The sequence below is a fragment of the Crateriforma conspicua genome (assembly GCF_007752935.1).
GTDB lineage: Bacteria > Planctomycetota > Planctomycetia > Pirellulales > Pirellulaceae > Crateriforma > Crateriforma conspicua.
The window spans coordinates 57,672-115,342 of sequence record NZ_CP036319.1 but is presented as its reverse complement, the minus strand read 5'-3'; the positions used below and the strand labels follow the sequence as shown (position 1 = coordinate 115,342).

Annotated in this window: 37 protein-coding genes and 1 tRNA gene (2 of these 38 cut by a window edge); 28 read left to right on the top strand and 10 right to left on the bottom strand. The window is 57.1% G+C overall.

What is annotated here, in order from left to right:
* The 12 genes from Mal65_RS00375 to Mal65_RS00320 all read left to right on the top strand — a co-directional run.
* Positions 1–834 carry the end of a circularly permuted type 2 ATP-grasp protein gene (locus Mal65_RS00375; protein ID WP_145292618.1) on the top strand. The gene continues 1,869 nt to the left of window position 1, outside the view, so only the last 834 of its 2,703 coding nucleotides appear in the window; the start codon falls outside the window, past its left edge; its stop codon occupies positions 832–834.
* Positions 831–1,913, top strand: coding sequence for a transglutaminase-like domain-containing protein (locus Mal65_RS00370; RefSeq protein ID WP_196784464.1), 1,083 nt, complete (start codon positions 831–833; stop codon positions 1,911–1,913). Before Mal65_RS00375 ends, Mal65_RS00370 begins: the two co-directional genes overlap by 4 nt.
* A 19-nt stretch (positions 1,914–1,932) precedes the next feature.
* The gene (locus tag Mal65_RS00365) at positions 1,933–2,829 is read left to right on the top strand and encodes a fructosamine kinase family protein (protein ID WP_145292616.1); all 897 of its coding nucleotides are present in this window, start codon (positions 1,933–1,935) and stop codon (positions 2,827–2,829) included.
* A gap of 202 nt (positions 2,830–3,031) precedes the next feature.
* Positions 3,032–3,799, top strand: a complete 768-nt coding sequence (gene hisF / locus Mal65_RS00360; protein ID WP_145292614.1) for an imidazole glycerol phosphate synthase subunit HisF — start codon at positions 3,032–3,034, stop codon at positions 3,797–3,799.
* Positions 3,800–3,897: 98 nt separating this feature from the next.
* Positions 3,898–4,710: a thioesterase II family protein gene (locus Mal65_RS00355; RefSeq protein WP_145292613.1), complete on the top strand. Its 813-nt coding sequence runs from the start codon at positions 3,898–3,900 to the stop codon at positions 4,708–4,710.
* 110 nt (positions 4,711–4,820) lie between these two features.
* The gene (purH, locus tag Mal65_RS00350; protein WP_145292611.1) at positions 4,821–6,401 is read left to right on the top strand and encodes a bifunctional phosphoribosylaminoimidazolecarboxamide formyltransferase/IMP cyclohydrolase; all 1,581 of its coding nucleotides are present in this window, start codon (positions 4,821–4,823) and stop codon (positions 6,399–6,401) included.
* Between the two features lie 71 nt (positions 6,402–6,472).
* Entirely contained in the window at positions 6,473–7,252 is a 780-nt protein-coding gene (gene trpC, locus Mal65_RS00345; RefSeq protein WP_145292609.1) for an indole-3-glycerol phosphate synthase TrpC, read from the top strand.
* A 305-nt stretch (positions 7,253–7,557) separates the two neighbouring features.
* Complete coding sequence (locus tag Mal65_RS00340) at positions 7,558–8,967, top strand: glycosyltransferase family 87 protein (protein ID WP_145292607.1); 1,410 nt, start codon at positions 7,558–7,560, stop codon at positions 8,965–8,967.
* Positions 8,968–9,209: 242 nt separating this feature from the next.
* On the top strand, positions 9,210–10,016 hold the full coding sequence (locus Mal65_RS00335) for a glycosyltransferase (RefSeq protein ID WP_145304507.1): 807 nt from the start codon (positions 9,210–9,212) through the stop codon (positions 10,014–10,016).
* A gap of 50 nt (positions 10,017–10,066) precedes the next feature.
* Positions 10,067–11,497, top strand: a complete 1,431-nt coding sequence (locus Mal65_RS00330) for an NAD(P)/FAD-dependent oxidoreductase (RefSeq protein ID WP_145292605.1) — start codon at positions 10,067–10,069, stop codon at positions 11,495–11,497.
* A 331-nt stretch (positions 11,498–11,828) separates the two neighbouring features.
* Positions 11,829–13,835: an ABC transporter ATP-binding protein gene (locus Mal65_RS00325; protein ID WP_145292603.1), complete on the top strand. Its 2,007-nt coding sequence runs from the start codon at positions 11,829–11,831 to the stop codon at positions 13,833–13,835.
* Positions 13,832–14,383 carry an NUDIX domain-containing protein gene (locus Mal65_RS00320; RefSeq protein ID WP_145292601.1) on the top strand — a complete coding sequence of 184 codons (552 nt, stop codon included), beginning with the start codon at positions 13,832–13,834 and terminating at the stop codon, positions 14,381–14,383. Before Mal65_RS00325 ends, Mal65_RS00320 begins: the two co-directional genes overlap by 4 nt.
* Before the next feature lie 24 nt (positions 14,384–14,407).
* Here Mal65_RS00320 and Mal65_RS00315 read toward each other — a convergent pair whose 3' ends face one another.
* The gene (locus tag Mal65_RS00315; protein WP_196784462.1) at positions 14,408–17,617 is read right to left on the bottom strand and encodes a DUF6797 domain-containing protein; all 3,210 of its coding nucleotides are present in this window, start codon (positions 17,615–17,617) and stop codon (positions 14,408–14,410) included.
* 185 nt (positions 17,618–17,802) lie between these two features.
* On the opposite strand from Mal65_RS00315, the gene Mal65_RS26270 reads away from it, so the two are divergent.
* The 7 genes from Mal65_RS26270 to Mal65_RS00285 all read left to right on the top strand — a co-directional run bounded on the left by Mal65_RS26270 (position 17,803) and on the right by Mal65_RS00285 (position 28,785).
* Entirely contained in the window at positions 17,803–17,940 is a 138-nt protein-coding gene (locus Mal65_RS26270; protein ID WP_165700976.1) for a hypothetical protein, read from the top strand.
* A 218-nt stretch (positions 17,941–18,158) separates the two neighbouring features.
* A complete protein-coding gene (locus Mal65_RS00310; RefSeq protein ID WP_145292596.1) occupies positions 18,159–19,445 on the top strand; it encodes an L-rhamnose isomerase in 1,287 nt (428 codons plus the stop codon).
* Between the two features lie 44 nt (positions 19,446–19,489).
* Positions 19,490–20,914, top strand: coding sequence for a purine-cytosine permease family protein (locus tag Mal65_RS00305; protein ID WP_145292593.1), 1,425 nt, complete (start codon positions 19,490–19,492; stop codon positions 20,912–20,914).
* An 18-nt stretch (positions 20,915–20,932) separates the two neighbouring features.
* Entirely contained in the window at positions 20,933–21,130 is a 198-nt protein-coding gene (locus Mal65_RS00300; RefSeq protein WP_145292591.1) for a hypothetical protein, read from the top strand.
* A gap of 86 nt (positions 21,131–21,216) precedes the next feature.
* The gene (locus tag Mal65_RS00295) at positions 21,217–24,627 is read left to right on the top strand and encodes a family 78 glycoside hydrolase catalytic domain (protein ID WP_145292589.1); all 3,411 of its coding nucleotides are present in this window, start codon (positions 21,217–21,219) and stop codon (positions 24,625–24,627) included.
* Between the two features lie 121 nt (positions 24,628–24,748).
* A complete protein-coding gene (locus Mal65_RS00290; RefSeq protein ID WP_145292587.1) occupies positions 24,749–27,226 on the top strand; it encodes a family 78 glycoside hydrolase catalytic domain in 2,478 nt (825 codons plus the stop codon).
* A 164-nt stretch (positions 27,227–27,390) separates the two neighbouring features.
* Positions 27,391–28,785: a sulfatase family protein gene (locus Mal65_RS00285; RefSeq protein WP_145292585.1), complete on the top strand. Its 1,395-nt coding sequence runs from the start codon at positions 27,391–27,393 to the stop codon at positions 28,783–28,785.
* A 184-nt stretch (positions 28,786–28,969) separates the two neighbouring features.
* Here the strand turns inward: Mal65_RS00285 and Mal65_RS27275 are convergent, their stop codons facing one another.
* The 3 genes from Mal65_RS27275 to Mal65_RS00275 all read right to left on the bottom strand — a co-directional run bounded on the left by Mal65_RS27275 (position 28,970) and on the right by Mal65_RS00275 (position 33,329).
* Positions 28,970–29,092, bottom strand: coding sequence for a hypothetical protein (locus tag Mal65_RS27275; protein WP_261342914.1), 123 nt, complete (start codon positions 29,090–29,092; stop codon positions 28,970–28,972).
* 192 nt (positions 29,093–29,284) lie between these two features.
* The gene (locus Mal65_RS00280) at positions 29,285–30,610 is read right to left on the bottom strand and encodes a DUF1552 domain-containing protein (protein WP_145292583.1); all 1,326 of its coding nucleotides are present in this window, start codon (positions 30,608–30,610) and stop codon (positions 29,285–29,287) included.
* Between the two features lie 16 nt (positions 30,611–30,626).
* Positions 30,627–33,329: a DUF1592 domain-containing protein gene (locus tag Mal65_RS00275; protein ID WP_145292581.1), complete on the bottom strand. Its 2,703-nt coding sequence runs from the start codon at positions 33,327–33,329 to the stop codon at positions 30,627–30,629.
* Between the two features lie 878 nt (positions 33,330–34,207).
* Here Mal65_RS00275 and Mal65_RS00270 point away from each other — a divergent pair.
* The gene (locus Mal65_RS00270) at positions 34,208–34,453 is read left to right on the top strand and encodes a hypothetical protein (RefSeq protein ID WP_165700975.1); all 246 of its coding nucleotides are present in this window, start codon (positions 34,208–34,210) and stop codon (positions 34,451–34,453) included.
* Positions 34,454–34,614: 161 nt separating this feature from the next.
* On the opposite strand, the gene Mal65_RS00265 is transcribed toward Mal65_RS00270, so the two are convergent.
* Entirely contained in the window at positions 34,615–35,028 is a 414-nt protein-coding gene (locus Mal65_RS00265; RefSeq protein ID WP_145292577.1) for a hypothetical protein, read from the bottom strand.
* Between the two features lie 769 nt (positions 35,029–35,797).
* On the opposite strand from Mal65_RS00265, the gene Mal65_RS00260 reads away from it, so the two are divergent.
* From Mal65_RS00260 to Mal65_RS27390, 7 genes are all read left to right on the top strand, one after another.
* Positions 35,798–37,222 carry a hypothetical protein gene (locus Mal65_RS00260; RefSeq protein ID WP_145292575.1) on the top strand — a complete coding sequence of 475 codons (1,425 nt, stop codon included), beginning with the start codon at positions 35,798–35,800 and terminating at the stop codon, positions 37,220–37,222.
* 180 nt (positions 37,223–37,402) lie between these two features.
* The gene (locus Mal65_RS27395; protein WP_145292573.1) at positions 37,403–37,654 is read left to right on the top strand and encodes a helix-turn-helix transcriptional regulator; all 252 of its coding nucleotides are present in this window, start codon (positions 37,403–37,405) and stop codon (positions 37,652–37,654) included.
* A complete protein-coding gene (locus Mal65_RS26265) occupies positions 37,612–37,935 on the top strand; it encodes a hypothetical protein (protein ID WP_165700965.1) in 324 nt (107 codons plus the stop codon). The genes Mal65_RS27395 and Mal65_RS26265 overlap by 43 nt, the downstream gene beginning before the upstream one ends.
* 58 nt (positions 37,936–37,993) lie before the next feature.
* Positions 37,994–40,744 (top strand): primase-helicase zinc-binding domain-containing protein, encoded by a 2,751-nt coding sequence (locus Mal65_RS00250; protein ID WP_165700974.1) that lies wholly within the window; start codon positions 37,994–37,996, stop codon positions 40,742–40,744.
* Between the two features lie 295 nt (positions 40,745–41,039).
* Entirely contained in the window at positions 41,040–41,492 is a 453-nt protein-coding gene (locus Mal65_RS00245) for a helix-turn-helix domain-containing protein (protein WP_145292569.1), read from the top strand.
* Positions 41,492–42,103: an ImmA/IrrE family metallo-endopeptidase gene (locus Mal65_RS00240; protein ID WP_145292567.1), complete on the top strand. Its 612-nt coding sequence runs from the start codon at positions 41,492–41,494 to the stop codon at positions 42,101–42,103. The genes Mal65_RS00245 and Mal65_RS00240 overlap by 1 nt, the downstream gene beginning before the upstream one ends.
* Before the next feature lie 11 nt (positions 42,104–42,114).
* Positions 42,115–43,671 carry a tyrosine-type recombinase/integrase gene (locus Mal65_RS27390; RefSeq protein ID WP_145304505.1) on the top strand — a complete coding sequence of 519 codons (1,557 nt, stop codon included), beginning with the start codon at positions 42,115–42,117 and terminating at the stop codon, positions 43,669–43,671.
* Here the strand turns inward: Mal65_RS27390 and Mal65_RS00230 are convergent.
* Together Mal65_RS00230 and Mal65_RS00225 are read right to left on the bottom strand one after the other, a co-directional pair.
* A tRNA-Ala gene (locus Mal65_RS00230) sits at positions 43,625–43,697 on the bottom strand. The genes Mal65_RS27390 and Mal65_RS00230 overlap by 47 nt on opposite strands.
* Positions 43,698–44,004: 307 nt before the next feature.
* Positions 44,005–45,828 carry a hypothetical protein gene (locus tag Mal65_RS00225; RefSeq protein WP_145292565.1) on the bottom strand — a complete coding sequence of 608 codons (1,824 nt, stop codon included), beginning with the start codon at positions 45,826–45,828 and terminating at the stop codon, positions 44,005–44,007.
* 109 nt (positions 45,829–45,937) lie between these two features.
* On the opposite strand from Mal65_RS00225, the gene Mal65_RS00220 reads away from it, so the two are divergent.
* Positions 45,938–47,443, top strand: coding sequence for a sulfatase family protein (locus Mal65_RS00220; RefSeq protein ID WP_145304504.1), 1,506 nt, complete (start codon positions 45,938–45,940; stop codon positions 47,441–47,443).
* An 86-nt stretch (positions 47,444–47,529) separates the two neighbouring features.
* Here the strand turns inward: Mal65_RS00220 and Mal65_RS00215 are convergent, their stop codons facing one another.
* The 3 genes from Mal65_RS00215 to Mal65_RS00205 all read right to left on the bottom strand — a co-directional run.
* Positions 47,530–49,476 (bottom strand): DUF4914 family protein, encoded by a 1,947-nt coding sequence (locus tag Mal65_RS00215; protein WP_145292563.1) that lies wholly within the window; start codon positions 49,474–49,476, stop codon positions 47,530–47,532.
* Between the two features lie 244 nt (positions 49,477–49,720).
* A complete protein-coding gene (locus tag Mal65_RS00210; protein ID WP_145292561.1) occupies positions 49,721–56,308 on the bottom strand; it encodes a type I polyketide synthase in 6,588 nt (2,195 codons plus the stop codon).
* Positions 56,280–57,671, bottom strand: partial view of an AMP-binding protein gene (locus Mal65_RS00205; RefSeq protein WP_145292559.1) — the 3' portion only. The gene runs 936 nt beyond the window's last position; only the last 1,392 of its 2,328 coding nucleotides appear in the window; its start codon lies off the right edge, out of view; it ends in the stop codon at positions 56,280–56,282. Before Mal65_RS00205 ends, Mal65_RS00210 begins: the two co-directional genes overlap by 29 nt.

Here is a 57,671-nt window from a genome sequence, read left to right as displayed (position 1 = left end):
GATCGTTTGTCGACCGATGCCTATCGAGTTCTCAAGCGTGTCGCCGAAGAACTCAGCCGTCGTCCGTCTCGGGCCACCAGCGACATCGGCTTTGTGATCGAAAAGCTGAATCGATTGTTGGTCGACCTGCTGGCGTTCGCCGGTCTGTCTAGCGACAGCATGACCCGGACCCACGCGTGGCGGTTCTTGCAATTGGGCCGTCGTATTGAACGAACCAACCAGACCATCGAGTTGATCTCCGCCGGACTCGTTTCGACGATCAAGAATGAACGCAATGTGTTCGAAGCCGTGTTGGAAGCCAGCGACAGCCTGATGACCTATCACGCCAGATACATGAACCTGGTTCGTCCGATCCCCGTGATCGATTTGTTGGTCACCGACGACAGCAACCCACGTTCACTGGCATTCCAACTGAAGGACATCGACCGTTTCGTCAGCGAACTTCCGCGCGACCCGAATTCGACCAGCCTGCGTGACGACCAGTTGCAAGCCAAATCGTTGTTGCACGAAGTCGAAATGGCCAATCCCAATGCTTTGGGAGTCAGCAATGGCCAACGTCGCGAACAATTGGAAGTTCTGCTTCAGCGGATCAGCGAAGGACTGCCGCGATTGTCTGACGCGATTGCCGCACAGTATTTCTTCCACACCGCCACGACCCAAGAACTGACGGGTATTCGCTATCGCGATCGCTCCGATACGCCAGAGGAAAACACCGAAAGTGGATCCGCCGACGCGTCGGCAACCGATTCGCAACCGGACGCGACACCCGACCAGGCGTCACAGTCCCAATCTCAATCCCAGTCATCAACGACACGTGGGACGTCGCAACCATGATGCAGTCATCCGATCCGCCACCAGAAAACCCTGACCCATCGGCCAAGGCCCCCATTCCGGAACCTCCCAAACCGGTTCTGCCCGAGAACGTTCCGGCATCGGGAAACGGCCAGGCGACATCCGCGGCAACACCGCCTTTAGCCACACCAACCGTCACGGCCGATCCATCGCCCGCCGATCAGCCCGACGCCGGCGATACCTCGGTGCGGTATCGCATACGGCACCAGACGCGGTACAGCTATGCCGGGCCGGTCGCGGTGTGCCAAAACCAACTGCGGATGCGACCGCGCCCGTTGCCGACGGTCCAAGTGTTGCGCAGCGGAACCACGATTTCGCCGAACCCCGATTCCCAGGAAACGCATATCGATTACTTCGGCAACGAAGTCGAAACCTTTTCGATCGAAGCGTTGCATGACGTCTTGGTGGTCGACGTGGACAGCGAAGTCCAAGTGACCAGTCTGGTTTGGAACGATCAAGCTCGCGGCGTTCCGTGGAAACAAGTCTGTGACGACTTGGCCACACCAATCGACTTGGCCCTGTTTGATGTCGCCGAGTTTCGTTTCGCATCACCCGTGATTCCGATCGGTGCACGGTACCGCCAATACGCCCAACCGTCGTTTGATGCGCACGAATCGTTGTACGACGCGGTGGAAGATCTGACGCGTCGCATTCACGCCGATTTCCGCTACGACACCACGGCAACCAACGTGGACACGCCGGTCCATCAGTCATTTGATTTGAAGGCGGGTGTCTGCCAAGACTTCGCCCAAGTCCAAATCGCATGCCTGCGATCAATGGGGCTGGCGGCACGATACGTCAGCGGTTACCTGCGGACGCTGCCACCACCGGGGAAAGAAAAACTGGTCGGTGCCGATGAATCGCACGCTTGGCTCAGTGTCTTTGTGGGCCTGGATCATGGTTGGTTGGATTTGGATCCGACCAACGGATGCATCGCGGGTCGTGACCATATACCGATTTGTTTGGGGCGCGACTACCGCGACGTCAGCCCCATGCGTGGCGTCGCGATCGGCGGCGGAACCGCCGACTTGTATGTCAGCGTGGATGTCGCAGTGGTCTAAAACGTAGCCGACACCATCGATGATGTTGAAAGATTGGTTGCCCCGACACGTTCCGCAAATTCGCCGGATCGACTCGGTCGACTCGGTGGGTGGCGGTTGCATCAGCGATGCCGTCTGTGTCCGAGGCATTAGCGATCAAGACCAACCGGACACCTGGTTCGTCAAAACCAACACGGTCGACTTCGCGGAGAACTTTGCCTGCGAATGGGACGGCTTGGACGCACTTCGATCGACGGGTGTAATCCACATCCCGGAACCAATCGCGACCGGTGTCGATGCATCCCACAGCTTTCTGGTCACCCGCTGGATCCAATCAGAATCTCCGACGGCTGATTTCTTTGCCGGGTTCGGCCGTCGACTGGCCGAACATCACGTCGCATCGGAGACGACCGATGACCGGCACGGTTGGCACCGGGACAATTTCCTGGGTGCCACCATCCAGCGGAATCAGCCATGCGAAAGCTGGGTGGCCTTTGTTGCCCAACAGCGCATCGGTTACCAGTTGAAGTTGGCGGTCGACAACGGATGGTCAGACTCGCGACTGAAATCAGACGTGCAACAAGTCATCGATCGCATGGATGATTTGTTGTCCGGGCGTCATTCGACCGTCAGTCTGTTGCACGGCGATTTATGGAGCGGCAATTACCTGTGCACCAACGACGGGCGGGTCGCATTGATCGACCCCGCGGTGTATCGCGGGTGCGGCGAAGCGGAATTTGGGATGATCCAACTGTTCGGATCATGTCCACGCGAATTTTATGATGCCTATCAAGACGTTCGCCCCCTGGCCGATGGATGGCGGCGACGCGTTCAGTTGTACGTGCTTTATCATCTGCTGAACCATTTGAATTTGTTCGGCGGCGGATACCTTTCCCAGTGCCAACGGACGGCGGCGATGGTGCTGCGCGAACGATAGCCCCGCGATTTCCCGTTCGGGGGCCACGTATCGGCACCGAGTCGCGGGATCTGGGATCCGACCGATTTTCGCGGTACGTTGTCCGAACCTGCGTGCCGATTTTTGATTCAGATCCACTGGGATCAATTCAGATCCACCGGCCCGTTGATGTTTCCGAATTTCGTTTTTTAATTCCAGCGCCGCTGCCGATTACGACCCTGCCATGCTTGCCGCCCGAGTGATCCCTTGCTTAGACGTCCACGGAGGCCGCGTCGTCAAAGGCACCAACTTTGTCAATTTGCGTGACGCCGGTGATCCGGTCGAAGTCGCCCAGCGATACGAGGCTGAGGGCGCCGATGAACTGGTCTATCTGGACATCACGGCCAGCCACGAAGAACGGGACATCATCCTGGACGTGGTTCGAAGGACTGCCGAACAGGTCTTCATGCCGCTGACCGTCGGCGGTGGCGTCCGAACCATCGACGACGTTCGCAGTCTGTTGTCAGCCGGGTGCGACAAGGTCTCGATCAATTCCGCGGCCTGCAAAGATCCGGACTTCGTTCGCAAAGCGGCGGACCGATTCGGCAGCCAGTGCATCGTCGTCAACATCGATCCCAAACGTGTCGACCGCGACGGACAAGAGTTTTGGGAAGTGCACATCAACGGCGGCCGAACACCGACCGGACTCGAAGCGGTGGCTTGGGCGAAAGAAGTCGAATCGTTGGGTGCCGGCGAAATCGTGTTGACCAGCATGGATGCCGACGGCACTTGTGACGGGTACGACTTGCCCATCACATCGGCCGTCAGCGAAGCCGTTCACATCCCAGTGGTGGCCAGCGGTGGGGCGGGGCATCCGAGTCATCTGGCCGATGCGATCTTGAAAGGAAAAGCCGACGCGGCACTGGCCGCCAGCATCTTTCACTTTGGCCAATTCACCATCGAAGAAACCAAACGCGTCATGCGTGACGCCGGGGTTCCCGTTCGCCTCTGATACTTTGCCCGAACGGAATCCCGCGGTCATCGGTCATTCCCACTTGTCCGCCTGTCTCCAGCCGTCATCGAACCGATCGGTCCATCCCACGATCCCTCATGTCTGACAACCCGGATTCGACTTTGAAAGCGTACCAACCAAGGTTCCGGCAGATCGACACCGGCGGTTCGGATCCCAAGGTCGACTGTGTTTGGTTTCATCACGCCGGCGGTGGATCCAACACGCTGGCCCATCGGGTTCGCCAGTCGGTCGATCGGATCGCGGCGGCGGATTTGCCCGATATCCGACTGTTGACCCCGGTGACACCGCTGCGTGAAGACGCGATCGACGAACGCTTTGATGGTGAACTTCACACCCTGGCCGATCAGTACGCAGCGATCCTACAGCAGGACTTTGGAATCGGTCGGCTTCCCTTCGTCGTTCTGGGCCACAGCTTTGGATCGGTGCTGGCCTACGAAGTCACACGACGCTTGATCGACGCGGGCCATTCGCCGGCGCGGCTGGTCGTGATGTCGTTTCCCGCCCCCGATCGATTGACGCATCAAACCGAGTTGCACACGTTGGATAACCGATCGTTGATGCAACAGGTGGACGAGCTGTTCGGTGGCGTGCCGCCAGAGATTTTGGACAACGACGAAACGTGGTCGCATTTCGTTCCAGGGTTGCGAAGCGATCTGGGATTGCTGGAACGTTATCGACCCGACTTGGATGCGGCTGCATTGCCGGTCCCGGTCACGGCGATGGTCGGTACCGACGACCGAGCGGTCAGTCTGGCGGACGTCCAACGTTGGGACCTTTTCACCGAGCCCCCGGTGCGGCTGCAGACCTTGCCGGGTGACCACTTTTTCCCGCTGCAGCGGATCGCAGAAGTCTTCACCGCGGCCGCCTGGGATTTGCCCGAACCGCGTTGAATTTCGCCGCCTCGATCCGCCGGACAGCTTGCCGATTCCCCCGCCTTCGGTCACAGTGGGCGGCGCGCCGTAAACGTTTTCGCCGTTTTTGTTTACCCCAACACCGCAGTATGAATCCAGTGTCGGACGTCGTCCCCATTCAAAGTGCCTTGATCAGTGTCAGCGACAAAATGGGGTTGGCTGATCTGGCGACCGGGCTGCAACGGGCCGGTGTAACGATTTACAGCACCGGCGGCACACGGCGTCACTTGGAAGAGTGCGGTGTGGAGGTCTTGGACGTCGCCGAATACACCGGTTTTCCGGAGATGTTGGACGGCCGCGTCAAAACGCTGCACCCCAAGATTTTCGGCGGCATCTTGGCGATTCGCGATAACGACGAACACGTCGATGCGATCCAGGAACACGACATCGAGCCGATCGATTTGGTCGTCGTCAACCTGTATCCCTTCGAAGCAACGGCATCGCGCGTCGGTGCGACCCGCGAAGAATGCATCGAACAAATCGACATCGGCGGTCCCAGTTTGGTGCGGGCGGCGGCCAAGAATCATCGCGACGTTGCGGTGGCCACCAGCAGTGAACAGTACGGCGACATCCTGGACCAACTGCAAGAACATGGCGGCACGACCGTCGATTTGCGAAAGCAGCTTGCCGCCGAGGCTTTTGATCACACCGCGACCTATGATCGCGCGATCGCCGATTACATGCTGGGCGAATCGATCAGCGGTGATTTCCCGGCATCGATGCACCTGACCCTGCGACGCAAATCACAATTGCGATACGGCGAGAACCCGCACCAACGTGCGGCGCTTTACTTGGACCCTTCGGTCCGTTCAGCCAACCTGGTCGCCGCTCGTCAAATCAGCGGCAAAGAGCTTTCCTACAACAACCTGTTGGATCTGGATTCGGCTTTGGAAATCGTTCGCGGTTTCGCACAACCAGCCGTTTCGGTGATCAAGCACAACAATCCGTGTGGTGCGGCAACGGACACGAAACTGGCCAACGCCTGTCAAAAGGCATTGGACGGTGATCCGCTTTCGGCCTTCGGCAGTGTGCTGGGTTTCAACCGCACCGTCGACGTGGAAACCGCCGAACTGCTTTGCCAACCGGGGCTGTTCATCGAAGCGATCGTCGCGCCCGATTTCCAGGCCGGCGCGGTCGGCTTGCTGACGTCCAAGCCACGTTGGAAAGACAACGTCCGCTTGATGCAGGTGGGCCGTTTGGATGATCAACCCAGCGGGCTGGCGAAACGATTCATCAGCGGTGGCATGCTGGTTCAAGATGCCGACCGCATGACCAGCGCACCGCTGCAATGGAAAACAGCCACCGAGGCACAAGTGCCCAGTGAAATGTGGGACGATATTTCCTTCGCTTGGGAAATGGTCCGACACGTCAAAAGCAACGCCATCGTGCTGGCCCGCGACACATCGCTGGTCGGCGTCGGGGCGGGGCAGATGAGCCGTGTCGACAGCGTCGAAATCAGCATCAAAAAAGCGGGCGATCGCGTCGCCGGTTCGGTGTTGGGCAGCGATGCGTTCTTTCCGTTTCCCGATTCGATCGAAGCCGCCGCCGATGCCGGTGTGGTTGCCATCGTCCAGCCCGGGGGTTCACGTCGCGACGACGAAGTGATCGAAGCGTGTGATGAACATGATTTGCCAATGGTGCTGACCGGTCGGCGTCACTTTAAACACTGATTCAGCGCATGTGCCGGCGGGGCACCACGGCAAGCCAATCGCATCGGTCCGCATCCCCAGCCAACGTCACGATGAACATTCTTGAAACGATCGTCGCCCGGACGCGTGAAACCATTGAGCGCGATCGTTCCAAAGTCTCCGAGTCGCAACTCCGCGATGCCATCGACCAGCAGGGTCCCTGTCTGGATTTCTACGCAGCATTGGCAGCCGGACCCGACGTGAACTTGATCGCCGAAGTCAAGCGGGCCAGTCCATCGGCGGGCCTGATCCGTGAAGACTTTGATCCGGTTGAAATCGCGCGTGCCTATCAAAGCGGCGGTGCCAGTTGCCTGAGCGTTTTGACCGACGAACCGTTCTTTCAAGGATCGTTGGACTACCTGCACCAGGTCGCCGATGTCGTGCAGTTGCCCGTGCTGCGTAAGGATTTCATCGTTGATACCTACCAGCTTCTTCAGGCTCGCGCCGCCGGTGCGTCCTGCGTGTTGCTGATCGCCGAGTGTTTGGATCCAAGCCAACTGAAAGATCTGCACGATCATGCGGCTGAATTGGGCATGCACACCCTGATCGAGTTGTTCGATCCCGACAACGTGGATTCCGTGCTGGACACCGGTACCAAACTGGTGGGTGTGAACAACCGCGACTTGAAGACTTTCAAAACGGATCTGCATCACACACTGCGAATGCGACAGGTCATCCCCGAGGACCGGTTGCTGGTGGCCGAAAGCGGTATTCGCACCCATGATGACGTCCAGATGCTGGGCCAGGGCGGTGTCAAAGCGGTCTTGGTCGGCGAATCGTTGATGCGACAAGCCGACATCCGGGCCGCGACCGAAGCCTTGCTGGGTCGCTGAATCGGATCTCCGCCCGTCACGGAGGCGCGTCACGCCGGATGGCGCTTCAAACAAGCGCGGCAACGCCGTAGCCATCGCGGGACGTTCCGGTCGTGGCGGTTTTACCGATTGCAGCGCGCGAATCACTGAAAGCGCGCTAGGTTTCAGGGTGGAGTCCGCCGGCGGCGGTAACGACACTGGATGCCGACGACAGCATTCCGGTCGCAATGCATTGATGCCGCCCCACCGAACGGATGCCACTCCTTGCTTTTTAGTCGTCAGCCCCCTGTCTTGGCACATCCCCCTCGCATTCAAAGTCTTTCATTTTGGCTTGGTCGTCGACCGTCAGCGAATCCGCGTCGCCACCGGACCGGATCCAACGCAACGCAGAAACCGCGAAATGGCGCGTCGGCCGACCGGCCGTCGCACTTTCCGCAGGGTTGCTGCTGTCGTTGACGTTCGCGCTGACCATCGCACGAATCGTCGTTCAGTATCAAACGCCCGGACCGTTTGACGCCAGTAAGCAAGGCCTGTGTGACTTCCACAACGGTGTCTATTTTCCGGCAATGTCGCTGGTGTCGGGCATCAGCCCCTACGGGCAAGACTATGTCGCACAGTTCCCGGTGGAACGTCCGATCCCGTTCTTTTCGCCGGGCATTCTGGTGTTGCATGCACCGCTGACTTGGCTGCCGTTACACGCGGCCGAAGCGGTCTTCACCGGGATCAATTTATTGTTGTTGTTGTGGATCGCCGGGGTGATCGCATCCCAAGCCGGTTGGCCGCATCGTTTGGATGCGTTGTTGGTGATCGCTTTTGCGATGAGCGTGACACGCAGCGGACACGTCACGATCTTCAACGGCTACTTCACCCTGGAACTGATTTTGGCGACGTTTCTCGCGATTCACTGGGGCAACCGTTCGCCCTGGAAAGCGGCGGTGGCGTTGGCCGTCGTCAGCGCGAAGCCGACCTATATCCTTCCCATCGGTTTCTTGCTTTTGGCCCGCGGCAACCGAAAGTCACTGATCTATGGTGCCGCGATCAGCGTCGTCATGGCCGTGTTGCCACTACTGTGGTTGGCATCGCATCAGGGCGACGGCGACATCGCCTCAGGATTTCAAATCTTGTTGGACCAGATCGCTGAAACACAGGCGACCCATCGGGGCCAAGTCGACGAATCTCCGTTCTTCTCCTGGACGCGTCTGGACCTGCTTGCGGTCATCGCCAAGTGGGGAAACTTGAATCCCGGTGATGCGACTCATTTGGGTGTCATGGGGCTTCTGTTGGCCGGGCCAATGTGGGTGCTACACCGACGCCGAAAAAGCGGGATCGATGACGGCCTTGGTGGGCTGACCGGTGCTCTGATCCTGGTGACATCGTTGGTTTCGGTGTACCACCAATCTTATGACGCACTGTTGCTGGTCCTGCCGGCGACCGCCGTCATCGCAGCGCTGCGCCGCCCCTGGTCGTTGATGTCGCCGACGACCCGCGGTTTTCTGCTGGCGTTGATGTTCATCCCGCTTTTCAACGTTCTTTCCACACGTTGGTTTTTGATGAAGTTTGATGGATTCAGTGGGCCCGCCTTCGGAGTGGTCACTGGCGTCAGCGGCGTCGGTTTAACAGTGCTAATGGTTGCTCTTTCGGTCTTAGGTTGGCCTCGACGCCCGATCGCCACGCCATCAATGTTGAACGAAACAGCCGGATGCTCAGAATCAGCACAGTCGGGCGATTCTCTATAACTTGTGATGCGGAAAGCCGCAGTTAGACTGAGCACCCACAGCGGCACCACCTCTGTCCAGAAAGCGGTCGGAAATCAATCAAATCGGGGCATTTGTGCGGACCGAGCTGACACCGACTACGGACGTTGTGGCGGAATTACGCGACTGTAGATTGCCCGCAGCTTTGTTGTGACACACCTTGTTTAGCCAATTGCCAGATGCCCAAGCCGCTACCTCCAGATCCATCCGATTCGGTCGTCGGAATGCCGACCACGTCGCCCCGCACCGCGACGGATTCTCACCAGTCGATCCGTTTCCGACCTTCCAAAGTTTTTCTAGCTCTGCCGGCGTATAACGAAGAAGAAGCGTTGCCGGAACTGTTGGAGCGTGTGGGCGAAGCGTTCGCCGATAGCGGTCTGCCGTATGAAGTCGTCATTGTCGATGACGGCAGCGCCGATGACACCGCCCGCATCGCGGCGCAGATGTCTTATCAGATGCCGGTCCACGTGGTCCAACACAAAGTCAATCAAGGCTTGGGCATCACGTTGCGTGATGGATTACGCGAAGCGGTCGATCGCGCCGGCGAACGCGACATCATCATCACGATGGACGCGGACAACACGCATCCACCGGGTCTGATCGATCGAATGGTCCGCATGATCCACGAAGGATGTGATGTCGTCATCGCATCGCGATTCCAGCCCGGTGCTCGAGTCGTGGGTGTCCCGATCGAACGGCATTTCTTAAGCGTCGGCGCACGCGTGCTGTTTACGATGCTGTTTCCCACACGCGGCGTCCGCGATTACACATCCGGTTTCCGTGCCTATCGGGCCGGTGTGATTCGTGATGCTTTCGCCAGGTATGGCGATGACTTTGTCGGCGAAACAGGATTCTCTTGTATGGCCGATGTGCTGTTGAAGCTTCGCAAGCAAGGTTGTTTGTTCGGCGAAGCACCGCTGCGTTTGCGTTATGACCAGAAAGGTGGTGACAGCAAAATGCGAGTGTTCCGGACCATTTGGTTGACGCTGAAAATGCTGGGACGTCACCGCTTTGGCGGCGCGTCAAAGTAAGCGTTGCGTCGGAAGCCAGACGTTCATTCACACGCGCACTGCATCAGCCGATGAATCGCATCAACGACGTTGAACCCTCTACGTCCCGTCCAGCACAACAGCACTGGCTGGTGGTCGGCGGTGGTGTGATGGGATTGAAATTGGCGATGGACTTGGTCAACCGTGGCCAGAAGGTAACGGTCGCCGAGGCGGCACCACAGTTCGGTGGTCTGACCAGCGCCTGGCAATTGGGCGACGTGGTCTGGGATCGCTTCTATCACGTCACGCTGCTTAGCGACACCAAGCTGCGTGATCTGCTTTCAGATATCGGTTTGGAAAGTGAAATGCAGTGGGTAGAAACCAAGACTGGTTTCTACACCGACGGCGAACTGCTTTCGATGAGCAACACCGGGGAATTCCTGCGGTTCCCCCCGCTGAACTTGATTCAAAAGCTGCGGCTGGGCGGAACGATTTTCTATGCATCGAAAATCAAAAACTGGCGACGACTGGAAAAGCTAACCGTTGAACGATGGTTGCGTCGTTGGTCGGGGAACCGAGTCTTTGAAAAGATCTGGTTGCCGTTGCTGAAGGCCAAGTTGGGCGAAGCCTATCCGCAAACTTCCGCCGCGTTCATTTGGGCTCACACCGCACGAATGTACAAAGCTCGTCGCAGCGGCATGAAAACCGAGATGTTCGGATATGTCCCCGGCGGATATGCACGGGTCTTGGATCGCTTGGCGGAAACGTTGACCGAGCGTGGCGTGCGACTGCTTTCCGGTCATCCGGTAAGTGAAATCCGTTCGGCCGAAGGGGGTGGTTTGGACGTGACGTTTGCCAACGGCACCCAAGAAAATTTTGACAACGTGGTGTCGACCATCGCGTCGCCGCTGATCGCGAAAACGTGTCCCTGTCTGACCGAGGAAGAAAAATCGCGGCACGCGAACATCCGATACCTGGGTGTCGTGTGTGCATCGATGCTGCTTAGAAAACCGATCAGCCAGTACTACGTCACGAACATCACCGACACGTGGGTCCCGCTGACCGCGGTGATTGAAATGTCCACCATCGTGGATCCACAGCAGGAACTGGGTGGCCACCATTTGGTTTACCTGCCCAAGTACTTGCCCGACGATCATCCGGGGCTCAATGAATCGGACGAAGATTACCAGGAGAAGTGTTTGTCGACACTGGAGAAAATGTACGACCACTTCAGCCGCGACGACGTCGTTGACTTCAAAGTCAGCCGTGCGAAATATGTTGCCGCACTGTCGACCGTCGACTACAGCACTCGATTACCGCCGGTGGTCACGTCGGTTCCAGGTTTCTATGCACTCAATTCGGCTCACATCGTCAAAGGTAATCTGAACGTCAACGAGACGATCACGCTTGGCGAAGAATTGCTGAACGAACTGGTGTGGCCAGATTTTCAGCGGCGTTGTGGTTCCGGCAGCAATCCTCAGCCCGTGGTCGACGAAAGACCGCTCGCCGAATCGCCGGTGTAGCCACCACCCCCGGCCGCGGTGAAGTCGTGCCGTGGCGTGAAACAGACCGATCCTCGATCGGTCGGACCGAAGCGTGAAACCAATCGCGGTGAAACACGCCACAGCAAGCGTGCCGAGTCCAGGCAATCTCTTCCCACCCGGTGTTTCGACACCCCCGCGCGGCGGGCGACGCCGGAGCTTCTTGGCATGATCTGCCCCGACCGAAATCCGACTGGTCCTGGGCGGTCCACTTCGCTACAAGCCATGGGTCATTGAACCAACGGACCCGTCGGGTGCGCATCGACCGCCGCCCATTCCAATGCAACCTGCGTCAAGGACGACACGAACCGCGATGAAAGACTTCGGCCGCGTCTTGCTGATTGCCGCCCGCCATCACTTGGCGATGATCATGATTGTGATCACCGCCGGGATCATCGCATCGCTGTGGGGCGCGAACATTGCCACCCTGGGCCCCCTGATCAAAGTGGTTTTCGAAGGCCACACGCTGTCGCAGTACGCCGAGATTGAAATGGCGGCGACCACCGAGAAAATCGATGACTTGGACGCCAAAATCGCCGACACGCGGCAGCAATTGGCGGCCACGGAAACCGAAGACGATGTCAAGCAGTTGACCCGATCATTGCAAAATGACATCGGTGTCCGTGATGCGTACGCCAAGACGATCGATTGGCTCAATAAGATTCGACCCTACGTCGATCGCTACGCGCCGAACGATCCCTATTCCACGCTGATCTGGCTGATCGGTTTGTTGATGATCGGGACGTGCATCAAGCTGGCTGCTTTGATGTCCAATCTGTTGCTTGTGCAGTACGTGACCGAACAGACATCGATGAAACTGCGGGCAATCTTTTTCCGGAAATCGCTTCATCTGGATTTGGATCAGTTCGGCGAACATGGTTCGGCTAGTTTGACCTCTCGATTGACCAACGATATCTCCGTGGCCGCTGGCGGTATCGGTGTGATTCTAGGCCGGTTGCTGCGTGAACCGTTGAAACTGATCGTTTGTTTGGCCGGTGCCGCTTGGGTTTGCTGGCGTCTGTTGTTGGTCGTCATGATCATCACGCCCCTGGTGGCTCTGGTCATCCACTACATGAGCCGGGCCATCCGTCGGGCCAGCCGCCGAACGATGGAAGAAATGAGTCAACTTTATGGCGTGCTTAACGATTCCTTTGCCGGCATCCGGATCATTCGCGCGTTCAATACGCAGGCGAAAGAACGGGCAAAGTTCCAGCATCGCATCAGGTCCTACTTCCGCAAGTCGTTGAAAGTCGGCTTCTATAATTCGCTGGCCCGTAGCGTCACCGAGTTGATCGGTATGGCAGTGATCACCGTTGCCGTGCTTGCCGGTGGCTATCTGGCGATCAATCAACAGACACACCTGTTCGGGATCCGGATGAGCATGTTGCCGCTGGATCGGACCGAAATCATCTTGTTCTTTGGATTCTTGATTGGTGCCACCGACCCGGCGAAAAAGCTGGCCGACGTCTGGAGTTCACTGCAATCGGGAATTGCCGCATCGACGCGGGTGTTCGACATCATCGATCAGCCGACTCGCGTTCACGATGTGGCCGATCCAAAATCCGCGCCACGCCCCCATCACACGCTGACCTTCGAAAAAATTCGCTATCAGTATCCGTCCGGCCCCATGGTACTGCGTGGGCTGGACTTGACGGTACGTCACGGAGAAACGGTCGCGATTGTGGGTCCCAACGGGTGCGGAAAAAGTACGTTGATTAGCCTGCTGTGCCGATTTGATGACCCGCAATCCGGTCGCGTCATGCTGAATGATGTTCCGATCACCGAAATGCGGTGTCGCGACGTGCGTCGTCGCTTGGCCTTGGTCACCCAGCGAACCATCCTGTTCGACGACACGATTGAAAACAACATCCGCTACGGCACACCCTCGGCCACTAAAGACGATGTGATTCGTGCCGCCAAGCTGGCATTTGCCGACGAATTCATTCGTGAAAAAACACCGTTCAGTTATCAGACGCGATTGGGTGTCGGCAGCAATGCCAGCCGATTGTCCGGCGGCCAGATGCAACGCATCGCGTTGGCCCGAGCTTTCCTGCGCGACCCCGATATTCTGATCCTGGACGAAGCCACCAGCCAGATCGACACCGAAAGCGAACAGCTGATCCACAAGGCGTTGGAACAGTTCTTGAACGGACGTACCGGCGTCATGATCACGCACCGTCCGTCGACGTTGGCGTTGGCCGACCGGGTGATCGTCATGGAATCTGGGAAGATCTCCGGCGATGGCGAACACCAGGAATTGATCCGATCCAACCGCTTCTATCAAAGCCTTTGCGGCGGCGAGATTGAACGAGCCGCATGAGCCAATCGACCCCACGACGGCACGGACCTTGGACGATCAACCAATCCGCCACGGTCTATCAAGACCCATGGATTCGGGTTTGTCGTGATGAAGTCACGCGCCCCGATGGGAAGCCGGGCACCCACAGTGTGGTACATCTAAAGCACGGCGTGTCGGTTCTAGCAATCGATCACAATCGTGACGTCTATCTGACCGAAGAGTTTCACTACGGCGTCGGACGCGTGACTTTGGAATCAGTCAGTGGTGGCATCGAACCCGGCGAAGACGCCGAGTCGACCGCACGTCGTGAGTTGAAGGAAGAGATCGGTATCGTTGCCAATCGCTGGACCGATCTGGGCGTCTGTGATCCGTTCACGGCCAGTGTCGTTTCACCGACTAAGCTTTATCTGGCCGAAGAAATCCGGCATGAACAAGCGACCCCCGAGGGCACCGAACTGATCCGCTGCGTTCGCATGCCACTGGCCGATGCGGTGGAAAAGGTTCTTCGCAGCGAAATCACCCATGCCCCCAGTTGCCTGCTGATCTTGATGGCGGATCGTATCCGCTGACAAGCATCGCCATCGTGATGATGGTCAAGGGGCGGCCGGGTTCTGTTCGGACAACGCGTGAATCGTGTTTTGCACTGTGCCCAGAAAGCGGACACCCTGGGCATCGGCCAGCTTGTAGGAAATCTGCATGCACCAGGTCGGTTGAATATCAGGCAACTTCAGCGTCACCCGGCGGCCATCGTCGGAAATCTGAATTTCATCAATCTCCAACGATTGTTCGTCGTACAGTCGCGATCCATAGTTGGACGTTCGTTTCAGTGTCCACGTATCGACCATGTATTGCCGTGGATCTTTGGCTACCCCGGGATCGACCGACTCAGTGAAGGTCAATGTGATGCCCTCACAATGTGCCGCCAAACCGATCGGCAAATGGGCCGGGCGATCGGTCACCCGCACGCGATACAACCCGCCCTTTTGTTCGCTTTGGTCGCTTGCCCAAGCGTGCAGACCGCAAACGTACAGCTGACCATCAGCGGCATGGAAACGGCCTCGCATGATCCCGGTCGGAAAACGATCGATGGGCAATTCGCACATGCCGCCCTGCCACACGGTACCGACCTGTTCGTGGGGCACCACAAAGATCTTCCCAAAGCCGTACGACAAGCTCAGCAGACTGCCGTTCAGTTTGCCCCATTTCGGACTGTCGACCCACAGCAATTCAGCGGGTGATCGGTCGAACAACTTGTTCGGCCAGCATAGTGGTGGTTCCATCGCATCATCACTGGAATCATCTGGCGCACCATAGGAATACATGTTGCCATAGAACTTTCCTGGCTCGACGCGATTGATGCGGTTCATCGGATTCCAATGGCCTTCTTGATCGGTGACGAAGAAGGAACCATCATCATTGAGACAAACGCCGTTGGCGGCTCGAAAACCGTTGGCAAGAATCTCCGTCGATTCGCCATCAGCGCTGACCTTTAACAGCGTTCCGTGCTGGGGAACCAGCGAATCACGAGCATGGCGGGCACTTTTGGCATAGTAAAAATTGCCTTGGTCGTCGCACTGAAGCCCCATCGCAAATTCGTGGAAGTGGTCCGTCACTTGATGGTCGCTGTTGAAACACTCGTAAAAATCGGTTTCTCCGTCGTTGTTCAAATCGTTCAGAATCACGATCTGATCACGACAAGCGACGTAGATTCGATCGCCAATCACCTTGATCCCCAAAGGCTGAAACAACCCCGTTGCAATACGACGCCATTGAACGACCCCATTTCCGTGGGTAATTCCCCGCACGGTCCAAACGTCACCGTCCCAACAACAAACCACCAAAGTATCGTCGTCTATAAAATCCAACCCCGACAATCGCAGTCGGCTGCGATAGCGATTCGCAAAAGGTCGCGTCAGTGTGTCGACTGAAAACGCATCATCGCGATTGCCGGCTTCAATCTCGGTCGTCCAACGTTCGGGCTCTTTCGGCAATCCACCATCCATGAATCCGCTTAGATCAATCGCGTCGCCGGGTTGGGCAGCGCTTTGGTCCGTCGGCATGCTGCCCTTCTTGGCGATATCGACCACGAACCGAAGCGACTTGTCAGACGCGGGAACACGGACGAACCAATCGCCCCGGATATCGATCAAATCCAATTGTGGATGCACCGTCACATCCACTTGGTCCGTGGGTGCCACACGCATCAATAACTCGGTTGCCGTGGGTCCGACGTTCAAAATCCGTTGCCACACCGCAACGTCACCGACCGTTTTCGCGTCGTAAGATTCCAAGACGCTCGTGTCACCGACTTGGTAGGAAAGGACGATTCGCTCGGGGTGACGATACAGCCCTCGATATCGAACCCAGTCTTTTGGCATCGGGCCGTAAGCGCGTCCATCTTTTCCACGAAGACGTGGGTCGTCCAAAGTGCCGTTGATCGGATGTGCCCAACCGGGCGCTGGCAGATTGCCGAAATGAAACTCACCGACCGTGCGCGGCGTGACCGCGTGATTCCCATTGAACAGGATTCCGCGCCAGTCGATGAAACCGTCGCCCATCCAAGCACCGGCAACACGCATCGTGTCGTGATCAAAAACGACGAATTGATGACCCGCGGCAACCCCGCCGTCGCCGGTGTCCAAGCGAATCGCGATCCCCTTGTAGGCGATGTTGGTATTGTCGGGCCAAACTTCTTGCGGCGGGCGATTCTGTTCCGCCGCCCGTTGACGTTCTTCTCGTGTGATCCCTGGACGCGGCCCGGTATCAGGACCGGTGACCTCGTATGTATTGATCAAGAACGGGCCATAGTCCATTTCACGCCACGGTTGACGTTGTTCCGCGTTCGGTCCGGTGCGTCCCCCCTTGGGCAGCGAATTCAAATAGGCGTCATCCACTCGCGAATACTGGGATTCATTGTGTGGACGCAGATAGGCTTCGCGGATGTAGTGAATGACGTCGTACTTTTCCCGTGGCACCAATTGCCGCTGCGGCATCATCATCCGAAACCCGTGCGTCAACGTACGGTACATCGAATACGGATCGCCGCCGTTGGCGAACACGCCCGATGCAAAACGCAACGCATTGGGCAACGATCCCGGTTGCCGATGATCACCGTGACAGTTGATACACAATGACTGATAGACGGCTTTGCCGCGTTCAAAAGAAACGTCGTCCCATTGGCGAATCAACAGCGCATGATTCAGGTCCGATTCATATTCGGGCAACGGAATCGGGTCATCCGCAGCAGCGTTTCGTTGGCTTGAATCCACGTGATCGACAGACGACGATCCCGATCCAAGACCGACCACGTAAGCAACCAAATCATAGAACTGTGATTCGTCCGACAACTGGTTGACCAACCCACCGGGCATCAGCGACTTTCCGATCAGACGTTCTTCCACTTCTTCCTTGGCAATCGCCTGTAACTCCGTTTGCCCAGGGATGGCAAGTCGCAACGCGTCGTCCGTTTCGCCGCGTACGATTCCGCGGACGACCTGACCACTGTCCAGCAAAAGTGTGGCCGATTGAAAACCTTCAGTCACCACAGCATCGGGACGAAGCACGGACTGAATCACGTGCGCATAAGACGAGCGCTGCTGCATACGTGACAGATCGGGTCCCAGAAGTTCTTCGCCGCCGTTGGTCGGGTGGCATTGAACGCAGCTAAGCCCCGACCGGTGAAACAATTGATAGCCGCGAATCGGATCTCCCAGGACCCGAGCACGCGCGGCGATTGTTGCGATCGGTTGATCAAGAAACTCGTCTTCGAATGTCTCTGCGACAGAAAGATCGGCCGGCAACATCGCGACCGTAAGACAAACAAGTAGCCACCGAACGGATCGACGTTGAAAGGACATAAGCAACAACGGAAACAAAACCTTGCGCGGGACCAGGACAATCACCCCCAATGATGGTTCGCATCGTACACGACCGCTCACGCTGGCGTCCGATTGCTACACGTTTGCAACCAGCCAAAAGCGCCGGCCGAATGGCCAATTCACATCCGAACGATGAGATCACGACGTGGACTGTCCTGTTCGTCGACGAGGCGATGAAGGCGTGGTTCGGATACGCCGCCGGTCGAATCTCGATCGCCGGTGCCTGCGTCAAACCAGTCCAGCTTTGAATGCTTTGGGGCGATCACCTTTCAGGGGAAAATGACCGTACACGGGGCCTGGACTTCCCGTAAACTCGTTTTCTGCACCAATGGCGAACCTACGGCACTTGGCACCATCGTGCTATTCGAAGGACCGATCGTCAAGGTTTGGGCGACCGGTGCACCTTAGAATAGCCCCTGAAAGAGAGTGGATGACCGGTCCGCTAATCGGTTGAAAAGGAACCAAAATGACTTCGACCCCAAACTGCGCCGCCGCCTTTGAGCTCGCATCGGAGCAATACGCTTCGATCGGCGTGAACGTCAAAGCGGCATTATCGATGTTGTCGAACATTGCCGTTTCGGTGCATTGCTGGCAGGGCGATGACGTCGTGGGATTCGAAAGTGACGCCCGGGCCTTGGGCGATGGTTTGGCGGTCACGGGTAACTACCCCGGACGTGCCAGAAACGCCGACGAACTTCGCAGCGATTTGCGATTGGCTTATTCGCTGATCCCCGGAAAGCACCGGCTGAACCTGCACGCGTTGTACGGCGACTTTGAAACACCGGCGGATCGCGATGAAATCGAGGTCTCGCATTTCCAGGGTTGGATCGATTGGGCCCGTGACCAACAGATCAGCCTGGACTTCAACCCCAGCTTCTTTTCGCACCGCAACGCATCAGACGGATTCACTCTGGCTCATTCCGATCCGGGCATCCGCCAATTCTGGATCGACCACGGAATCGCGTGCCGCAAAATCGCCGCCGCGATGGGTGCGGAACAAGGCAACCCGTGTATCAACAACTTCTGGGTTCCCGACGGCTACAAGGACACCCCAGCCAATCGTCGGCAACCTCGTGAACGATTGGCGGATTCGCTGGACGCTGTTTTTGCCGAACCCTTGGCGACCGATCACACGCTGGACGCGGTGGAATGCAAGCTGTTCGGGATCGGCAGCGAGAGCTATGTGGTCGGATCCCACGAGTTCTACATGGGATACGCGATGTCCCGCAACAAAGTGCTGTGTTTGGACGCCGGTCACTTTCATCCCACCGAAGTGATTTCGGACAAGATTTCTTCGGTGTTGATGTACCTGCCACAAATCCTGTTGCATGTCAGTCGCGGCGTTCGCTGGGACAGCGACCACGTCGTCACTTTCACCGACGAGCTACAGGCAATCATGCAAGAGATTGTACGCGGCGGATACTTACAGCGAGTCAACATCGGCTTGGATTTCTTTGATGCCAGTATCAATCGCGTGGCCGCTTGGGTGATCGGTACACGCAATGTCTTGAAGGCCTTGCTGGCAGCTCTGCTGGAACCAGTCGACCTGCTTCAGAAGGCCGAAGCCGAGGGCGATTACACGACGCGGTTGGCATTGATGGAGGAACAAAAGACGATGCCGTTGGGTGCCGTCTGGGACTATTACTGCGAATCCACGGGTGTCCCCAGCGGGTCACAGTGGCTGACCAACGTGCGTCATTACGAAGATAGCATCTCGGCCGATCGCAGCGAAATTGCTCCCTCCATCATCTAAGTCATTCCGTTCACGCCCCAATCTTTCATCAGGTCGTCGTTGACATGAGCGAAGCAGAATCAAATTCAGGCGGAGAATTTGAACGCGAACCTGTGCCGGATTCGGCACTATTGGGCAGCGGGAAATTCTGGGGCATGTACGCAGGCGAACACGCCGCCGGCACCGAATTTATGATTGGGCCACTGTTTTTGGCGGCCGGTGCCAGCCTTTCCGATCTGTTGTTGGGGCTTTTGCTGGGAAACATCCTGGCGGTGCTTACCTGGCGTTTCCTGGTCGTTCCGATTGCGGTCGCCAAACGTTTAACGCTGTATTATCAATTGGAATGCATCGCCGGCGGGTCGCTGGTCAAGCTTTACAACTTGGTCAACGGTTTGCTGTTTTGCTTCCTTGCGGGTGCCATGATTACGGTATCGGCATCCGCGGTGGGCGTTCCGTTTGATATCACCTTTGATGTTCCGGAAACCGTTCTCGGTCTCAGCAACACGTCGTTCACGGTCCTGGTATTCATCGTCGGCGTGGTCATCACGGCGGTTGCGGCGGGCGGCTATGAACGCGTCGCCCGGTTTGCCAATATCGCCGCCCCCTGGATGATCGGCGTTTTCGCCGCATGTGGAATTGTCTCACTGGCACAGATGAATGTGACCGGTATGGAAAAACTTTCCAGCGGTGAATTCTGGAGTGAATCCATCGCGTTCGTGCAAGAAAAGAATGGCCCACAGACGTTTGGTTTTTGGCAGATCGTCGTCTTTGCGTGGCTGTGCAACGGAGCGATGCATTTCGGGATGGCGGATCTTTCTATCTTCCGATTTGCCCGCAGTCGATCATCCGGTTGGGCACCCGCGATCGGGATGTTCTTGGGGCACTACATGGCATGGATCAGTGCCGGCTTTTTGTTGGCCGCTCTGATCAAGGTTCAACCGGAATTGGTGTTAAGCGACGACGGCAAAGTCACGGCCAATCCCGGACTACTTGCATACAAATCGGTGGGCTGGACCGGAATCATCTGTGTCATCATCGCAGGTTGGACAACGGCGAACCCAACGATCTATCGCGCGGGTCTGGCGTTCCAAGGCATGCTGCCGAAAAGCTCACGTACCGCGATGACATTGGTGGCCGGCACTGTCGCAACCGTGGCGGGTGCCTTTCCGAACTTGTCAGCCAAGCTGTTGGATTTTGTTGGGACCTATGGAACCGTTCTGGGCCCCATGGGCGCCGTGATCGTCGTCGACTTTTACCTGATGAAACGCTTCGGTCTGCGGGATCAATATGCATCCAAAAGCGGAACGCAAATCAACATCGCGGTGTTGGTGGCTTGGGTGCTGCCCGTGGTCGTCGGACTGTACCTTATTTTCGTCCAGGGTCTTTTTGCAGCCTACGCCGTGATTCCTTGCTGGGTCGCCTGTGCGATTCTTTACCTAATTCTTAGCAAGGTGCTTCAAAATCCAAATCTCGGCAACGACCACGCTTGATCATTTGAAAGTCCTGTCATGAACATTCTTTTGAAGACAATTTCGGCGGTTGCCCTCGGGTTGGTCGTGATCCCTTGCATGCTGCATTTTGCGGGGATCATTGGTCTTTCCACGGTGAAGTGGACAGCACTGGTCGGCACCGTGGCTTGGTTTTTGGTGACCCCGACATGGATGAGTCGTCGATTGCAGGTGGATTCCGCCGAAGTCGAAATCTAAACGACATCGGATCAATCATCGACGGGATCCGTCATCCCTTTCACAATTCCGTTACTGGTCATTTTGATCAATGACAAAGTAGTCTCATGTGCGCACAACATTGCAAAGCAGCATGGATCGTCGTTTGCTCAACTGTATGGTTCGTCGCGGAACCCCCATCCGACGTCCAAGCGATTGAACCGACACATCTTCGCTGCGAATACCGACAGGACCCGTTGGGGATCGACCAGGGATCACCAAGGCTGTCGTGGAAAGTTCAGTCGCACGAGCGGAACCAATCCCAGTCGGCATACCGCATTCTGGTCGCGTCCACCAAGCAGAATTTGGTCAACGACAATGGCGACCTTTGGGACAGCGGTAAAGTCGATTCGAATCAGACACTGTTTGTGACCTACCAGGGCGTCCCTTTGGAAAGCCGCCAGCAGTGTTATTGGAAAGTATGCGTATGGGATGGCGACGGACATTCCCAAAGCTGGAGTCGCACGGCTCGTTGGTCGATGGGATTGTTGAAGGAATCGGATTGGACGGCGAACTATATCAGTGTCCGTGACGCGTCACCGGTTTACAAAGATACCGACCGACTCCATTTGCCACCGGCGCAGCAATATCGCAAGGAATTCCGCGCGGAGAAACGCATTGTCCGTGCAACCGTTTATGCGACCGCCTTGGGTATCTATGAACTGCACTTCAACGGCCAGCGTGTCAGCGATGCCTTCTTTTCACCAGGTTGGACCGACTATCGGCAACGTGCCTATTACAACACCTACGACGTGACCGACATGCTGCACGCCGGTGACAATGCCATCGGTGCATGGTTGGCCGATGGTTGGTACAGCGGATACGTCGGGTTTGGACTGTTGACCGGCATGGGAACCGAAAAGACTGGTCGTGCGACCTACGGCAAAACACCGTCCCTGATGGCCCAACTGGAAATCGAATACGCCGACGGGTCGCGCCAAGTGATCGCCACCGATCCGACTTGGAAAGTCACTCAAGAAGGTCCGATCCGCGAAGCCGATTTGCTGATGGGTGAATATTATGATGCCCGTTTCGAAACACCAAATTGGTCGTCCCCGGGCTTCGATGACGGATCATGGCAACCCGCTGTGTTGGCCGAAGATAATGGACATCCGATTGCCACGTTTTATCAACGTCGCAATCCGACACGCCCGGGGCAGGGCGTGCAAAACCTTGGACAAGACCGTGACCTTGGGTTCCAGCGTCCGAAACTGGAAGCGTTCCCAGGTGTGCCAGTTCGAATCACCGAACAGGTCCGATCCCAGGCGATTGTTGATCGCGGTTCAGGAACATTCATCATCGACCTGGGGCAAAACTTTGCCGGGACGATTCGACTGGCGGTCCAGGGTCCATCCGGACAGAAGATTCGCATCCGATACGGCGAGATGTTGCATCCCGACGGTCGGTTGATGACCGAAAACTTGCGAAAGGCTCGAGCGACCGATTTCTATGTCTGCCGCGGCAATCCCAACGGCGAGACCTATCAACCGCGGTTCACTTTTCATGGGTTCCGCTATGTGGAGTTGTCCGATTTCCCAGGCACGCCCGATCAGGACACCGTGACTGGGTTGGTAATGCACAGTGACACTCCCATGGTCAGTTCGTTTGAATGCAGCGATCCCATGGTGAACCAGCTGTTTAGCAATGTCTTGTGGACGCAAAGATCCAATTTCCTGGATCTGCCCACCGATTGCCCACAACGAGACGAACGAATGGGCTGGACTGGGGATGCCCAGGCCTATGTGGCAACCGCGGCGTACAACGCGGACATCGGTGCTTTCTATACGAAATGGCTGCGGGAGTTGATGGAATCACAACGGCCCAGTGGCGTCTTTCCCGGATACGCTCCGTTTCCATTTCAACATGGCTGGGACTTTGGAACGGCATGGGCCGATGCCGGTGTCATTTGCCCCTGGACCATCTGGCAGTTTTACGGTGATACCCGCATCATTCATGAATGCTGGGACCCGATGACGAAGTTCATGCAGTGGCGTATGAACACCTGCGTCGATGACCTGGGAATCACCCACGGAAATGCTTGGGGCGATTGGTTGACGCAGGGCGGAACGACACCGCTGGACTACATCGACACCATCTACCTGGCCATTTCATCAAAAATGATGGCCGAGATGACGACCGCCATTGGTCGTGATGCTCAGCACGACCGATACATGAAACAGTATCTGGCCACGAAGGCCGCTTTCCAAGCGAAGTATCTTAACGATGACGGCAGCGTCAACGTCAACACCCAAACGGCACAGGCACTGGCACTGTATGCCGATCTGATTCCGGAAAACCTTCGCGAAAAGACCGGTCAACACCTTGCCAAGATGCTTGCCGACAACGGCAACCGAATGTCGACCGGGTTCCTGGGCACGCGTCCCTTGTTGCCCGTATTGTCGGCATCCGGCCAGCACGACTTAGCGACGTTCCTTTTGCAGTCCCGTGATTTCCCGTCATGGGGCTATGAGATCGTCAATGGTGCAACCACGATTTGGGAACGCTGGGACAGCTACACCAAAGAAGATGCTTTTGGTCGGCACAACGCAGCAATGAATTCCTTCTCGCATTATGCGTTCGGTGCAGTCTGTGAATGGATGTTTGCATCCTTGGCGGGCATCCAGTCTGACGGCCCCGGATTCAAACACATCATCATTCGTCCTGGTCCTCCGTCCCGTGGAAGCAACGCGATGCGTGAACCGATTCATTGGGTCAAAGCATCCTATGATTCGATTCGTGGTCCGATCAGTAGTGAATGGGCTCTGACCGATAACGAATTTCACCTGAAGGTCCGGATCCCCGCCAACACGACCGCGACGGTCTACCTTCCGACCAGCGATTCGGACAGCATCACCGAAAGCGGCAAGCCGTTGGACGATCGCTCGGATGTTTCTCTGATCGACAAGAATTCAGACGTTGCGGTTCTGTCAGTTCCTTCAGGAACCTATGAATTTGCGGCGATTCCGAGCGTCTCATCTGCCGCCACAGCCTTGGCCACGTCCGAGCCCAAAGACTTTTCAGTCAACCCGGACAACATCAAAATAGCCGGTGCGCGAAAGATCGCGTCATGGGACTTCACAAATGCCCAATCAACCGCTCAGTGGACCGAACGCAGCAATCTGAAACTGCACCAGCGGGACGGAAAAACGATTGTGGCGGCAACGGGCAACGACTCACAAATGGCGGTGCGACTGGCCAAACCCGCCGAAGGCAAACTGGTGATTCAATTGCGGGCGATGCCCGACAACGGTGCGACCAGTCAATTCTTCTGGGCTCGTCCCGGCCAAGGTTTTCGTGGCGATCTATCCAGCAAGCGAAAACTGTCCAAAACCGATCGTGTTCAAGACTACATCTTCGCGATTCCCGGTGACGGTCCAGTTTCCATGATTCGGTTTGATCCCTTTGCCAATTTCGATCCCTATGCCGATGTGGCGGAAATGACGGTCGAGTCTATCACGCTTTTTCAATTGCCTGATTGAGAGTTCCTTCGGCTTGCACCAACGTTGGAATCACGTTCACACCAATGGGTCGCCGCCATAGGTGCGTGCCAGACACAGAACTGACCGCTTCGACAATGCACCCTTTCATGAAAGACATCAAATGACGACGTTACGATACACGACACTGATAATGGTCACGTGGATGACGATTGCTGGTGCGGGCGCGCAAGAAGTCGACATTGCATCCCTATCAAAACCGACGGCAGACGCCTCCGGGCCCGAAGTGTTTGCCGATATGGCTGATCGTGGCTACATCCCGCTGTTCAACGGACAAGACCTGACCGGCTGGAGAAACCCCTATCCGCACGGTGAAGCCAAGGTCGTGGACTGTGAAATCCACTTGCTGGCGGATAAGAAGTTCTTCCTGGTGACCGAAAAGAAGTATTCTGACTTTCGGCTCAGTGTTGAAATTCACTTGCCCGAAGGCCCCGCCAATTCAGGCGTTATGTTTCGCTGCCATGTGGACGATGAAGCCGCAAAGAAAGTGTACGGCTATCAGGCCGAATGCGACGGTTCCGATCGACGCTGGTCAGGCGGACTTTACGATGAATCTCGACGCGGCTGGGTCTGGCCAAGCACGGCCGGACGTTCCACCGATCAGTTCCTGCAACATGCCGATGAATCAAAACAGTTTTTTGCGACGCCACGCATCCGCGATGCACTGAATCGCAATGGATGGAATCGATATGTCATCACGTGTGTGAAGGATCTGATCCGGATCGAGGTCAATGGAGTGGAAACCGCACGATTTCGCGACGCGACGGACGCCAGCGGATACATCGGGATCCAGCACCATGGTGAAAAGGGACAAACCTATCGGTTTCGCAACCTGTTTATCAAACCATTGCCTGTGATTCCCGGTCAGGATCATGTCAAGCTGACCGAGCAAGAACCCGTCACGATTCGACGTGTCGACGACAAAACCACCCAAATCGATTTCGGAAAAGTGGCCTTTGGAAACATTGTGATGCCGGTTCCAGCGTCCGGTCGTGGCACCGCCAACGTGCACTTTGGCGAAAAACTGAAGGACGGTTCAATTGATCGAGATCCGCCGGGGACCGTTCGTTACGGAATGACACAGATTCGTCTCGGACAGCAACGTGGAAACTGGATCGTGCCGACCCCGGTGGATGATCGCAATATTGAACAGGCGGGTTTGATGTACGCGAATCCACCCGCCGTCCTGACGCCGCCACAATGGCGATCGGTGATGCCGTTCCGCTGGGTGGAAATCGAAGGTCTGGACGCAGATTTCCCCTATGAACTGATCCGCCGTCGCGCCGCGTATTCGGCGACTTGGAACGATGACGCAAGCTCATTTCAGTGTTCCAGCGACATCCTGAATCGCATCTGGGATCTGTGCAAATACAGCATCAAGGCCACGACTTTCGCCGGCGTCTATGTGGACGGAGATCGCGAACGGATCCCTTACGAAGGTGACGCCTACCTAAATCAGTTGAGCCACTACACCACGGACGACGACGTCACCATGGCGGCTCGCACCTTCGACTGGTTGATGGAAAACGGAACTTGGCCGACCGAATGGGCGCCCCACATGGTCTTCATGGCCCACGCCCACTGGATGCACTCGGGAGACACCCAGTGGCTGAAGCATCGCTACGAAGAACTGAAAACCAAAACCCTGATTCACCGCTGTGGTGATGACGGATTGGTTCGCAGCGACGAAATGGATCAAAATCGGCACGACATCGTGGATTGGCCTAAGAACGAACGTGACGGCTTTGTGTTCACCGACGTCAACACGGTGGTCAATGCGTTTCACATCCAAGCGCTGAAACAGATGAGCGAGATGGCGAAAGCCGTTGGCAAGGAAGATGAAGCACAAGCCTTTCAGGCGAGAGCACAGATGGCCACGGCATCGCTGAATGATCAAGCCTTGAATCAGGCGATCGGTATCTATCGCGATGGTATCGGCACGGATCATAGCAGTCTGCATGCGAACTTCTTTCCGCTGGCCTTCGGAATCGTTCCCGAGGAGAACCGTCAGAGCGTCACTTCATGGCTGCAGCAACGAGGAATGCAATGCAGTGTCTATGCCGCGCAATATTTGATGAACGCCTTGTTCGCGAATGGTGGCGATCAGCACGCGATCGAGCTGATGACCGCCGACGGCGACCGAAGCTGGAAACACATGATCGACAGCGGCACGACGATCAGTTGGGAAGCCTGGGACATGAAGTACAAACCCAATCAGGATTGGAACCATGCTTGGGGCGCGGCTCCCGCGAACCTGCTGCCGCGTTACGTCTTGGGCGTTCAGCCGAACGTCCCCGGTTGGTCAAACGCCATGATCCGCCCCTGCACCGGCGGACTGTCTTACGCCCGCGGCAAAGTTCCCACACCGCTTGGCCCCGTCCAAGTCGACTGGACGAACGATGACGTTTTTCGCATGACGCTGGCGCTGCCATCTGAAATGACGGCGAACTTGGACTTGCCCGGCCGCAAAGACACCACGAGCGTTTTCATCGACGGATCCAAGGTCGACGCGACACGCAGCGGAGAACGATGGATCGTCGATCAAGTCGTTCGGGGGACGACCACCATCGAAGTGCGATAGGGACATCGCCGCTTCAATCGCCTCACCCGCGTCGGATGGCAAGGGACAGTGTTTATCAAGAACGCATCCTTGCCGTCCTTCGCGACGACACGTTGAAAGATCACAAATCTTCCGTGTCGGGCTGACAAAGACCTTTCTACAAAACACCACCCAAGAATGACTTCATGACATCACGAATTCTGATTGCCGCTGGGTGCCAGTTGGTTCTGGTGATTGCATGGGCAACGTTTGCCAGCGCGGATACATCCGCACACGCTTCAACTGAATCTCAACCGCTGAATGTGCTGTTGCTGTACGCCGATGATTGGCGTCACGACACGTTGGGCATTGCCAGAAACTCGGTTGTTCAAACACCAACGTTGGACAAACTTTCACGCGAAGGCATCCGATTCACGCAGAACTGCGTCACGACGTCGATATGCGGTGTCAGCCGTGCGACGCTCTTTACCGGCCAATGGATGTCACGTCACGGCAATCGCTCCTTCAAACCGTGGACAACGCCTTGGCAAAAGACCTTCCCCGGACTGCTTCGTCAGCATGGGTATTACGTGGGACATGTCGGCAAATGGCACAACGGAAAGACCCCCGCTGACCAATTCGACTTTAGCCGATCGTATTACGGAAAACATTGGATGACGCAGCCGGACGGATCCGAGATTCATGTGACGAAAAAGAACGAAATGGACGCGTTAGAGTTTCTGAAAACGCGTCCGGCTGATCAACCGTTCTGCTTGACCGTGGCATTCTTTGCGACCCACGCGGAAGATTCCAATCCCAAGCAGTTTCTGCCTCAGCCCGAAAGCATGAGTCTGCATCGGGACGTGACCGTTCCCGTGGCACCCAACGCGACACAAGAGTCGTTCGAACGATTGCCTGACTTCGTGGGCAACGAAAAGAACGAAGGACGCAACCGATGGCACTGGCGATTTGACACGCCCCAAAAATACCAAACGATGATGAAGAACTACTATCGTTTGGCGACCGAGGTCGATGCGACTTGTGGGCGAATCCTGGCAGAGCTTGAAACGCAAGGGCTTGGTGGCAACACACTGGTCATCTTTACCACGGATAATGGTTATTACCATGCCGAGCACGGCTTGGCGGATAAGTGGTACCCACACCAAGAAAGCATTCGTGTGCCATTGATCATTCGCGACCCGCGGATGACCGACAACATCCGTGGCCAAACCAATGACGCGTTTACCTTGAACGTTGACCTGGCCCCGACAATCCTTTCCGCCACAGGCGTCGACGTCCCCGAAACGATGCAGGGCAGGGACGTCAGTTCGCTGTACCTTGCGGACCAAAAACCGGATTGGCGAAGCGAGTTCTTTTACGAACACCCGATGCTTCGTAGCAAGGACTTCATTCCGGCATCCGAAGCACTCGTGCGTCGTGACTGGAAATATTTCTATTGGCCTGAATTTGACTACGAACAACTATTCGATCTGCGAAGCGACCCGCGCGAAGAAAACGATTTGGCTGGCGATCCGGAACACGCGGATACATTGCGTGAAATGCGTGACCGTTTTGCCGAATTGAAAGCCGCAGCACGATAGCACAACCGAGGACAAGATCCGAAACGCCACGAAAACGACGGAACCTTGGAGGGATTAAGGGCGAACCAAAATCCATTCGTGTTCGGGACTGGGAACGGCTTCTGGCTCAAAGAGTAGGCCTCGACAGAAACTAGAACCTGAATCTGTAAACTCCGTTTGAATCAAAGTTGTATCGGTGTTGTGATTACAGTGATTCGCGGACGAAAGCGTCAATCAGCGTCGCAATGAAACTGTACCGAAGTTGCCAACGCCGCCACCACTTGGCGTACAATCCTGGGGTGCCGAAACAAGCGATCAGTACCTGCATCCAAACACTCGCTGATTATTCCAGCGGTTCGCCGGCAAGCGGTGATTCAGTTGGCTACCGAATTGCAGACGCCATGTGATGCGTTGTGAGAAGTACGCGAGACGCTTCGAAAGATCTTTCACCTAGCCAGCATGATCACCATGCTTAAGAGCTTTCGAAACTGGCGTTATGGATCACACGATGGAGCTGTATTTATGAGATGGCTTTTAGGTCGAGGCCTCTCATCGTTCCGGTCGAACTTGCAAACGTATCGGCCTCAATGCCCATGGACTGAAGCATGGAGACAAACAAATTTGGGAGCGGGTAGTTTTTGTCGCGGTCGAAGGCGAGGTGCTGGCCGTGTTTGAGTCGTCCGCCCGCCACCAACATGGGCATGTTGTCGGTGGTGTGTTTGTTTGCGTCGCCGAGATTGCTGCCGTAAAGGATGAGCGAGTTTTCGAGCAGGCTGGCGTCCCCGTCTTTCGAGTCCTTAAACGCGCTAATCAGTTGGCTGATAAGCCGCATGTGATTGCGGTCGATGGCCTCTAGCTGAGCTAGCTTCTTCTCGTCTTTGCCATGATGAGACAGGTTGTGGTAGCCGTCGGAGATTGGAATTTCGGAGACGGTGATGGTGGGAGAATTGTTGCTGTCCAGCAGCAGCGTGATGCTGCGGGTGGAGTCGGTCTCAAAGGCAAGACGCGCCATCTCGTACATGAGTCGAGTCTTTTCCATGTAGGCGGCGGGGCCGCCGGGATCGATGGGGCATTCGGCAGAGGGAACCGGTTTGGGAAGTCGTTCCCACTCGCGAGCCTTTTTCATGCGTCGTTCGGTTTCACGGACTGCCGTCGTGTACTGGTCCATTCGGTCGCGATCGCTAGCGCCGAGTCGGCGATTGAGCGCTCGCGACTGCTCGGCAACAGTATCCATGATGCTTTCGCCCAGCTTCAACTTTTCAATCTGGTTCTCGATTTCTTTTTCAGACCCTTGCAGGAAGAGCTGTTTGTAGACGCTGGCGGCGCTGTCCTCGCAGGGAATCAGCACGCCGGAAGGAGTCCACGACAGACTACGACGTCCGGCAGCGGCGTTCACTCCCAGCGTGAGCGAGGGAAATCGGGTGTGATGGCCAATCTCGCCCGCAACATATTGGTCCAAAGAAATGGTGTTGCGAAATCCGCCGCCTCCCGGATGGGTCGCTGCGGTCAGAAAGGACACGTCGGATGAGTGCGCGCCGTCTACCCCGGGATGGTGAACTCCGCTCAGGACGGTGAAATCGTTTCGATGGGAAGAGAGCTCCTCGAGGTAAGGCGAGAGTTCATAGTCACGGCCCGCTTGGCTGGGAAAGAAATGGTTCGGTAAGACGCCGAGGTTGTTGCAGATGGCGAAGAGACGCTGCGGCTTCGGTTCGACTGGCGTCGCCGCGAAGAGACGTCGCGTGAACGGTGGCAGCATGGCCTCAAGAAAAGGCAAGCCAAGCGCCACTCCTGCCCCACGAAGGAGTCGACGGCGAGAGATGCGGCGATCAGAAGAGAGTAGGTGCATGGCAGTGCGATTACGGCTACTTGATTTTGAACAGGTCGCTCTGGATGACGGCGTGAATGATCGACCTTACCCCGAATTCACTTTCCTGGCACGAGTCGACAATCTGTTCGACTTGCTGGCGCTCGCTGAAACTCATCGTGGCACCGGTGGCGTAAACGATGAATTGCTTGACCAGGTTCCGGGCGATGGCTCGTTCGTCGCCCAGCAAATGGGATTTGAACTCGTGGATGTCTTTAAAAGCTCGGCCATCTTCCAAAACTCCTGAAGGGTCGACCGGCTCGGCGTTGCGATAAGTAAACAGGAGCCCATTCAAGCCAACACCTTCCACGGGCTCTCCGATTTCGCCGATGGCTCGGTAGCGATCCTGCCAGCCACCAGCAATGTCGAAACTCTCCAGTGCGAAGCCAGCTGGGTCGAATTTTGCGTGGCATGCGTTGCAAGATTCGAATGAGGTGTGCTTGTCGAGCTGTTCACGGATGGTGGTCGCTCCGCGGGTATCAGGCTCGACGGCCTCGACGCCCGAAGGCGGCGGCGGGATATGAACGCCCAAAAGACGTTCCATGATCCACGCTCCGCGTAAAACGGGTGACGTTGTCGTCCCGTTCGCGGTGACCCTGAGAACGCTTGCTTGGGTGAGGAGTCCTCCACGAGGAGAGTCATCGGGCAGAGAAACACGGCGGAGCTCTACGCCTTCGAAAGGCTCTAAATCGTAGTGCCTGGCGAGACGCTCGTTTGCATAAGTGAAGTCAGAGTCGACCAAGTTGCGGGCGGGGAGATCCTTGTCGATCAGCTCCCGGAAAAAGCGTCGCGTTTCGAACAGGGAAGCTTCAGTCAGTTGATCGTCGATATAGTATTGGGGATACAGTTGGGAATCGGGCGTGTTGGCATTGATCTCTTTCAGTTCTAGCCAGTAATCGAGGAAAGCGTTGATGAATCGATCGGATTTGGGATCCGACAGCATCCGCTCCGTCTGCGCTCGCAACTCCATCTCTTGATGAAGGTTTTGCGCGTCTTCAAGTTTCTCGTCTGGCGGCCCATTCCAAAGGAAGTAGGAAAGTCGAGACGCGATCTCGTGGTCTTCGAGCGGGCCAACTTGCGATTCCAGGAAAAGGAAATCGGGGGAGGAAAGTATCGTGGTGTAAGCGGCGATCATCGCGTCGGTAAACGATTGTCCGATCGCGGTCGCTTCCTTGTAAATTTCGAAATACGGTTCGATGATCGCATCATCGGCGATCGGGGATCGGTACGCCTTCTTGATGAAGGCAATCAAGAGTCGCCTCGCATCGGCGTCCGGATCGTTGGGCAACACTTCCACGCGACGGTGGGGAATGCCCGGCGAACGCTCGGTCCACCCGATCAAGGTTTCCTCAGTTAATAGCGGCGGAAGCGGCAGACGTTCCTCGCTCTCATGGACTCTGAAGGGAAGATCCCCAAACAGGGCTTGGTAACTTTGGGGAGGCCAATCCTCATTCAATGGGCCTTCAAGCTCCAACCAGTTCATTGCGAAACCAGGAACGCCCTCTGGCGTCGCGTTCGGGTTGCCACTCCAGCGCGGTTGTGTTCTTAGCAATCGTCCGGCATCCGGACGGATCGCGTCACCTTTTCGCAGAACCACCTCGCGCTCAATAACCTTGGGATCGGGATACGAGTCGAAACTTCCGATCCAAAGACTTTCGCCGCTTGCGGTATGGGCATAGAGGGTGATCGGTTCGCGGCGTTTCCCGCGCATGACGACATTTCGGTCAGGTCGCCACCACTTAGGCTCGCCGCCTGTGAGTCCATGATCGTCTCCGAGCGCTCGGCCGTTAGGTCCCGCGGTGAAGGTATAAGTCTTCATCCGCAGTCGGTAGTTTCCTGGCGTGGGCACGATGACGTTTCTGAAGTCGTATTTTGCCGCCGAGGCCTGGGTGCCGACAACGAAACCAAAGGCCTCCTGGTTTCGAATTTCTGGATTGGAATCGCCTACGGTCAACGGTTGGTTTTCTCGGATGACCTCCGTTTCCGAGGTAAGGCCCAGCATCGGTATCGCCGCGCGGCTGGGGTATCGGTTGATTCCCTTTTTGAACCGCATCCAGAAAATCATCGTCCCTTCGTCTCGGGCGTAGTAGCGTTTCGTCTCCGAACGAAATGCAGCCGCGTTGACTGCGGACCGCAATGCGTAGTCTGCCGTTTCCAGGTACTTGGCCATCTGCACATGGGAAACGTCGAGCCGGTCGCCGGTCTTGTTGAAATTCTGATAAGTCCCGTCCTCCGGCAGCCGGTGGGAGACCTGCAGCCATGGAGAGTCGAGAACGTGCCGCAGCGTGTTCTCGTATTCGAACCGGTTGACGCGCCGAACTTTCGAGCGTCCTGTTTGGGCAATGCGTTCGCGGTCTGCGGCGATCAGGGAATCGGAAAGCGATTCGAGAAAAGCGTTCAAATCTTCCTTGGCCGGCCGCATACTCTCCTTTGGGGGCATCTCCCCGTGATCTGCTCGGTCGTGAATGAGCACCCATGCTGCGAAGGTCTGCTTGTTCGCTAAATCGAAGGGAAGGCTCTCGAGATCGAGGTCTCCCTCTCGCCCAAAAGAATCGTGACAGCTCAAACAATGATTTTCGAGGAAACCATTGAGTTCGACCGGAACGTCGGCCTGAGCAGACACGTTCGCCGCCAAGCATGCTGATAGCAGGACGGCGAGCGAGCGTAGTACTGCTCGATGGATCTTAAAGAATAAGAACATGGGAGTGCTTTCCGATTGAAAACGGCTTTGTGACCGTCACTTCATTCGTTGGTCTGTCTCGGCCCACTCCCAACGATAGCGGCGTTATCGCTCAGGCTGATTATAGAGAGAGAAGATAGTAAGTGATCTATCGATAAGGTGATCTGATCAAATTGAAGTTTGCGGCGACTTTCCTACTTCACGTGCTAGGAGCCCAACAGTTGCCCCGGTCCACGTCGAAAGGATGCAAGAGTGTTGTCTGCCATTGGCGTTGACCAACGTCTGTCTTTCATTGGCCCTCTCGAAAATCGAGCCGAGGGAGTTCCTTGGCGTTGGGTCGTTTTTCAGTCGTCCTAAGATTTATCCACTGCTTTCACGTCCACGGTAAGCATGCACAGAGGGTGGCCACGATCAGCGCGTGTCTGGGACGGCCCAACGCCGGAATCGGAACCGTACTGCAAGACCTGACACGACCGATTTCGAGCTAGAGATTGGACCAACCGAAGGCTCGAAGCGTTTTTGTTTCGACGCGTCGGTCCGAAACACCTCCCCGGCAGCGGAATCGAATCGACAATAGCACGACCCTGGAGGCCACGCACCGTTCGGAGCTTGCCGCTCGTGCATCACGTGGACGCTTCATCAATGGGGAAGCGAGGCCGACCATGGGTGATCACGTTGACTCGATCTACCGTTCACCGGACGAATTGTGTCGGCGTCAAGAAAAGGGGAACGATTGAACTCGGCAAGTCACACTGGGTGCTGAGGTCACGGAAAACGCATTGCCGCAAGCCGTTTCAATTGAACTTGTAACGGGGTGCACGAAACCCAATGAAAAAGCCGCCGGTCACACTTGACCAGCGGCTTTTTAATTGAAGGTGGAGGATAACGGACTTGAACCGATGACCTCTACAATGCCATTGTGCGAGTCGTTAAACGAAAACCACGTAAAAGCCGGCACCAAGCAAGACGCCACCGACCGGTTGCACCAATGGTTGCACCAGATTGCAGAATCGGATGAACGAACGGTCGCGGCCGTGCTGGTCGATGCGGTGGCGGAACTGTTCGGTCGCGATGGCACGGAACGGCTGTTGGCGGAACTTGAACACCAAGCCGAAGCCGAGAGGGTAGGGGGGCCGAAATCCTAGGCGTGGTTCTGGCGATAGACCGCTTGCCCAGGCGTGTCCAAACAATGTCAAAATTTGGCCGACCCCCGGGGGCCATCCAAAACTCGGAACGAATGCGAGACGACCCACCCGTGACGGGTTTCGTTTTCTCGGCCACCAAAATCAGAATTCTGGCTTGTCGATCACATGCGTGCAGCGTCTACAACCTGGGCAACGTGAAGCGTCACAAGTAGAAAGCCAAACGGCAAGAAGATGATGGTCATCGCACCCAAGAGCATGGATGCAAACAACAGACCGATACCTTGCGGAATTGCTCCGAGGCACATCTGGCCAAGGCCAGGACAGAATAGCGAGAGGATTGCCGCTGTGTTGTTACTAATTGGTCTTTGGTGATTTGCACGTGCCTGGGCGATTTGAACCCTAATCGATCGATCCCAAAGTCGAACCGGGTCGCCGCACTGTGAACATTCGACCACGGTGTTGTGCTTGGCGCGACTGAATTCGATTACGTTTCCGCACGTTTGGCAAATTGTTTCAGGCATCATCACCCCCTTTTCGCCCACACTCACAGCGCCACGGCGAAGTCGATCGGCCATCGGCAGACAGTGGGGACTCGCTTTCAACCAGTGTAGTCAGCCCCTCGCGGATTGTGGGCTGAGTGTTATTTATGGTTGGTCCGCACCGCCAACGTAGCAGCATTCAATGAGATGTGGGAGCGTGGTCCGTTCCATCGAATATCGCAGCAGTCATGGGCAGCGATGCCATCCGCTCGAGATGGGCAAATGGCTGCGGGATAGCGACCCGTCACGAGCTAATGGCGTTATCGGTCGAACTGAATCGCGGTGTGGCCGGCGTGGTCCAGATGGACAACGGCAACGCGTTTATGGCAATCAGTGTTCACTTCAATTGCTGCGGATTCGCGGGAATCGTTGATGGCGACAAACGAGTCAAGGAAGCCGGAGCGGTCGCAAAGGCAATTGGCCGCATCAGGGGGCGGCGACTTCGGCGACGCGGTGGCGTCTGCGCCGATGTTTTTTCTAGGGCGACTACAACCCAGTCAGATCCCGCGCCCCACTAGGCACCATTGAAGCCGCGGCATGGTCCCCGTAGCGCTGCGATCACCGGTCGATGGTTCAGCGACCGCGCGCGGGGTTGGGGGCGGTGCGTGCTAATCGTTTGGCAATTCGCGGCCAAAATGCAAAAATCGAGCTTCGCCGACCGTCAATCGGCGTGTTCGAAATATCGCGGCCTGACAACCGCGATTCACGGGTAGGTGCCTGACGGGGTGCCGTACGATCCGCCCGACTGCCGGCGTACCCTTGCGCCGCAGTCGGGCAGGCCGGCCCGCTACAAGGGGACTTATGGATGGGCTTTACCCACACGATTGTTGCTGACGGCAACAGCCCGCTCACTCGCTGGACCAAGTTTCTACAATCCGTCTCGTTCTGGCTCCCAAGGTTTTTAGAGCGCGACGTACTTGCGCTACAGATCCTGACCGAACCCGCATTACCACAGGCCATCCAGCGGGCCGAAGAACAGTTTTGGCGAAGGCAGGCCCAGCAAAGGGGGCGGAAGGCGACAAGCCCCCGCATATGGACCAGGAGCGATGAAAGGGAAGTCAACATTCGACGTGGCCTTGCATCGGGGTGGCATCCGTCCCGTCGCGTGGACCGTGCTGTCGATCGCTACATAAGATTGCGACCTGAACTTTTTGCATCGACGATTCGCGAAGCGAGCCAAGACCAACTTATTCCGCTAGTGGGTAGCGAAATCAAGGACAGCAACGACAAGCTGGTTTCTGTGCTGGAAAACGGAAAACTGTTAGCCGCTTCCCGTCAACGCAAGGACGAAAGAGACGCGGCACTGTCCGCCTGGGAGCAAGACCTAGCCGAGTTGGATCGGTTTGTTCTGGGCTTTTTTGACTACTTGAAGCGGGCAACACCGGTGACCGCAAGCGACACGGAACAAACGATGCCATCGGGCCCGTCATTTGGGCTTGTCCACAGGCAATTGCGCGACGCCCTCCATTACGCCGATCAGCTCGCGGGCGGATCAACTGACGTTTTCTATGTCGAAGCGATCTGCGAGGCCATGACCACGATCGCGACAGGGAATTGTTGCATGGAACAGGCGTTGGCTGGGTTATACCCGCCAGATAGTCAAGCCATGGAATTTGATGGATTAGCGGGTGCGACATGGCATGATCTGGCCGTGCAGTGGCTAGCGCGATCCCTGGACTTGATAGCAACCGCAACGGGTAGAAGCGTCGTGAGCAAACCTAACGACGAAGGCGGTTTCCGCGTGCAACTGCTGCCGCCGTTGCTTGGTCGGCATGATTTGTGGGGGTTGGGCGTCTCTGGGGGAGGTTCGAGACGTTTGGACGCGAAATTGGTGGACGAATACCGCCGCGTTTTAAATGGAGGGTCGCGAACACAAAAGGCGTCTGGCGATCTGGCCGAAACGCCAGGAGTTGCCGCTTCCACTGGGCGTACCTCCACGCACAAGAGAGCGGCAAGTGATGATGATTTGCCGAAGGCAAAACGGGCGGACTCCCCATCACGGGTCAAGGCAAGGTCAGCCTATGAATACGCGATGGAGCGAATACCCGATGCATGCCAGATGACGATAGCCGAACTTCATGCTGCGATCATCAAGGATGGCGAAGCTGCTGCGATGGTTCCCGACCGGCCGGACACATTCGGAAAGTACTTGCGAGATTGCGGAATCAAGGTCTACAAGACTGATGCCAAGGCCGCCGGTGGTTCGGTTGTTCGGAGGTCCGATTTGTAGGAACCGGACCAAATCGGACCATCCTGGAAGTTTTTTTCCTTTTCTTCACCCCGCAAAACACGAGGTTTCCGTGTTTCTAGTCTGCGGTCCGGTGGTCCGTTTTGTGGTCTGCGTATGGCGAACGCTGACAGTCACAAGCCGTGGCGGTGTTTGCTTGGCACATGACCAGAGGGACAGACGATGCCCCAAGAAACCGCAAACGCCGATGCGATCGCTGACGGTCGCGGGCGGGCGATGTTGTCGGTTGATGACATTGCGAAAGACTATCTCGGTTGTTCGTCGCGACACGTTCGCCGACTAGCCGATGCCGGCCGGATGCCCAGGCCGATCAAACTTGGTTCGCTGGTCCGTTGGCCGCGTTCGGTCATTGAACAATGGATCGCTGACGGATGCCCCAATATACGCAACGTAGCGAAAGGGGGCCGACGATGAGCGACGACGACAAACAAAAGTGGTATGCCCAGGCGTTCGCTATCTTTCGGCGAATGCTCCGCAAGGGGAAACCGGTCGCGTTTGAGGATGCAATCCGACCGATTGAAACGCCCGACGGGTTTGACCGTCGCGGCTTCGGGTGGATTCCAGCCGCGATGCACCGCGACGGCGAAATCGTGCCGGTTGGCTTTCGTGAAAGCGTGAACGCTCGGCATCATTGCGGGGTGAAGCGGCTTTGGGTGTCGGCGACCGCGAAGAAAAAAGGGGCTGCCGATGCCTGAGCACCAACAACCCCGAAAGCGACAACCCAAGTATAGCGGGCGTGATTTGGTCCGCGACGTGAAAACCGCTGCCCGTGGGCGGTGGTCCGATTTGCTGCAAGCCGCCGGAATGCCGGCCGATTGTCTGAACGGTCGCGGGCGACCTTGCCCGAAGTGTGGCGGTGAAGATCGCTACAACGCCGCAAGCGACGTGAACGATACCGGGGCGGTGTTCTGCCGGCATTGCTTCAACAAGTCCTCACGGATCAAACCCGGCGACGGTATTGCAAGCGTGGCTTGGCTGATGGATTCCAGCAAAGGCGAAGCGGTGCGGTGGCTTGCCGATCGGCTCGGGCTGGTTCGCGATGCGGACGGGAACACGAAGCCGGCCGAAGCGGTGGACATCATTACGGCGGTTTGCCGCGACAAGCGAATGCCGATTGATGCGTTCAAGTTGTTCGGCGTGAAGGAAGCGACACGGGGACGCGAGCGGTATCCCGTGGCTCGGGTCGATGTTTACAACGAAGCCGGTTCGGTTCATTCCTACTTTGATCTTTGGCCCGGTGGCAAAGGGAAATGCAAACACGGCAAAGGCAATGCCGGCATGTTCTTTCCCAGTCGCTTGCCCGCCGGGGGTGAAACGTGGCTTTTGGTTGAAGGCGTAAAGGATGCCGCCGCGTTGGTTGGACTCGGGTTCAATGCCGCCGGAATGCCGACGAACAAACTTGCGACGAAATACGCTCGGCTATTTGCGGGCGTTGATGTTGTGATTGTCCCTGATTTGGATTTGGCGGGCGTTCGCGGTGCGGACTACACCGCCGGCAATCTTTCGGGCATCGCGGCATCGGTCGCGGTCGCTCGATTGCCTGGCATCGTGAAGGACAAACACGGGGACGACGTTCGCGACGTGTTGCGGAAGCCGGACGGTGAAACGTTTGTTCGTGATGCGATCCGCGAAGCGGCAACATGGGAACCGAAGCCGGACGACAACGAAGCCGACGAACGGCCCGAAGTCATCGTGACGATGAACGAAGCTGCCGTGACCGATGAAGTGGTCCGGTGGCTTGGTCGGCTCGGCTGGGATAGCCCGTGGATCAAAGCAAGCCGCCGCGACAGGGTGCGGGTGTTTGTTCGCGGTGGCGTGCTGGTTCATGCCGTGGAAAGTGACGACATCGACGCGGACGGGCGTTTGACCGTTCGGGATTTGCCGCCGTGCTTGATTCGCGAACGCATCACGCAAGCGTGTTCGTTGATGGTTGAAAAGGAATCCGAAGATGACATCGACATCGTGCCCGTTCGGCCGCCGGGTTGGTTGATTGACGCGGTTTTCAGGCGTGGCACCTATGGCGGTGCGGTGCGTCCTTTGGCGGGCGTTGTGCAATCCCCAACGATTCGCGTCGATGGCTCGATTGTGCAAACGCCGGGCTACGATTTGCAAACGGGTTTGATCTTTCGCCCATCGGTCGCGTTTCCAAACGTGCCGAACAAACCGACGAAGGATGACGCGGCAAAGGCTATCGCCGATTTGCTGGAAGTGTTGGCAGACTTCCCCATCTTTGAAGATGCCGACCGTTCGGCGTGGCTGGCAATGGTCCTTTCGATGATTGGCCGATCCAGTATTGACGGCTACATTCCGTTGTTCGCGGTGACGGCGAACATTCGTGGGGCCGGTAAGTCGCTCTTGGTCGATGCGGCAACGTTGATCGCATACGGGCATCGTGCCGGCCGAAAGGCGTTCACCCGTGACGACGACGAAATGCGGAAAGTCATCACGGCGGTTGCTTTGGCGGCAACGCCAAGCGTTCTATTCGATAACTTGGACATTCAACTAGGCGGGGCGGCTCTTGATGCTGCGATCACGTCGTCAACTTGGTCCGATAGGGTGCTCGGTCAATCTCGGATGACGGGCGACCTTCCGATGCGGACGGTTTGGTCGGCGACGGGAAACAACATGGCTTTCGGCTCGGACGTGGGCCGGCGTGTTCTTCCGATCCGGTTGCAATCGCCACTCGAAACGCCGGAAGATCGAAGCGGCTTTCGGCATCCTGATTTGCTTTCGTGGATTGAAGCGGAACGGCCGCGATTGGCGGTCGCGGCTTTGACCATCCTGCGGGCCTACTTCGTTGCGGGCTGCCCGTCGCAAGCCGGCGGGGATTGGGGATCGTTTGAACGCTGGTCGGCGGTGGTCCGTGGCTCGATTGTTTGGGCCGGCGGTGCCGATCCGTTACCGACACGGCGGGCGGCTCTTGCGGGCGATGATACCGCCGCATTGCTCGGCAAGCTGATTGTGGGCATTGAAACGGCCGACCCTTCGGGCGTGGGTCTGACCGTCAAAGAGATCCAACGAAAGACGTTCGGGACCGAGGCGGACTACGCCGACAACGAAGCCCTAGCCGAAGCGGTTTTCGAGATTTGCGGGGAACGATTCGACGGGCGACGGTTTGCCCGGCGGGTTCGCGGTTTCCGGGGGCGGGTTTGGCAGGGTCGCTACATCGACGACGAATCGGCGGGCGGTGGTGTGAAGCGGTGGCGGGTCCGTAGGGCTGAGGGTTGGTTAGGTGGGTTAAGTGGGTCTGATTCTGCCCGCGAAAATTTGGGGCGTGTGTGTCGCACGGACTCGGAGGGGAATCGACACACCGAACCATCAAATCCTGAGGGGGGAGCTAACCAACCAAACCCACCCAACCGACCGGAAACGGGTTTGCAACACACCGAACACGAATCGGGCGAAGCGGAAACAAACCCACCTAACCAACCAAACCCACCCGGCGACCTTTTCGGGGGCGGCTCGGGCGATATTTCCGCGAACGGGTCGGCGGTGGAGCTATGAACGCCGCCGCGATTGTCGCGGAACTGTCCGCAATGGGTGTTTCGGTGGTCGGCGTGCCACCGGATCGGATTCGGTTGACCGTGCAAGCCGGCGACGTACCGGCCGAAGCGGTCGCGTTGGCTCGGGATCACAAGCCCGCATTGATTGAACACCTAAGGCCGAACTGCCGGCCGCACAACAACCAAGCCAACTACATCGACAAACCCGCACCGAATCGGCCCGGCTGGATACGTTCAACGTGTCGAGCCTGCGGGCGGTTCGTGGGATATCGCCGAAACCATGCAGAATTAGGGGGATGAGTAACGAAATGGTTGGACTCGAATTGCCTCTGCCGCCGAGGTGTTGTAAAGTGATTACAACACCTTATGGAGGACACGATATGACAAGATTTGGAGAGCTTTTGAAGGAATTTCGCCTAGCAGGCGGCTGGTCGCTGCGAGAGTTTTGCAGCGAAAACGGATTTGATGCTGGCAATTACAGCAAGTTGGAACGGGGCAGGTTTCCTGCTCCTGATTCGGACGAAAGGGTTGAAGCCTACGCTCGCGCTTTGGAGCTAAAAGAGGGTAGCGACCAGTGGTTTAGCCTATTCGACGCTGCCGCTGCCGAGCGTGGGCGGTTGCCTAGCGATCTGCTCGATGATGAACAAACGATTGACAAATTACCCGCGTTGTTCCGAACGATTCGTAGCGAACAGCAATCGGGCGGGATTGATTTAGACGAACTGGTCGAGAGGATTCGCCGAAGCTGATGGATGTTCCGTTTCTTTCTTATGATGAATTGAAAGCCATTGCGGCTAGAACGCTTTCGGATAGTAGCTACGCGGATCGTTTTCCGGTCGCGATCGAGATGATTGTTGAACGCGGCTTTGGAATGGACGTCGTGCCGATTCGCGGTTTGCAAAACGCATTCAACATAGACGCGTTCATCTCTCGGGATCTCACAACGATATCCGTCGATGAGTTTGTCCTTGAAAACCGATTTAACAGGTATCGATTTACTCTCGCCCATGAACTTGGGCATCGGGTGTTGCATCGCGACATATTGGGGGCGATGGAGTTCGATTCAATCGATGATTGGAAGTCACAGATAACGCAAATTCCCGAAAGGGAATATGGCTTTCTGGAATACCAAGCGAACACCTTTGCGAATTGTTTGTTGGTTCCGGCAGACGAACTTGATCTGCGATTTGATGGCGTTGTCAACCAAATCAAAGCGGCTGGGCTGAATCCGTCGGATTATCCCGATGAATGTTTGGATTCAATTTGCACGGCTTTGGGGAAACAATTCGAAGTAAGCCGGAACGTCATCCAGAATCGATTGACCAACAAGTACGAAGATTTTGAATCACGATTGCAATAGTAGGTCGAGCAATGGCAACGTTATTCAAGAAAACAACCACCCGGCCGATGCCCGCCGGGGCGAAGATTGTTAGCCGAACGGTGAAGGGCGAGACGAAACGGTTTGCCCAGTGGACCGACCGGAAAGGGAAACGCCGCACAGCGGAACTGACCGAAGCCGGCGACCGTATCAAGACCGAAGCGTCAACGTGGACGGCCAAGTACCGCGATGGCGAAGGCAAGGTTTGCGAAGTGGCAACAGGATGTCGTGACAAACAGGCCGCCCAGTCCGTGCTGGATGACTTGGTGAAGCGGTCGGAACTGGTCCGAGCCAATGTGATGACACCCGAACAAGATGCGATTGCCGACCATGCCGCAATCCCGCTCTCATCACACTTGGCCGCGTTTCTGAATTACCACCGGATGAAGAAAACGAACGCGGACCGCATTAAGACCTACGAAACTCGTCTGAACGAATCAGCAGACGCCTGTCGGTTCCGGCGGTTGATCGATCTTTCCGCCGATCGGCTGGAACGATGGCTGTATGAGCAGGTCGACGGTGAACGCAACATGAGCGAAAGCGTTTTCAACGGATACGTTGAAGCATGGAACAACTTCGCAAACTGGTGCTGCGGTCGGCGGGGGAAAGGGAAACGCAGTCACAGCAACGGCGAAAAGCGGTTGATGGTCAACCCATTCAAAGGAATGACGAAGCTGGACGAACGAGCGAACCCCAGACGAAAAGCCCGAGCACTGACCGGTGAAGAATTGTCGCGACTGCTGGAAGCAACGAAACAGCGACCCCTGAATGATGCCCGAACGATTCGTCGCGGACCACGAAAAGATCAATTGGCTGCGAAGGTTGAACCGCAACGCTGGGTTGAATTGCTTCGGCTTGGGCGGGAACGGGCGTTGATTTACAAAACATTTGTTCTGACAGGTCTGCGGGCCGATGAGTTGCGGACGCTTGAATGCCGCGACCTTTCTTTTGGCGATGTCCCGTTTGTCAGACTGCGACACAGCAACGAGAAGAGCCGCAAAGGTTCAACGGTGCCGTTGCGGTCAGACTTGGCCGCCGAGCTGAGAGCATGGACACTGGACCGGCAGCCCGGCGACCGAGTGTTCGCGGTACCGGACGGCATCCTGCGAATCATGAACCGCGACCTTGCCGCTGCGGGGATCCCGAAGGTGGACGCGGACGGATGCGTAGTTCACGTTCACGCTCTACGACACTCGTTCGGAACGCATTTATCCCGGGCCGGTGTGGCTCCCCGCGTTGCACAGGCTGCGATGCGACATTCCAAGCTCGAATTGACGATGACGACCTACACCGACGCACGGTTGTTGGACACGGCCGGCGCGGTCGAGTCATTGCCTATCGTTCGCGACCACAACGAGCAAATGGTTGCACCAACGGTTGCACCAAATCAGGTGCAACCAAGTCAAATTCAGTCCATTGCTGGCCATTCGGACCACCCGGCACCGAAGGGTCAAACCACGAAAAAACCCCGCAAAACGCTTGGTTTCGCGGGGTTTTCGAAGGTGGAGGATAACGGACTTGAACCGATGACCTCTACAATGCCATTGTAGCGCTCTCCCAACTGAGCTAATCCCCCAGGAGGACTAACAACGGCTGGAAACCGTTGCCAGAAGTGCAGGAAAGTAGCATGAAAATTTGTCGGTCGTCAAGCCCGTACACGGTGATCGACCGGCGAAAAACACGACGAACACGTGGCGCAGTTCTGATTCAATCCTCCGGCCAACTCGGTGCCACCCTTTGGCCGGATTGAACTTGGTGGCGGGGTTGCGGTCCGCACCACCGATCCGTCGCTGGCGCTGCACCGGACAAAGCGACTTTTGGAGGGCGGTTATCCTAACGCCGATCGTGGCGTCTGGGCGAAAAGGGATGGTAGCACGTCGATCTCATTGCGGTGAGTCTCGCAATTCCAGCGGGTTCAAAGCGACCGACGGACGGGCGGCCCGGAACCGCTGCAAAACCCCGTCGCTGACCCGAGTCCGCTGGACATCGATCGACCGTAAAGTCGCGATGGATTCTAGGGTCCTGAGAACTTCGTCACCGACGCGACTGCCGGTCAACCACGCCGTCTGTAGCGCTTTGTGGTTCATCAAATGATCGGCCAAGCGGTCATCGATTTCTGTCCAACTGAGGTCCAATTCCGTCAAACCAACGGCGCGACCGATCCACGGTAACGCGGCTTCGTCGACCGCCGTGTTCTCCAAATTCAACTGCAGTAGCGAAGTCGGGTTGGGGTCCAGAAGCGAAAGATCGTCGGACGTCAAAAACACGCCCGATAGATCCAGCCACTGTAGGCCGACTTGCGGAGAAATCGAACGCAGGCCATCGGAGGTGACTTCGCATCGCGACAGGCACAACTGCTTCATCGCTCGGTCGGTCGGATTGCGTCGTAGATGTGAATCATCGACCCGCAGAAAAGACTCCAAGTCGCTTTGGCGAGGCGGCTGGACCTGGGGTTGCTTCGCCCATGGAACTCGAATCGCGTACAGTTTTGCCAAGCGATCCAACACCCACGCAAACTGATCGTTCGGTGGGTCCATCAACCAATGCGTGTGAAGAATGGCGTGGGCGTACCACGTCGCCAAATCCGATCGCTTTTGGACCTCGTGAACCGGTTGTTTCCATAACGATTCCGGATCCAGGTATTCGACGTTTGCCAGAACGCGATAGCGTGCGAATTGCAACCGCGGGCTATCCCATCCGCCAAGAGTCGCCGCCTGGGAGGAACCTTGAAGTGATTCGACGTATCCAGCGATCCCCTCGACCAACCAAAAATCGCCTCGCGATCCCGGCATGGTGCGTCCCAGACGAGAATCGGTCGCCTCGCGAAACAACTGATGTGTCAATTCATGACGCCGGGTCGCCGCGTCGTCGATCGGATCGACATACAGAAACGTGGTGCGACGTCCGTCGGCATAGAAACCCGTACTGTTTTCGATTCCCGGCACCGCTTCGGCTAAAGCACGCTGGTAACGGGCGCGATCGGCAAAGACAACGATTCGCATCCTTGTTGAATCATTCAGTGTCGTCTGTGTATCGCGAAGTCGTTGAACCACATCGGCGACCGTCGGTTCTGTCATTCCGGCAAACGTCCGAGCAACCTGCGAACGCGATTCCCAAAGCGGGAAAAACAACTGTGTCCAAATCCAATAGGTGCGTTCCAAATCGATGGCGATCGATCGCGTGGATGCCTCGTCGGCTTGGCTGTGGATCACGAAATGTGTCGATTCGTAGGTCCGATAGGTACCTCGATCCCAGTCCAGCCACGATGGTGCCCCGCGACCACCGCGGTCACGAAGTTGCGATGGTGTGGGTCGACTGATTCCCAGGAATCGGGCGATCGCCGGATCGTCTGGCTCCTGTTGAAACGCCCGACACACTTGTTGATAGGCTTCCCACGCGTCGATCGCCCGTGGGTTCAAGCACTGCCGAATCGAAGCTAAATCGGTCGGTCCCACCGCGCGGGCTGGATCATCAGACGTGACCGCACCGGCCGTTTCGGATAAGGCATGGTCGACTTCGGTACACGGAACCAGACATGTGATACGGTCGGGCCAAGGCGCGGTGGCAGAATCAGCGTCGGGTGAATCTTGCCCCACTGAATCGTCGACGGGCAAGGCCTGGAGGATCAGGACACACGCCAGGAAAATCGACGAACCGATCGGTCGACCGAAGCACTGTCGGGCACATGCGCCGAACCTCTGAAACATGTCGGCCTTCGGCGTAGACTGTTGGATTGTGATCCCTGACATCCTGTTCCCACTTTACGACCCAGACGAACGTCCCGTGAATACCCGACGCAGATTCATTCTAGTCGCCATGACCTGTTTGGTTGCCCATCTCGGGCCAGCCACGGTTGCCGACGCTGCCGAACGAAACGTGATCTTTGTGATCACCGATGATGAAAGCCCGACGCTGGGATGCTATGGCGATCCCGTTGCTGTGACGCCCGCGATCGATGCGATCGCGGCCGACGGGGTGGTCTTTCGCAATGCCTATGCCACCACGGCATCCTGCAGCGCCAGTCGCAGTGTGGTGATGAGCGGTCTGCACAATCATCGCAACGGCCAGTTCGGTCACCAACACCATTACCACAAGTTTGCGTCCTTTCACGACGTCGCCGCGCTGGCGTTGCCACGAGTGATGCAGCGTGCGGGTTATCGTACCGCCCGAATCGGCAAATACCACGTCGCGCCCGAAGCGGTCTATCACTATGAAACGGTGATCCAGGGCAACGGCCGAAACGCGGTGTCGATGGCCGAAGCCAGCGCGGATTTCATCACCGACTCGTCCGACGACCGGCCCTTCTTTCTGTACTTTGCAACCTCGGATCCTCACCGCGGTGGTGGGGTTGATCGATCATCTCCGTTGGATCTGAAACCCAATCTTTTCGGAAACAAGCCGAAGCGTGGGGCACACGAAGGGGTCGAAGAGGTCTTCTTTGATCCGGCCGACGTCGTGATTCCCAGTTTTCTTCCCGATACACCGGAAACCCGCAGTGAACTTGCACAGTATTACCAGTCCTGTGCACGCATTGACCAAGGATTGGCGCGTCTGGTTCAAATCCTTCGGGACGCCGACCTGTACGACAAGACCATGATCGTTTTCACCAGTGACCATGGGATGGCATTCGCCGGCGGAAAGACAACGGTGTACGAGGGCGGCCTGCGAGTTCCCATGGTCGTTCGTGATCCCTATCAATCCCGTCGCGGCATTGAATCGGATGCGATGATCAGCCACATCGATATCACACCAACCTTGCTGGATTTCGCCGGAGGCCTGGATACGGAAAACAACTGCCCGAAAGACATCATCAACGTCAAAAAGTTCTGGAAAGAACGCGGCGAAGCAGAGCAAGAGAACCGCGACGGTGGAAAACCATTTGACCATTATCACGGCCGATCATGGATGCATTGCCTGGCCCATCCAGACGACGCCCACCACGAACAGATCTTTGCCTCGCACACGTTTCATGAGATTCAGATGTACTATCCGATGCGTGTCATCCGCGATGCGAAATACAAGCTGATCTGGAACATCGCACACCCGTTACCGTATCCCTTTGCGTCCGATCTTTGGGCGGCAAGCAGTTGGCAGGCTCAATGGGCAAAAGGCCCCGATGCCCCGTATGGGACGCGAACCGTCGGACAGTATGTTCAGCGACCTGAATTTGAATTGTTCGACATCGCAGACGACCCGAACGAATCAAACAACCTGGCTGACAGCCCCGGACATGCCGACGTCTTGGAACGGTATCAGGGCAAACTGAAACAGTTGCAAAAACAGTACGACGATCCGTGGATCATGAAGTGGAAATACGAATAATCCTCGCCAAGAACACCTAACGGGTCCTCGGCGAGGATTCGATGGAAACCGTGATGCGGCCTTTGTTTGAAGGCCGCATTTTTTTATCAGACTTTGATCATGTCGTCGTAATCGGACACGCTGGCGCCCTGCAAACAGGCATCAATGATCTTCCGTCCGTTGGCCGACAAATCGGGCGAATCGAATTTTGCCAATTGCGTCTTGAAGAAGTCGAACAAAATCTCGGCACCCGCGTCATATGCGGTTTCGCCCACTTCGGGTTGCTTCGAAACGTCAAAAAACCAAGTACCGATGATTTGGCCTTCGACCTGCATCGTGTGACGATGGCGACCGAGCAACGGGCATCGGGCTTCGACCAATTCGCTATCGCGGAACTTGGACGAACCACGTCTTGCCAAGTATTCACGGACGGTCCACTGCGGAGCGAATCCGACATCCCAGCAACCGATGTGTTGGTTGGGAATCAGCACGAACATGGTGTCGGTGGTATCGGTGATTTGATCCAACAGGATGTTGGCTTGGTCGACACGACGTCCGGTCGCGAACGGCCAATACGATCCCACGCCTTCGGACTGCATGCCGCCGGTGTCGACGATCGACGGGTTGCCATGGCCGCGAGGTGCCACCAACCGCCACAACCAAGCCAGGGCGGGCGGCAAGACATGGAATAGACCCATGATGCCGTAGGTTGGCTTTTCGATGGTGCATGGTGGGCATCGCACGCCGAAGGATCGAATATCCACGGTCACCGGTGCGTCGACGATGTTGGGATAGTATTCCCGCGGCATCACGACCCGAGGGTTGGGACAGGGAACGCCCGGTTCGTCTTGGATGTGTTCCCAAATCAGTGCCGTCGAACCGGGAACGGTATCGATGTTCAAGTGCAGGATTGGTCCCGGGGGATGCGTAGTCAACGCTTCCAAGTGCGGATCGGTCCCGTACCGAGTGATGTGGTTGACGCGAATGAACCAAGCGGCTTCGGCGTCCACCAAGGTCACCTTGCGTGTCCGTTCGTCGGGGCCTTTCAGATCCGGGTGACACAGTGCCATGTCATCGGTAACCGGATGCAATTCACACGCACGCGGGATCGTCAGGAACCGTTCATCACCGGTGATCAGGTTGGTGGCCAATTTCAAACGACCGTCAGATTCGCGGTGCATTTGTTCCAGCATTTCCGACTTACCACCGCCGGACGCACCTTCGTGCATGATCGTCGTGGTGTTGTCATACGGCGTGATGACCTGGACTGTGCTGCAGTGTGCGGTGGTCCAAGGTTGTTCGTCACGTTCGCCCGCGGTCAACAACATCCCATAGACGCCCTTCTTGGCGGACGGTCCGGGATACAAGTTGTACGAAAACAGTTCGTGAAGCGTCGTCGTGTTTCCATCGCTGCCCATATCGTCAAAGCGACGATTGTGGACAACCACTTGCTTGCCTTCGAAATGCGTGTGCCGGAACGGCGGCGCGATGTACAGAATGGCTTTGTGGAAATACTCACTGCCCGCCTTGCGGACCTTTTCCAACGGCACGATGCCTTGCAGCATGGCCAAGCCGAGTGCAAAGAAGGCCGCGTTGGTCGGACAGATCGCAACAGCGCGAATGGGATCGTCTTTGCTGCCGGTTTCGAAAAAGAAACATGACAAGGGCTGGGTCTTCAGCCATTCGAACGTTTCCTGCCGAAGCCCATCAAACGCTTCGCCGAATCGGTCTTCGTAGCGCGGCTTGTCGGTTTCGCGGTTGTCACCGATGACCATGCAGTTCGGATCCCGGCGTCGCATGTAGGGATCCAAATAGTTGGCCGCGATGCCATTTTTGACTTCGCACACCTTGGCTTCGGGTATGAAGCCTTTGCCGGGAATGTCATACCCGACGGTGTAATATCCGGCGGCGTCTCGCTGGTCGACCGGCGCCGCAGCTTCGACTAATTCGGCAACGGAGCCGACCAGGGACAGGCGGTTTTCAGCTTCGGCGGCCTCCAAAACACTCATCGCTGATTGCGAGAGGGTTAATTCCGGCAGTTCTTTCAGTGGCATGAATCATCCATCAAGAAAAGAGACGTCGGTCGGTGATTCACCCGATGGATCGTCAGGTGATTCCGGATACTTCGGCCCCTAGGTTATCAAGACCCCAAGCCGAATGGTCCTCCGTCACCGATCGGCAAGTCTTGCGGGAACCGGTCGGCCACAAAAATCCGTCAAGGCAAAATTCGTTCACCTTGAATCAACACATTCGCACCAACTGTCGCACGTCCGGACGACCGTCATCTTGGTCGGCCGGTCACTTTCCATCACGGGCATCCAGCACGGCTTCGGCCAAAGTGCTTAGTGAGGGGTTTTCGACAAACCGACTGATGGGTAACTGAACGTCCAGTCTTGCTTCGATATTGTTCTTCAATTCGATCGCCATCAGCGAATCCAGCCCCAGTGCCGCAAGCGGTTCGGTCCGGTCGATTGAATCCGCCGACATCCCCAAAATCATTGCAAGCTGGTTGGACAAGTAGGTCAGCGTCAAACCGAGCCGGCTGTCCACCTTGGCTTGGTCCAAGACGGCCAAAAATTCAGTGTCGACCGAACCGGAATCGGAAACGTCATTCGATACCGAACCGGTCAACCCACGCAGACGCGACGGTCCGGGGTCGGCGAATCCGGCCGCCATCATCTTTCGCCAATCAACGTCCACCACGGTCAACGTTTCGGGCGCCGCCGGTGCGGTTGCGGCATCGATCAAGACGTCGCTGGCGACTTCCACCGGCAAGGGCCGCATTCCTAACGCAGCAATATTCTTCTGCGTCGCCGCGTCGTCAGTCATGCCCCCGTTGGCCGAATCCCAGGGTCCCCAGTGGACGACATTGGCGGGTAAACCGGCGCCACGACGTGCCGCAGCGAAGCCTTCCAAGAACGCATTGGCCGCCGCATAGTTCGATTGAGCGGGCGAACCAAAGACGCTGGCAACGCTGCCCAATAACGTGAAATAGTCCAGGTCATGGGAACGAGTCGCTTGATGCAACGCGACGGTACCGTTGGTCTTCGGACACAACACGTCGGACAGCGAATCATGATCGATCGAACCGATCAAACGGTCATCCAGAACGCCCGCCGCATGAATCACGCCTCGCAACTGACCCGTCGACTGTGTGATCTGATCCACCAAGGTTCGCATCGAATCGACGTCGGTCACATCTGCTTGGTGATAGACAACGGTCGCATCCCATTGCCTGGCCCACTGGGCCAAAGCTTGCACCCGTTCAGGCAACGGCCGACGCGCCACCAAATCGACGCGTTTCGCCCCTCGTTGAATCAGACGTCGTGCGACGGTGGTGGCAATCGCGCCGCTGCCGCCGGAAATCAGATGAGATCCCGAATGTCGTGCCAAATCATCTCGATGCAACGTCGGCGCGACCACGATCTTTCCGATGTTGCGGCGCGCGGCCATGTAACGCATCGCAGCCGGTAATTCGTCCAAACGAAAACGCGTGATCGGCAACGGACGATAGCGACCAGTTTCAAAACCATCGACGACCTGACGGTACAGTTCCCGGACTTCGGTCGGTCGATTTCGCAGCAAACGATCCAGATCAATCGCGCTGTAGGTCAGGTTGTCTTGGAACGGCAACAGACCCAACGGCCGATTCTTGTAAATGTCGATCTTGCCGATTTCTAAGAACCGGCCATGTGCCCTGAGCAAGCCGATCGACGCATCAATCCATTCGCCCGGAAGTGAATTCAAGACGACATCGATCCCGTCGCTGTGCCGGCGAATCTGTTCGATCGATCCAAGATCACGACTGTCGAAGATCTGGTCTTCAGGGACTCCCAACTGAGCCAACAACTGTCGTTTATGCTCGCTACCGGCCGTGCAGTACACGTCGGCACCGACAGCCTGGGCGACCTGAATCGCAGCCAATCCCACGCCACCGGCACCGGCATGGATCAATACCTTTTCGCCTGCCGTCAATCGGCCGACATTAAGCAGCGCATGATGGGCGGTTAGGAAAACGATCGGAACACCCGCCGCTTCTTCATCACTCAGGCCGTCCGGGACACGAGTCAACAACGACTCAGTCGTGCGATCCGCCGAGGCGAAACCATGGGGAACCACACCCATCACACGCATGCCCGGGTGCATGTCTTGGACAGCGGGCCCCACTGATTCGACGATGCCACAAACTTCAATTCCCAACGGAACCACTTGATCGGTCACGCCCGGATAAAGGTCCATCGATTTCAAGACGTCGCTGAAGTTCAAACCGACGGCACGACAACGAACACGGACCTCGTCATCGATCGGGATCTCTTGGGGCATCCGCTGGGCCCACAGACCTTCGATGCGATGTGTCCCGTCCAGCCGGATCCGGTATTCGCCACGGTCAGGCAACGCCAACTCGGATCCCTCCGGGCGCGAAAGCAGTGCATGGGGTACATGGTTCAGTCGTGGGATCCACCACTGGCCGTCGCGAATCGCAGATTCCGTTTCCACCGTATCGTCCGATGCCAGCCAATGACGAACCATCGCAGCGGTCGAATCATCGCGAACGTCGACATCCAAGTGACGGATTCGCAGCCCGGGGCACTCGTTGGTCGCCGAACGGATCAATCCCGCGACGGCAGATGCAACCGGATCCACGTCGACCGTCGAATCCGCAACATTGAATGCGGCTTGTGTGATCACCGACACTCGTGGCGGCGGGCTGTGTTTCAACGCCGCCTGAATGAAGTCCAATACAGCGGTTGTTTGATCGGCGACTCGCGCAGCCAAATCACAATTACCGCTGATTGCACCGGAGCCAAAGCATTTGGATGACGGTTGGACCCACAGCCATTCGTGTCCCTCCGGTTGGACTTGGTCTTGTCCCGAAACGGGCCAAACGAACGAGGGCAAATTGCCGTCGAAATCGGCATCCGGTTCGGCGGCCAGCGACCACTGGGTTTGATAGATCCAGCGTGATGGATCCTCGGTATTGGTACGACGGTCACGTTGCAACCGACGCAGGGTCACGTCAACCAGCGTCCCCACGACGTCGCCTTGATCGTCGCGCAACACGACATCCGCGATCGCGTCATGATCGCAAGACTTCAATACCGCTTTGGCCTTCGCGATTTGACGGGTCGACGGTCCCAAGTGAACGGACCCGATGCTGTGCGGCAGAAATGCGGCGACGTCCGATCTTTCGCCGGATCGCCGGGAACCATGGATGGCCGCACCGATCAGTTGCAACGCCCCGTCCAGCAACACCGGATGCCATCGGTAATTGTCGACGTCCGATTCCAATGTCGCGTCGACCGCAAGTTCACCGATGGCGATGCCCTGACCGACACGGATCTTTCGTAACACTTGGAACAGCGGTTCGTACTTCAAACCGGCGCGTTCGGCCGACTGATAGAACTGATCGACGGGAATTTCGTCTAAGGATTCCGGCGTCGATCGCTCGGCCGCGGACATATCGCCGTAGGTCACCGCGGTGGGGCCGACCCGGACCGTAGCGCTGGCGCAGGTCGCCCAGTCGACTTTGGTTTCGTCGTCGTGTTCGGCAGTGGAAATTTGAACTTTGGATCGATTGGCCGCCAGCGGTGCGACATGGACCTGCACGTCCACGGCGCGTTCCGGTTGCATGAACACCGGTCGCTGAATTTCGAAAGACTCCAACGCGATTGGCTGATCCGGGAAACACTGACGTGCCGCCGCGAGGATCGATTCCAACCACGCGGCACCTGGCACGGTGACGCTGCCGCTGACAATGTGATCGGCCAGGAAAGCCGGCAATCGGTCGCGAATCGTGTTGGCGAAAAGAGTCCCGCCGATGGCCAGAGTTTGCTGCGAACCCAAGATCGGATGGACTTGAGAACCACCGACCGCGGCACCACGCTTTGCGGGCGGATCGTACCAGTACCGCGATCTTGCAAACGGATACAGTGGCAGGGCGACCCGTCGAAACGATTTCCCGTTCCACTCCGCTTTCCAATCGACATCGAAGCCGCAAGTCCAAGCTTGTCCCAGCGTCTTCAACCAACTTTCACGATCGGGGGTGCCGGAATCCAAGACGGAAACCAGTTCCGGCGTTTCGGCTTGGCCGTGATTCGGATCGGTCCGTGTCGATTGATGACGCCGCAACATGCCGATCAATTGCGGTCGGGGGCCCACCTCGATCACCAAGTCGTTGGTGACTTCCGCTAAGCGATTCATCACATCGGTGAACCGAACGGGTGACACCAGATGTTCGATCCAATAATCAACGTCGATCGAGCCTTCCAACCAGTCACCCGTCAGCGACGAAGCGAATCGGATGTTTCTTGGAATTTGTATCGGATCCAACAGTCTGCGCAACTCGTTTTCCAACGGCTGCTTCGCGGGCCGCATCAGAGGTGAATGAAACGCGTGCGACACATCCAGCGGATAAACGGCGACGGATGAATCCTTGGCGACGCGTCCCAGTTCGGCGACCGCATCGTTGGTCCCAGCGATCACCGTCGCGTTGACTCCGTTCATCGCGGCGATCACGGCGGAGCTGCCGGATTGCTTGATCCACTGTTGGACTTGTTCGACGGGCGCCAGCAACGCAGCCATCGTTCCGCCGGCGGGCAGATCGCCCATCCATTTGCCGCGATAGGTCGCCAACAACATGGCTTGTCGTTGATCGATCGCGCCGACACTGTAAAACGCCGCGATTTCACCGATGCTGTGACCGGCCACGACGTCGGGGGTCAAGCCACGGTCCCGCAGGACATCCACCAACGCACATTGGATCGCGCAGATCGCCGGCTGCGCCAGCGACGTATGATCGATGTCGCCGGCATCACCCCGCAAAACGTCCCATAGCGGGTACGGCAAATGAGGGTCCACCCATTGCGATGACGCATCGATCGATCGTCGGAACGGCTCATACTGCTTCGCCAGCGTTTGCCCCATGCCGACATATTGCGAACCCTGGCCGGTGAAAACCATCGCCAGCTTTGGACGTCGTCCCTGCGGCGGTCGCCCGTAGCGGGCCTTCGCTAAGGAACGAGCCGGTTCCTGCGCCGCGAAATCACGCAGCGACTTGGCGATGTCCGGTCCGCTATTTCCAACCACCGCCAACCGCCGGGTCAGCGACGAACGGTGCAGTGTCGTCGTGGCGGCAAAGTCCCGTAATTGGGCCGCATCAAATTCGTCACAGCGATCGGCGTATTGGACGGCCAAGTCCTGCAATGGACCATCATCTTTGGCTGACAACACGACCAATTGGCTGGCAGCGTCGGACTTGATTTCGCCATTGGACGCGGCCGATGAACCATTGCGTTGCACCGGAGCAATCGTGGATCCGTTGACGTGGCCGTTGGCCACGGCGGTGCCGTTTTCACCGGTGTGCGGATTGGGAGCTTCCTGGACGATCAAGTGCGCGTTGGTTCCGCCGAAACCGAAACTGCTGACCCCCGCGATCCGGGTTCCCACATCGCCGCACATCCAATCGTGGGACTGATCCGCGATTTTCAGCCGGTTGTCTTCCAAACGGATGTTGCGATTCAGCCGACCGAATCCCGCTTGTCGAGGAATCCGTTGATGGCGGAACATCTGCAAGACCTTCAACAGTCCCGCGACCCCGCTGACCGTTTCGGTGTGGCCGATGTTGCCTTTGACGCTGCCGACACGGACGGGCGACAGATCTTGGGTGCGGCCGCCAAAGACTTGTTGCAACGCCGTCATTTCAATCGGGTCACCCAAAGGTGTTCCCGTGCCATGGGCTTCGACATAGCTGACATGGTCCGGCGTGACTTTGGCACCCGCCATGGCCTCGCGAATGCATCGGACCTGCGCTTCGCTGCTGGGGGCGGTGATGCCGCTGGTTCGACCATCTTGGTTGATCGCCGAACCACGAATCACCCCGCACACCTGATCGCCGTCGCGAAGCGCATCGGTGTACCGTTTCATCAGCACCATGCCGCAGCCTTCGCCACGCACATAACCGTTGGCATCATCATCGAAGGGGCGGCAATCACCATCGGGGCTAAGCATCCGCGCTTTGCTGAAAGCGATGGTGGTTTCCGGCGTCAGGATCAAATTCACACCGCCGGCGATGGCCGCGTCGCTTTCGTGGCGGCGCAACGAGACGACCGCTTGATGAATCGCGACCAAGGCCGATGAACAAGCCGTGTCCACGATGAAGGAAGGCCCGCGTAGATCAAACAGATACGAGATCCGTCCCGCGGCGATGCTGAGCGCGTTCCCGGTGCCCAGGTGCGCATCAATGTGTTCAAAGTAGTCCGGGTATCGTGAAGGAACCTTTGAATAGTCCGTTCCACCAATGCCGACGTACACCCCCGTGCGGCTGCCACGCAATGCATCGATGGTCACGCCGGCGTCTTCGAACGTTTCCCAAACCACTTCCAACAACAAACGCTGTTGGGGATCCATTCGAGACGCTTCGCGGGGTGAGATGCCGAAAAATTCCGGATCAAAGTCGCTGACGCTGTCGATCAAAGCCAACTTGTCGACCGACATCTTCCCGGGAGAACGACCGGTGGCGTCGAAGAACTGACGCTGATCCCATCGATCGCTGCCGATTTCGCGGATGGCGCGATTGCCCGATTCGATCAACTGCCAATAGGCATCGGGATTGGGCGCACCCGGCAACCGGCAACCGATACCGACGATCGCGATCAGGTCATCGTGAAGCGGCGCCGCGGACGTCGAACGATGCGCGTCAACCGATGGATCCGCGGCTCCATGACCATTGGAATGATTGGAACCGTTGGCGGATGAAGACTGGGCCTTTTCACGAAGGCGGCGGGCCAGCAGTTCGCGTTGCGCGGGAGAAAGATTCGATAGTCGCTTGTTAAGATCGTCGGCCGGCGGTGCACCGGATTCAGGTTCGTCGTTTATCTGCGAGGGCATGATTGACTTGGTCTTCGGATAGGCCTTCGATCTCGTCAAGCAGCCCTTCCAATTCTGCGGGATCGAGTTCTTCGACCGTCGGCTGGGACAGATCGTCGGCGTGGCCGTTCAAGGCTTGGGGTGCCGAACCGTCCTCGGCACTCGCACTCGTGCGGGAATCGCCCAACCATTGGTCGGCCAGATACACGCTCAGTCTTGAAACGGTCGGATGGTTTAGGGCAAGCACCGGGGTCAACTCGATCCCGGACCAATCTTCGATCTCACCGCTCATTTCCACAGCGGTCATCGAATCCAATCCGTATTCGGCAAAGGGCTTGTCCAGTTCGATGTCGTCGGGTCGCACACCGGCGCGAACCGTCAACCATTCGACCAGCCAAGCCTCGATGGCTTGAATGACCGTGTTGCGGTCCGAACCGTCGGGCGAAGCCGGCAGATCGGGCAACATCACGGACTGTTCACCGGCAAAGGCGCGCCGGTAGTGGTGTTTCGTTTTGATGTCGCCGTCAAGAAACTGTTGGCGACAACGCAGACGCTGGACTTTCCCACTACTGGTTAACGGTACCGTCGCGGCACGAACCAGCAAGACCTCCGTTGGGTCAATTTCATGGGCTTCGACGATCGCCCGTCGAATCCGCCGGACCGTTCCGGCGTGGTCCACATTGGCGTCACGGCGGGGCAATTCGACCACCACAATCAACGCTTCGCCCCGGTGGGCATCCACGGCAAACGCGGCGGTCTGGATCGATTCGCCCGCAAAAAGCTCGCGTACGGTGGCTTCGATGTCCTGGGGATAGTGGTTCCGCCCCCGCAGTACGACCACGTCCTTGCGGCGTCCGGTGATGAACAGATTTCCCTCGAATTCAAAGCCGAGATCCCCGGTACGGCAAAAACGGCGGCCATCGTCTTGGGCCAACGACGCACGGAATTGGGTCTCGTTTTCTTCGTCGCGATTCCAGTAGCCGTCGGTGACACCTTCGCCACGGATCCAGATTTCACCGACCACTTGCGATTCGACAGGCTGGCGCGATTCTGGATCGACGATCACTAATTCGGTTTGATAGGCGGCCGAACCACAGGCAACCAACTTAACGAATTCTCGGCCGCGGCCCTTGGGATCCACCACCGCTTTGCCTTGCCCCAGCGATCCACGGTGCACGGTTACCGTTTTCGGTTCGGAAGGCCCGTCGCCGCCGGCGGCCAACAAGGTCGCTTCGGCCAATCCATAACAGGGATAGAAAGCGTCGCGGGAAAAGCCGCACGGTTCGAATCGATTGGCAAAGTCGGACAACGTCCGGGGCGCGATCGGTTCGGCGCCGCAAAACGCGGTCTTCCAATTTGACAAATCCAAGTTGTCCGCTTGTTC

What these genes read in the sequence shown, in the direction of transcription:
- Mal65_RS00370 (WP_196784464.1), top strand. Translation starts at nt 831, where the DNA reads ATGATGCAGTCATCCGATCCGCCACCAGAAAACCCTGACCCATCGGCC.
- Mal65_RS00365 (WP_145292616.1), top strand. Translation starts at nt 1,933, where the DNA reads ATGATGTTGAAAGATTGGTTGCCCCGACACGTTCCGCAAATTCGCCGG.
- hisF (WP_145292614.1), top strand. Translation starts at nt 3,032, where the DNA reads ATGCTTGCCGCCCGAGTGATCCCTTGCTTAGACGTCCACGGAGGCCGC.
- Mal65_RS00355 (WP_145292613.1), top strand. Translation starts at nt 3,898, where the DNA reads ATGTCTGACAACCCGGATTCGACTTTGAAAGCGTACCAACCAAGGTTC.
- purH (WP_145292611.1), top strand. Translation starts at nt 4,821, where the DNA reads ATGAATCCAGTGTCGGACGTCGTCCCCATTCAAAGTGCCTTGATCAGT.
- trpC (WP_145292609.1), top strand. Translation starts at nt 6,473, where the DNA reads ATGAACATTCTTGAAACGATCGTCGCCCGGACGCGTGAAACCATTGAG.
- Mal65_RS00335 (WP_145304507.1), top strand. Translation starts at nt 9,210, where the DNA reads ATGCCGACCACGTCGCCCCGCACCGCGACGGATTCTCACCAGTCGATC.
- Mal65_RS00330 (WP_145292605.1), top strand. Translation starts at nt 10,067, where the DNA reads ATGAATCGCATCAACGACGTTGAACCCTCTACGTCCCGTCCAGCACAA.
- Mal65_RS00325 (WP_145292603.1), top strand. Translation starts at nt 11,829, where the DNA reads ATGAAAGACTTCGGCCGCGTCTTGCTGATTGCCGCCCGCCATCACTTG.
- Mal65_RS00320 (WP_145292601.1), top strand. Translation starts at nt 13,832, where the DNA reads ATGAGCCAATCGACCCCACGACGGCACGGACCTTGGACGATCAACCAA.
- Mal65_RS00315 (WP_196784462.1), bottom strand. Translation starts at nt 17,617, where the DNA reads ATGTTGCCGGCCGATCTTTCTGTCGCAGAGACATTCGAAGACGAGTTT.
- Mal65_RS26270 (WP_165700976.1), top strand. Translation starts at nt 17,803, where the DNA reads ATGGCCAATTCACATCCGAACGATGAGATCACGACGTGGACTGTCCTG.
- Mal65_RS00310 (WP_145292596.1), top strand. Translation starts at nt 18,159, where the DNA reads ATGACTTCGACCCCAAACTGCGCCGCCGCCTTTGAGCTCGCATCGGAG.
- Mal65_RS00305 (WP_145292593.1), top strand. Translation starts at nt 19,490, where the DNA reads ATGAGCGAAGCAGAATCAAATTCAGGCGGAGAATTTGAACGCGAACCT.
- Mal65_RS00300 (WP_145292591.1), top strand. Translation starts at nt 20,933, where the DNA reads ATGAACATTCTTTTGAAGACAATTTCGGCGGTTGCCCTCGGGTTGGTC.
- Mal65_RS00295 (WP_145292589.1), top strand. Translation starts at nt 21,217, where the DNA reads ATGTGCGCACAACATTGCAAAGCAGCATGGATCGTCGTTTGCTCAACT.
- Mal65_RS00290 (WP_145292587.1), top strand. Translation starts at nt 24,749, where the DNA reads ATGACGACGTTACGATACACGACACTGATAATGGTCACGTGGATGACG.
- Mal65_RS00285 (WP_145292585.1), top strand. Translation starts at nt 27,391, where the DNA reads ATGACATCACGAATTCTGATTGCCGCTGGGTGCCAGTTGGTTCTGGTG.
- Mal65_RS27275 (WP_261342914.1), bottom strand. Translation starts at nt 29,092, where the DNA reads ATGCAGGTACTGATCGCTTGTTTCGGCACCCCAGGATTGTACGCCAAG.
- Mal65_RS00280 (WP_145292583.1), bottom strand. Translation starts at nt 30,610, where the DNA reads ATGCACCTACTCTCTTCTGATCGCCGCATCTCTCGCCGTCGACTCCTT.
- Mal65_RS00275 (WP_145292581.1), bottom strand. Translation starts at nt 33,329, where the DNA reads ATGTTCTTATTCTTTAAGATCCATCGAGCAGTACTACGCTCGCTCGCC.
- Mal65_RS00270 (WP_165700975.1), top strand. Translation starts at nt 34,208, where the DNA reads ATGACCTCTACAATGCCATTGTGCGAGTCGTTAAACGAAAACCACGTA.
- Mal65_RS00265 (WP_145292577.1), bottom strand. Translation starts at nt 35,028, where the DNA reads ATGGCCGATCGACTTCGCCGTGGCGCTGTGAGTGTGGGCGAAAAGGGG.
- Mal65_RS00260 (WP_145292575.1), top strand. Translation starts at nt 35,798, where the DNA reads ATGGGCTTTACCCACACGATTGTTGCTGACGGCAACAGCCCGCTCACT.
- Mal65_RS27395 (WP_145292573.1), top strand. Translation starts at nt 37,403, where the DNA reads ATGCCCCAAGAAACCGCAAACGCCGATGCGATCGCTGACGGTCGCGGG.
- Mal65_RS26265 (WP_165700965.1), top strand. Translation starts at nt 37,612, where the DNA reads ATGCCCCAATATACGCAACGTAGCGAAAGGGGGCCGACGATGAGCGAC.
- Mal65_RS00245 (WP_145292569.1), top strand. Translation starts at nt 41,040, where the DNA reads ATGAGTAACGAAATGGTTGGACTCGAATTGCCTCTGCCGCCGAGGTGT.
- Mal65_RS00240 (WP_145292567.1), top strand. Translation starts at nt 41,492, where the DNA reads ATGGATGTTCCGTTTCTTTCTTATGATGAATTGAAAGCCATTGCGGCT.
- Mal65_RS27390 (WP_145304505.1), top strand. Translation starts at nt 42,115, where the DNA reads ATGGCAACGTTATTCAAGAAAACAACCACCCGGCCGATGCCCGCCGGG.
- Mal65_RS00225 (WP_145292565.1), bottom strand. Translation starts at nt 45,828, where the DNA reads ATGTTTCAGAGGTTCGGCGCATGTGCCCGACAGTGCTTCGGTCGACCG.
- Mal65_RS00220 (WP_145304504.1), top strand. Translation starts at nt 45,938, where the DNA reads ATGACCTGTTTGGTTGCCCATCTCGGGCCAGCCACGGTTGCCGACGCT.
- Mal65_RS00215 (WP_145292563.1), bottom strand. Translation starts at nt 49,476, where the DNA reads ATGCCACTGAAAGAACTGCCGGAATTAACCCTCTCGCAATCAGCGATG.
- Mal65_RS00210 (WP_145292561.1), bottom strand. Translation starts at nt 56,308, where the DNA reads ATGCCCTCGCAGATAAACGACGAACCTGAATCCGGTGCACCGCCGGCC.